The sequence below is a fragment of the Seohaeicola saemankumensis genome (genome assembly GCF_042678485.1).
GTDB classification, from domain to species: domain Bacteria; phylum Pseudomonadota; class Alphaproteobacteria; order Rhodobacterales; family Rhodobacteraceae; genus Seohaeicola; species Seohaeicola saemankumensis.
Genome location: NZ_JBHTKR010000007.1, coordinates 168,297 through 211,360, shown reverse-complemented (window position 1 = coordinate 211,360; position 43,064 = coordinate 168,297). Strand labels below are relative to the sequence as shown.

General features: G+C 63.5%; 40 protein-coding genes and 1 tRNA gene (1 of these 41 only partly in view). 14 read left to right on the top strand and 27 right to left on the bottom strand.

The genetic code is table 11. The features are described from left to right. Positions 1–752: 752 nt before the first annotated feature. From ACFQ3C_RS17595 to ACFQ3C_RS17575, 5 genes are all read left to right on the top strand, one after another. Positions 753–1,394: a hypothetical protein gene (locus tag ACFQ3C_RS17595; protein ID WP_380794638.1), complete on the top strand. Its 642-nt coding sequence runs from the start codon at positions 753–755 to the stop codon at positions 1,392–1,394. A 91-nt stretch (positions 1,395–1,485) separates the two neighbouring features. Then, positions 1,486–1,656: a hypothetical protein gene (locus tag ACFQ3C_RS17590; RefSeq protein ID WP_380794636.1), complete on the top strand. Its 171-nt coding sequence runs from the start codon at positions 1,486–1,488 to the stop codon at positions 1,654–1,656. Further along, positions 1,649–1,846 (top strand): hypothetical protein, encoded by a 198-nt coding sequence (locus ACFQ3C_RS17585; protein WP_380794634.1) that lies wholly within the window; start codon positions 1,649–1,651, stop codon positions 1,844–1,846. Before ACFQ3C_RS17590 ends, ACFQ3C_RS17585 begins: the two co-directional genes overlap by 8 nt. 59 nt (positions 1,847–1,905) lie before the next feature. After that, positions 1,906–3,111: a DUF6538 domain-containing protein gene (locus tag ACFQ3C_RS17580; protein WP_380794631.1), complete on the top strand. Its 1,206-nt coding sequence runs from the start codon at positions 1,906–1,908 to the stop codon at positions 3,109–3,111. Beyond that, on the top strand, positions 3,105–3,278 hold the full coding sequence (locus ACFQ3C_RS17575; RefSeq protein ID WP_380794629.1) for a hypothetical protein: 174 nt from the start codon (positions 3,105–3,107) through the stop codon (positions 3,276–3,278). The genes ACFQ3C_RS17580 and ACFQ3C_RS17575 overlap by 7 nt, the downstream gene beginning before the upstream one ends. A 282-nt stretch (positions 3,279–3,560) precedes the next feature. On the opposite strand, the gene ACFQ3C_RS17570 is transcribed toward ACFQ3C_RS17575, so the two are convergent. The 9 genes from ACFQ3C_RS17570 to ACFQ3C_RS17530 all read right to left on the bottom strand — a co-directional run bounded on the left by ACFQ3C_RS17570 (position 3,561) and on the right by ACFQ3C_RS17530 (position 10,205). Beyond that, entirely contained in the window at positions 3,561–3,848 is a 288-nt protein-coding gene (locus tag ACFQ3C_RS17570; RefSeq protein WP_380794627.1) for a hypothetical protein, read from the bottom strand. A 271-nt stretch (positions 3,849–4,119) separates the two neighbouring features. After that, complete coding sequence (locus ACFQ3C_RS17565) at positions 4,120–4,491, bottom strand: hypothetical protein (RefSeq protein WP_380794625.1); 372 nt, start codon at positions 4,489–4,491, stop codon at positions 4,120–4,122. After that, complete coding sequence (locus ACFQ3C_RS17560) at positions 4,488–5,705, bottom strand: primase-helicase family protein (protein WP_380794622.1); 1,218 nt, start codon at positions 5,703–5,705, stop codon at positions 4,488–4,490. The genes ACFQ3C_RS17565 and ACFQ3C_RS17560 overlap by 4 nt, the downstream gene beginning before the upstream one ends. 864 nt (positions 5,706–6,569) lie before the next feature. Beyond that, complete coding sequence (locus ACFQ3C_RS17555; protein ID WP_380794619.1) at positions 6,570–7,028, bottom strand: hypothetical protein; 459 nt, start codon at positions 7,026–7,028, stop codon at positions 6,570–6,572. A gap of 338 nt (positions 7,029–7,366) precedes the next feature. Beyond that, positions 7,367–8,089, bottom strand: a complete 723-nt coding sequence (locus ACFQ3C_RS17550) for a thermonuclease family protein (RefSeq protein WP_380794616.1) — start codon at positions 8,087–8,089, stop codon at positions 7,367–7,369. A 163-nt stretch (positions 8,090–8,252) separates the two neighbouring features. Beyond that, on the bottom strand, positions 8,253–8,735 hold the full coding sequence (locus ACFQ3C_RS17545; RefSeq protein ID WP_380794614.1) for a hypothetical protein: 483 nt from the start codon (positions 8,733–8,735) through the stop codon (positions 8,253–8,255). Positions 8,736–8,967: 232 nt separating this feature from the next. Next, entirely contained in the window at positions 8,968–9,222 is a 255-nt protein-coding gene (locus ACFQ3C_RS17540; RefSeq protein ID WP_380794611.1) for a hypothetical protein, read from the bottom strand. 269 nt (positions 9,223–9,491) lie between these two features. Next, positions 9,492–9,566, bottom strand: a tRNA-Gln gene (locus tag ACFQ3C_RS17535). 96 nt (positions 9,567–9,662) lie between these two features. Continuing rightward, positions 9,663–10,205 (bottom strand): SH3 domain-containing protein, encoded by a 543-nt coding sequence (locus ACFQ3C_RS17530; RefSeq protein WP_380794609.1) that lies wholly within the window; start codon positions 10,203–10,205, stop codon positions 9,663–9,665. A gap of 123 nt (positions 10,206–10,328) precedes the next feature. On the opposite strand from ACFQ3C_RS17530, the gene ACFQ3C_RS17525 reads away from it, so the two are divergent. From ACFQ3C_RS17525 to ACFQ3C_RS17515, 3 genes are all read left to right on the top strand, one after another. Continuing rightward, entirely contained in the window at positions 10,329–11,315 is a 987-nt protein-coding gene (locus tag ACFQ3C_RS17525; RefSeq protein ID WP_380794606.1) for a 2-hydroxyacid dehydrogenase, read from the top strand. A gap of 126 nt (positions 11,316–11,441) precedes the next feature. Then, positions 11,442–13,226, top strand: a complete 1,785-nt coding sequence (gene ggt, locus ACFQ3C_RS17520; protein ID WP_380794604.1) for a gamma-glutamyltransferase — start codon at positions 11,442–11,444, stop codon at positions 13,224–13,226. Positions 13,227–13,425: 199 nt separating this feature from the next. Then, positions 13,426–15,930, top strand: a complete 2,505-nt coding sequence (locus ACFQ3C_RS17515) for a GcvT family protein (RefSeq protein WP_380794601.1) — start codon at positions 13,426–13,428, stop codon at positions 15,928–15,930. A 51-nt stretch (positions 15,931–15,981) separates the two neighbouring features. Here the strand turns inward: ACFQ3C_RS17515 and ACFQ3C_RS17510 are convergent, their stop codons facing one another. The 15 genes from ACFQ3C_RS17510 to xdhA all read right to left on the bottom strand — a co-directional run bounded on the left by ACFQ3C_RS17510 (position 15,982) and on the right by xdhA (position 32,082). Continuing rightward, positions 15,982–16,323, bottom strand: a complete 342-nt coding sequence (locus tag ACFQ3C_RS17510; protein WP_380794598.1) for a carboxymuconolactone decarboxylase family protein — start codon at positions 16,321–16,323, stop codon at positions 15,982–15,984. Between the two features lie 84 nt (positions 16,324–16,407). Then, the gene (locus tag ACFQ3C_RS17505; RefSeq protein WP_380794596.1) at positions 16,408–17,067 is read right to left on the bottom strand and encodes a DUF938 domain-containing protein; all 660 of its coding nucleotides are present in this window, start codon (positions 17,065–17,067) and stop codon (positions 16,408–16,410) included. 1 nt (position 17,068) lies between these two features. Next, complete coding sequence (locus tag ACFQ3C_RS17500; RefSeq protein ID WP_380794593.1) at positions 17,069–18,148, bottom strand: NAD(P)/FAD-dependent oxidoreductase; 1,080 nt, start codon at positions 18,146–18,148, stop codon at positions 17,069–17,071. Continuing rightward, on the bottom strand, positions 18,145–19,080 hold the full coding sequence (locus tag ACFQ3C_RS17495) for an aldo/keto reductase (protein ID WP_380794591.1): 936 nt from the start codon (positions 19,078–19,080) through the stop codon (positions 18,145–18,147). The genes ACFQ3C_RS17500 and ACFQ3C_RS17495 overlap by 4 nt, the downstream gene beginning before the upstream one ends. 40 nt (positions 19,081–19,120) lie before the next feature. Continuing rightward, positions 19,121–19,894: a CDP-diacylglycerol--serine O-phosphatidyltransferase gene (pssA, locus tag ACFQ3C_RS17490; RefSeq protein ID WP_380794589.1), complete on the bottom strand. Its 774-nt coding sequence runs from the start codon at positions 19,892–19,894 to the stop codon at positions 19,121–19,123. After that, the gene (locus tag ACFQ3C_RS17485; RefSeq protein WP_380794586.1) at positions 19,878–20,654 is read right to left on the bottom strand and encodes a phosphatidylserine decarboxylase; all 777 of its coding nucleotides are present in this window, start codon (positions 20,652–20,654) and stop codon (positions 19,878–19,880) included. The genes pssA and ACFQ3C_RS17485 overlap by 17 nt, the downstream gene beginning before the upstream one ends. A 77-nt stretch (positions 20,655–20,731) precedes the next feature. Beyond that, positions 20,732–21,661, bottom strand: a complete 930-nt coding sequence (locus ACFQ3C_RS17480; RefSeq protein WP_380794584.1) for an MvdC/MvdD family ATP grasp protein — start codon at positions 21,659–21,661, stop codon at positions 20,732–20,734. Positions 21,662–21,664: 3 nt separating this feature from the next. Beyond that, entirely contained in the window at positions 21,665–22,291 is a 627-nt protein-coding gene (locus ACFQ3C_RS17475) for a hypothetical protein (RefSeq protein WP_380794581.1), read from the bottom strand. A 305-nt stretch (positions 22,292–22,596) separates the two neighbouring features. Beyond that, on the bottom strand, positions 22,597–23,670 hold the full coding sequence (locus ACFQ3C_RS17470; protein ID WP_380794579.1) for a BMP family ABC transporter substrate-binding protein: 1,074 nt from the start codon (positions 23,668–23,670) through the stop codon (positions 22,597–22,599). Positions 23,671–23,738: 68 nt separating this feature from the next. Further along, positions 23,739–24,659 carry an ABC transporter permease gene (locus ACFQ3C_RS17465; protein WP_380794576.1) on the bottom strand — a complete coding sequence of 307 codons (921 nt, stop codon included), beginning with the start codon at positions 24,657–24,659 and terminating at the stop codon, positions 23,739–23,741. After that, positions 24,659–25,741: an ABC transporter permease gene (locus ACFQ3C_RS17460; RefSeq protein WP_380794573.1), complete on the bottom strand. Its 1,083-nt coding sequence runs from the start codon at positions 25,739–25,741 to the stop codon at positions 24,659–24,661. The genes ACFQ3C_RS17465 and ACFQ3C_RS17460 overlap by 1 nt, the downstream gene beginning before the upstream one ends. 45 nt (positions 25,742–25,786) lie before the next feature. Then, a complete protein-coding gene (locus tag ACFQ3C_RS17455) occupies positions 25,787–27,304 on the bottom strand; it encodes an ABC transporter ATP-binding protein (protein WP_380794570.1) in 1,518 nt (505 codons plus the stop codon). Next, positions 27,301–28,260 carry a xanthine dehydrogenase accessory protein XdhC gene (xdhC, locus tag ACFQ3C_RS17450; RefSeq protein WP_380794567.1) on the bottom strand — a complete coding sequence of 320 codons (960 nt, stop codon included), beginning with the start codon at positions 28,258–28,260 and terminating at the stop codon, positions 27,301–27,303. Before xdhC ends, ACFQ3C_RS17455 begins: the two co-directional genes overlap by 4 nt. Beyond that, a complete protein-coding gene (gene xdhB / locus ACFQ3C_RS17445) occupies positions 28,250–30,658 on the bottom strand; it encodes a xanthine dehydrogenase molybdopterin binding subunit (RefSeq protein ID WP_380794564.1) in 2,409 nt (802 codons plus the stop codon). Before xdhB ends, xdhC begins: the two co-directional genes overlap by 11 nt. Then, a complete protein-coding gene (gene xdhA, locus ACFQ3C_RS17440) occupies positions 30,655–32,082 on the bottom strand; it encodes a xanthine dehydrogenase small subunit (protein ID WP_380794562.1) in 1,428 nt (475 codons plus the stop codon). Before xdhA ends, xdhB begins: the two co-directional genes overlap by 4 nt. 212 nt (positions 32,083–32,294) lie before the next feature. On the opposite strand from xdhA, the gene dnaE reads away from it, so the two are divergent. Then, positions 32,295–35,816 (top strand): DNA polymerase III subunit alpha, encoded by a 3,522-nt coding sequence (gene dnaE / locus ACFQ3C_RS17435; protein WP_380794559.1) that lies wholly within the window; start codon positions 32,295–32,297, stop codon positions 35,814–35,816. Between the two features lie 24 nt (positions 35,817–35,840). Here dnaE and ACFQ3C_RS17430 read toward each other — a convergent pair whose 3' ends face one another. Continuing rightward, positions 35,841–36,035, bottom strand: coding sequence for a SlyX family protein (locus ACFQ3C_RS17430; RefSeq protein WP_380794556.1), 195 nt, complete (start codon positions 36,033–36,035; stop codon positions 35,841–35,843). A gap of 60 nt (positions 36,036–36,095) precedes the next feature. Here ACFQ3C_RS17430 and ACFQ3C_RS17425 point away from each other — a divergent pair, with 60 nt between their 5' ends. The 4 genes from ACFQ3C_RS17425 to hisG all read left to right on the top strand — a co-directional run bounded on the left by ACFQ3C_RS17425 (position 36,096) and on the right by hisG (position 40,287). Beyond that, positions 36,096–36,899 (top strand): crotonase/enoyl-CoA hydratase family protein, encoded by an 804-nt coding sequence (locus tag ACFQ3C_RS17425; RefSeq protein WP_380794553.1) that lies wholly within the window; start codon positions 36,096–36,098, stop codon positions 36,897–36,899. An 88-nt stretch (positions 36,900–36,987) separates the two neighbouring features. After that, positions 36,988–38,493: a histidine--tRNA ligase gene (gene hisS, locus ACFQ3C_RS17420; protein WP_380794550.1), complete on the top strand. Its 1,506-nt coding sequence runs from the start codon at positions 36,988–36,990 to the stop codon at positions 38,491–38,493. Beyond that, positions 38,486–39,595: an ATP phosphoribosyltransferase regulatory subunit gene (locus ACFQ3C_RS17415; RefSeq protein WP_380794547.1), complete on the top strand. Its 1,110-nt coding sequence runs from the start codon at positions 38,486–38,488 to the stop codon at positions 39,593–39,595. Before hisS ends, ACFQ3C_RS17415 begins: the two co-directional genes overlap by 8 nt. Beyond that, positions 39,592–40,287 (top strand): ATP phosphoribosyltransferase, encoded by a 696-nt coding sequence (gene hisG / locus ACFQ3C_RS17410; RefSeq protein WP_380794544.1) that lies wholly within the window; start codon positions 39,592–39,594, stop codon positions 40,285–40,287. The genes ACFQ3C_RS17415 and hisG overlap by 4 nt, the downstream gene beginning before the upstream one ends. A 5-nt stretch (positions 40,288–40,292) precedes the next feature. On the opposite strand, the gene ACFQ3C_RS17405 is transcribed toward hisG, so the two are convergent. Further along, positions 40,293–41,558, bottom strand: a complete 1,266-nt coding sequence (locus ACFQ3C_RS17405) for a SulP family inorganic anion transporter (protein ID WP_380794541.1) — start codon at positions 41,556–41,558, stop codon at positions 40,293–40,295. Between the two features lie 126 nt (positions 41,559–41,684). Beyond that, positions 41,685–42,116: a DUF1489 family protein gene (locus ACFQ3C_RS17400; RefSeq protein ID WP_380794538.1), complete on the bottom strand. Its 432-nt coding sequence runs from the start codon at positions 42,114–42,116 to the stop codon at positions 41,685–41,687. A 195-nt stretch (positions 42,117–42,311) separates the two neighbouring features. Here ACFQ3C_RS17400 and ACFQ3C_RS17395 point away from each other — a divergent pair, with 195 nt between their 5' ends. Further along, on the top strand, positions 42,312–43,064 hold the 5' end (the start) of the coding sequence (locus ACFQ3C_RS17395; RefSeq protein ID WP_380794536.1) for an adenosylcobalamin-dependent ribonucleoside-diphosphate reductase. It continues 1,509 nt past the right edge of the window; the window shows 753 of its 2,262 coding nt (coding positions 1–753); it begins with the start codon at positions 42,312–42,314; the stop codon falls past the right edge of the window.

Here is a 43,064-nt window from a genome sequence, read left to right as displayed (position 1 = left end):
GACTGTCTGGTGATTGCTGGCGTTCGCCATTGTGTCCCTCTCTCGTTAAAGCCGTTCACTGATACCCGTTACGGGATGGGGTAGAGATACCTGCCGAAGGTAACCGTGACAAGGCCACTCAAGCAGGCCTCCGCTGTTTCCAGTACAGTGCCTGTTGTTTCCAGAGAATAACTTGAGGTTGTATCGGTCTGGCCGCAGGATGCCGATGCATAAAATGAAAGGACATCCATTGAAGAATGCATTTCGCAGCGTGGCCATCATTGGCCTCTTGATGACACCTGGCCTCGGTATTTCGGCTACGACCACGATCGGCTTCGACACCCGCTCGGAGCAGCAGGTCGAGCACGGTGGGGGGTGCCGGAAAAGCTCGCCTCCAGGACAGTGCTGCCACATGGATAACAGTGTCGGTCGAGTCCACTGCCACTGACGAGGGCAATAGCCAGCGAAAGCTGAGGCCCCCTGTGTAGTTAAAATAGAAAACATACTCAGGAGCTTAGCTTTGGAGACCCTATCCGCTTTCGGCGTTCTTGCCGTGGGGGGGCGCGCCTAAGGCCATCTTGACGACAGTCCTTTGGGTGGCCTCCCGAACCATCCCGCCTTCATCATTGATCAGGATCCTTTCACAGGACGAGGCTTTCCAAGATGTATCAGGCACGCCTGATCGAAAGATGAGTTGATCTGGGTCAACGCAAAGCCGATCTGTATGGGGTTAGGTAATCGCATCTCTGGCAGCATGCCAAAAGGAGGATACGATGTCTTTGACGCCGATTACCAGAACCCTAGCGGTCGCAACTTTGGCTGGCTTGTCTTTTTCCAGCCCGACTGTCGCGCAGGGCCTGGGTAACTCCAGCGGGTGGCAAAATGGATGGGGCCCAGGTTACATGATGGGGCAGGGCCATATGCCTGGGCCCGGTTACATGATGGGACAGGGCTACATGAATGGCCCCGGTTACATGATGGGGCAGGGTAATATGCCTAGGCCCGGCTACATGATGGGGCAGGGTTACATGAATGGCCCCGGTTACATGATGGGGCAGGGCAATATGCCTGGACCCGGCTACATGATGGGACAGGGTTACATGAATGCCCCTGGCTACATGATGGGGCAGGGAAATATGCCAGGACCCGGCTACATGATGGCACCGAATTTTCAGCAACAAGGGCCTGATGGATCAGGATGGATGCATGAGCGTCAACAGGCCCTCGATGTCGAAGATGTTAAAAGCATGATGGAACAGAAACTTGGCTGGATGAACAATCCAAACATCAAGCTCGGGAATGTCGAGGAAACGGATGACGATACCATAACTGCTGAGATCGTCACGAAAGAAGGGTCGCTCGTTCAGAGGCTGACGGTGGATCGCCGTACAGGCTGGATACAACCGAGCCAGTAAACCCGTGCAACCTACTCGGAGAATATTCTCGTTCTCTCGAAACCGCGAAGCCCTGTGTATCTAAAATAGAAACAAACACAGGAGCTTAGCTATGAAGACCCTATCAGCCCTCGGCGTTCTCGCCGGGGGTTTTCTTTTTGCCCCCGCCCCCAAGGCCATCGTGACCACGGTCCTCTGGGTCGCGTCCCGAACCCATCCGGCCATCGGTGCTCTGGTGCTACTGACGCTGGTCGTGACGTGGAGGACAGGCGACGATGACTAACCCAATCCATCCGGGCGACGTGGTGACCATCCTCGCCTTCGATGACGTGCCTGAACACCTGTTCCGCGTGGACGCGGTGCATGACGACTGCGTTACCGGGGTGGCCCTCACGGGGCCGCTGGCGGGCGAGTACGGCGAACCTGATCTTTCCTTGGTAGCTGGGATCTCTCCAGACCATCAAAGCCGCTGAAACCAATCAGAAACCTGAACTCAACAATCAATCTGGGGCGGTTGCCCCAAGGAGGACGCATGCGTATTCCTTACGCATATCTGAAACAGCAGACGTGGATGTATCGCCGGAACTACCCACGCGACCTGCAACCGATGCTGGGGCAGGCGCTGAAACAGTCCCTCAAGACCGGGGACGCAAAGACAGCGAAACAACGGGCGGCAGAGGTCAACTCGAAGTATGAGGAGATCGTGGCCAAGGCTCGTGAAGGTATCGTGCTGGAACGCCCCCAGCCGATCAAGGTGGCCGCCCCGGTCTTTGCCCCGTCCAATCCCATCATCGGGCGCAGGACGGTCAAGGAACTGGCTGCCGAGTACCTGCGGCGTCGGTCTGATCAACTGCGCCACGGGGGCTTCAAGTCGGTTCGGTTCTCCATCGGTCTGGTCGTCTCACTCTATGGCTCAAGGCAGATTGGATCGCTGTCCAGAGACGACGGGCGGCGGTTCGTATCACTGGTCGGGCAGTTGTCACCGCATGTCGGCAAGTCCTTCCGGAACCGGTCGCTGGGTCTGGAACAGCTGGTCGCGCGATCCGACAAGGCCAAGATCACGGCGCAGACGCAGAAGCGGATCGTGTCTCAGGTCAACCACTTCCTAGACTGGGCCTATCACGAGGGGCACAGCCCACAGCTCGACTTCTCAGCGGTCAGGATCGACCAGAAGGGCAGGGTGGCCTCCTACGCTGTCCCGACGGACGACGAGGTCACAGAAATGCTCAAGGCGGGGCATCCGACCATCGGGCGTGTCCTACTGTTCTGCCTGCTCACGGGGATGCGGTCCGGTGAGGCCACGGGATTGCTGCGTGAAGATCTGGTCTGGAAGGGCAATCTGGGGTGGTTCGCTCTGATCCGGCCAAACCGGGTACGGCTGCTGAAGACTGATGCGGCGGAAAGGGTCGTCCCGCTTCATGGGGTGCTGGCGGACCTGCTGCCGTCTATGCCTGACGATCGGCTGTTTCCCGAGTTAACCGTTTCGACCGTGACGAAGGAGTTTGCCAAGTTCAGGGTGGAGCTGGGGATCGATCGTCCGGGGCTGGTGTTTCACTCGACGCGCAAGTGGTTCATCACCCAGTGCGAGCGGACAGGCGTGCCGGAGCACTTCACTGCGTCTCTGGTCGGTCATCAGTCGGCCCGGTCAGAGAACCGGCTCACCTATGGCATCTACTCGGCTGGCATCAGCGATGAGCAGAAGCGGGCGATCGTGGACGGGATCCGGCTGCCATGCTGATCCCTGACATCTACGCCTTCGAGGAGCGGGCTGCCATAATGCAGTACGAGGGCGGGCTGTCCCGTGGTCAGGCAGAAGACCGGGCGGCTCAGGCGCAGGGCTTTCGTGATGCCAACCACTACTGGCAGGTGCTGGCGGACTACGTGGTCAGGAAACGGCTCACATAACACTCACCTCGGCGGCTTCGGCTGCCGGGGTGCTCCACTTTCCTTTTTTTTGTCGTCGGTGTGCCCGCAAGTAGTGTGGGGCCGCTATGCAGGACAAAACCGCATTTGACTGCGATGGGTGCGATTGATGCTTTCGGCCCATATCGGACCTTCATGACCTTCGCAGCGAACGGCAGGAATGAGCCCAGAGCGGACATTCATCCGATCGATGGGTGCCGCCCTGCAGCGAATGACCGGTACGAGCCCGAAGCAGACCTTGCTCGCACGAATAGCTTGAGCGCTTCAGTCTTCGCCCTTGTTCATCTTGGCGATCCCAACCACCGAGAGTGCGCAGATGCCCCCCAAGACTAGTATGGGGATGCCAGTGAATGCCAAGCCGCCGCCGCCAAGACCAGACAAGGTCTGAACCAAGAGCAAAGCGGCGATACCACCTGTTGCGACTGCAACCAATCCAAGAAGAATGGACGCAACGATCTTCCCATCTGACATGGTCAACTCTTCCTCACTACTTCCTTTGGAACATACCATCCCCTGGACAGATCGGTCATTGATCCTTGTCAGATCGTTCATGGACGTCCTGAAGATCTGAACTCAGTGGGTCTCAACATGTGAACGAAGGTCTGCCTTGTCCGCATAGCTGACCTTCGTGCAGAGTGCAGCGAACGGCCGCTTCCCGTCCTTCGCAACTGATGCTGCCCCTTGGACTGAGGTCTGCTGTGGGCTCCTTGCAGACCAACACGGATTGCGGATACATGCTTTTTTCGGTGGAAAGGGCCCGTAGGCCCTCTCCGTGGGTGTCGCGGGTACCACCCTTTTCAGTCACGCATGGGCATGGGAACACCTACAGAAATCGGTGGTCGACCCCGTTGGCCCAGTTATCCCAGTCATCCCGTTGGTTGTCCGCCCTCGTACCCTTCTGCAGGTGCTCCGGGTTGATACACAGCCGGTTATGGCAGCGGTGGCGAACCACATCGTCGAAGCTGGCCATCTCCTTGTTCAGGGCGCAGAAGATGAAGCGGTAGGCGGCGTACTGCTGCCCTCGAAACCGCACCTTTCGTGGGGTGGCCGTGTCGGTGACGATGCAGCCTTCCTCTGTCCGTCGCCCATCACCCACCAGACGGTGGGCAAGGGTTTCGGCTTCATCGGCGTGGTTCGTCAGGATGTCGAGCCAGCGCTGCTCGGACTCGTCCAGGAACAGGAAGTGCTGGGTCATAGGCCAGCCTCCCGTAGGATATGCTCCCCTATCGGTTCCGTGGTTCCGTCAGGCTGAATGAGGTTTCCGTCAGCGACATGGTAGCCCGGCTTCACCCAGACGACCCGTGCATAGTCGACCCCACCCCACTTGACCTTGTGCTGGGCCCAGCCAAGCTCCTGCATCATGTGGCGGGTGCGGTTGCCGTTCTGTCTCAACTCCTTCGTAACGTGCTCCTGCACGACGGTCTGTGGGATCACGTCCAGTCCCTCGCTGTCCAGGAACTCTTCAAGCTGGTCTAGAACAGTCTCGCCCGTCGTTCCCAGTAGCTGCTTCATGATCGCCGTCCCGTCGCGCTCGGTGTTCAGGCTCTTCGGGTTGAAGCCGTCACCGACACGCCGCCGCATCAGAGCATTGTAGAGGGCTGCAAGCTCGTCAGGATTGGCCAGCGCCTCGTAGACTCCTGCGATGATGTTGGTGAACTCGGTAGCCCTCGACCCCGACGCGTGGCCGTCGTGATCGGTCTGGACCACGAAGTAGCGCCGCTCCCCCGTTTCTAGCCATGTTGGCAGGTGGTTCGTCGTGAACACGAAGCACGAGATCAAGGGCAGCAACTCCGCTTCCCGGCCCTTCCGCTCGGACAGCACTGTGCTATCGGTGATGAAGGTTTTCAGGGCGTTCGACTGCTTGGACTCTGACCGTAGCGACAACTCCTCACAGATCACTAGCCGACTGGTCAGAACCTGCGTGTTGAACCGGGTCACGAGGTTGTCGACGTTGTTCTGGGTCGCGCTGTTGTTGACCCCGTGCAGGTGCCGCAGCACGTCGCAGAAGGTACTTTTACCCGTGCCCTTTGCCTTCGAGTAGAGCAACAAGGCCCAAGCCGGGCGATCGGTCTCGTTCTGCAGAGTCCAGGCCACCCAGTCGAGCACCATCCTCCGTTCCCTTGGGCGAGGGAAAAGCGCCCGGAACAGCGGCCCGAAGCGACCGTACCTAGCCCGGTTCGTCCCGTGCTGGCGGTATGCTGGTACCCTCCAGCTGTTGACGGTCACCGACCCGCTCGGGTTCCAGACCAGCCGTTCGGGATGACCCGGCAAGCTACGGATCTGGCCGCCCCAGTATGGGATCGTCCGCTGCCGATCTGTGTGCTGAAGCTCGATGGCGATCCGAAATACAGCCTTCAGTGTCTGCGGATCACGTGGCAGGTCAGGAAACTCAACAGCGATCATCTGCATGAAGGACTGCTGCAGGTCCCGCTGCGACATTGGCTCCGTAGGGTGGTCTATGTGGTAGAAGCGGTTTTCACGCCGAACGTAGCTGGATGCCAGCAGACGGATCAGCGCGTCCTGTTGCGGGGTAAGTGTAGTCAGTGGATTTTGGATATTCATTCATGATGGTTCCGTAAGGCCATATAGCGGCCCCCAGTATTTGAAAATGACGCCGGTTGCCCGGCAGATGGATGCCACCGCGTAATGTCGGTGGTAGTGCTGACATATCGATCTTCCTCCTAGTTTCAAGGTGTTACTGCCCAGTCCGAGCTGGATTCCTGCCACCCGCGGCTCCCGCTGCGAAAAGCCAGCCAGCCCGTTTCCGTGATTGCCAAGGATTTAGCAGGCTACTCACGGTCCAGGCGGTCGTGAAAAAAAATGTGGATCAGTCCCCTATCTCAGCCCGTTTGGCCAAGACATCGAAACCGCCCCAGCGATTTCCAGCGCCGCGCCAACAGGGCCACGAGAGGCCGTTTTGCGCCTTCAGGACACGAGGCTAGTTATCTATAGCGTCCCCTGGAAGGAAATCGTTTATACTCAGTATGTTGGGCTTGTCGGGTCAGACGGCCAGAAATCACCCCTGCCACCGGCTGCAATAAGCGGTTAGGTCTATCACACACTACCCGGAGCCTACATGAAGAACTTGATCAACCTATCCTGTGACGAGGCGAAGAAGCACTTCCAGAAGAGAAGTGGCGATTGCAATGGGGATTTCCCCGAGTACATCAGCTTCGAACCAATTCTCCGCGAAGTGTCTATGGTGTTGGGCAATGGTGCCAACAAATCTAGGGGCTATTCAGTTTGCAGGGCGCGCGGGATGGTCGACCCGCGTCAGCCTTCGGCAGCGTCATCCCTGCAGCGAAATTTCATTTCGAACCTGAACTTTGAGGGCCCCAGCATCGAAGTAGCCTCGAATGCGTTTTCCGATACCGTGCTGGGCACCTTGCCACGGGCCGCACATGAATCCCTAGCCGTCGCACGCGCAAGGGTCTCTGCCTCTTGGGCAGTCATCGAAGCGACACTGACGGAATAGAGTTCGCGATCGAACCAGAACCCTTCCTTGTATGTCCCGCTGATTTTCGGTTCGTCCCCGTTGTCCTGCCTGTTTGCAATCGCCGCCATTTCGATTCCGGCCACGCCCGCGCCCATCACAACAAGCGCCTCAGAAGCCCCGATGCCGATGGCCGCGCAACCGCAAAGACAAGCAAGGCCAATGGCCAGGGATATCTGTCGGCCTGCACGCCGCGCCAGGCCGAAAAATGAGGCAAATGCCGCCATCTCGTGCTCCATCTGGTTGTCGTTTCAGAAGGCCGCCTTTGAATCCCCGCGGCTACGCGGCTGGACATTTGGTCACGCCAACCGCCCGGCAAGGAGATTACCACAGACGGAAGGTCGGTTCTTCAGAAATGTCGGCTGTACCGAATGGCAAGGCGATCAGTACGTTTCAGGCAAGCCGTCGGCCACGTTCCGCGCTCCCGAGGAGAACAGCCGTAGTACGGGCAGCATAAGGGTCTCGTAAGATGGGATTGGCATAGGAAGCGACCTCGGCAGGGAAACTCAGTCACGCTACCCTGAGGTGAACGCGACCCGCAAGCTTATGTGGCCACGTGTATGCCTGATCGACATCGTCACCCCCGCCACCGGCTACAATACCCCTCAGCGATCATCACCTCCCCGAAGTCCCGACCGTCTTCCAGGGCACAGACCCCGACCTCCCGGTCATATGACCGTCGACCCTCAAGTCGACACTGCACGCTCTGGTTGGCCAACAGCTGCTTGGCTCTCCGGGTCGCCCGTTCTCCGGCAGCCGTCCCGCTCTCAGCACAGTCGAGGTTGGCGATGCGGATCGGGATCAGTCCCACGACGATGGTGTCACCGTCTCGAACCCGCGTTACTCGGTCGATCAGCATCGAACCCGTGGGGGAGGGGGAGGACGATGTGCCGCCCCATGTCGGGGATCGAAATATGTTCCAGTACGCAGCATCCGGATGAGGATTTGCCAGGACGAACCATATCCCGAAGAAGGCTGCCGATAGTGTTAGGGTCCGGACCACCCATCTTGTCCCACTTCGAATTCGGAGCCGCGAGGACTGTTTCGGTTTATTGTTCTTCCGTGCCGATCTGAAATCCACCACGTTCGCAAGGTCGCGTCTGTCATCCTTCGGCAGCCGGAGTATCCTCTCAAGCTGCTTCAGCTGGGCATCAGAAAGTCTCGTCCTCGTCCCATAGCGATCAAACCGTGTCTTCATATCTCTGAGGAATGAGGTGTCCCACGCCGACCCGCCCTCAGAAGCAAGTGCTTGGCGTATTCGCTCTTTGATAAGCTCTGTTCGATCCTTGGAGAATGGCATGAGGTGAAACGCTTGGCTGCAAAGCTATGCGCCCACGATGCCTCATCGTGTCGTCTTGGGGCAAGGACAACGAAAGAGTGGCTGTACCCAGAGTGTTCGACCCATGAAAAAGGCCCCTGGAGCACTAGGAGCCTTTCCTTTTGTGATACTTCTAAGTTGCTGCTCAGGCATCCCCGCCAGAAACGGCAAACCCGTCTTCAGCAACATCATCCCCAGTCGTCGGGTCTGTGCTGTCTTCGGTCACGTTGTCCTCATTGTCTGCATCATCGGCATCTTCAGCGACATCATCTGTGTCTCCGTCCTCTGCCTCACCTTTGTCGCCATCAGACATTCCGCGAGAGCCACCGCCCCAAGCGCCCACTTGACCGTTGGGGGACTCCCCTGCGTTTCCGACACCCATGTCGTTGCCGGGGTTTCCTGCAACACCTCCTGTTCCAGAAGCACCGCCATTGCCAGCGCCACCACCATTGCCCCCGCCGTTTCCTCCACCGCCGCCGTTGCCACCGCCACCACCGTTTCCGCCACCGCCGCCGCCTGCTTGGGCAAATGCGGCGTCAACTGTGAAATCGACTCCGCTGACTGTCAGGGGAACTGCCAAGGCCGTCGATGCTGCTAGAGTAAATGCGATCGTCTTGAGTTTCGTCATGTGTCCATCCTCAATTGATTCACGTCACGCTACCGCCGAATTTGGAACATTCTAGGGCAGAAGGGCAGTCGATCCGAGTGTGGTAGCGGGCCAATGCCGAGTGAAGGCGGAATGTAGCCGAAGGTCGTGAGTGAAGCCTTTGCAGTGCAGACTGGTCGCAAGAAGAAAGACCATTCGTCAAAAAGGAAGGGCGACCTTTCCAGCCGCCCCTCTACCTACTCTGACACAAGTGTCAGTTATTGTTCGGAGCACCTTGAAGGCCACCCTGACCGTTCCCGGAGTTCCCCTGTCCCGAGTTGCCTGAGTTCTCGGCATTGTTGTTGCCGCCCGAGTTGCCCGGCGCGGCCTGATCTCCGTTGCCGTGACCGTTATTTGCACCGGCAGATGGTGTGTCGCCCCCTGTATCTCCTTCGGCCATAACTGGTGCGGCCAGTGACATCAGTGCAACGGCAAATGTCGCCAAAGTGATTTCACGAAGTGTCTTCATAGTCCCCCCCCTAGGAAATAATGTTTCGCCGCACCTCAGTGTACAGCTTTTAAATTATACCACGAAAAAGCCACAACTTCACTGCTGAATCCGAAACGGAAGATCCCCATTGTTCAGCTATACGAAACAGTTGCCCGGTCGGATGGGCTGAGTGTTATTGCTTATGTGAGGCGATGTGGCGACCTTGGGCCTCCGCATGGGGCACACGCCACCCGGCCAGCACGGCCAACGACCATGCAATCAACGAAACGGCAGTCTATCTGGTGAGTTGGCTGGGGCGGTAGGATTCGAACCTACGGTACACGGTACCAAAAACCGATGCCTTACCACTTGGCCACGCCCCAACGTGAGGGGGTGATTACTCTGACTGCGATGCAGGTTCAAGACCCGATCTGGAAAAAATCTATGCTTCTTTCACGCGGCAAAGGCCGTGCCGGGCATCACTCGAGGACCTCGTCAAGCTTGACGCCCCAGAGGGCATTCTTGGGGGCCCAGCCGCGATAGCCGCCCGCTGACAGGCGGCACCAGTCCGCGGTGCAGTTGTCCAGCCGCGCCACCACGCCCTGTTCCAGCTGGGCCGACGCGGGCGCGTTCTGTTCGGGGCGGCTGAGCAGCGGCAGCATGTCCTGGTCCACGATGACCGTCCGGTTGCCGGACAGAAGCGAATAATGCACCCATCCGCCAGCGCCGTCCCGGTCGCGCACACGGCGCCAATGCCCATGCTCGGCCGTGATCTCGACCGGCATGTCCTTGCGTTTGAACACCCAGTCGACCCTGTGCGTCAGCGAGGGGCCGCGACGCACATTCACCTCGGCCGACTTGATCGACACATAGCGCGGCAGGGGCAGGTTGGTGACGCTGCCGCGTTCCGCGCCATAGGCTTGCGGTGTGAAACCCGCCAGAAGCAGCAGCACCGATACCGCTGCAATCATCCGATACGCCCGCACGAATCCGCGATCCGCCCGAAACTTCAGCTGTGTCATGCCCAATGCCTGCCTTCTATCCGCTCTGACCGGGTGAAATCTGGAATGGAGTTCTTGTGCCCCGCCGGTTCATCCGCCACTCTGCCATCAAGCAGCTGATTTGGAAAGAAGGGGAGGGCCTGAATGCCAACTGCACGTCTGAGTGTTGTCGTGACGCGACGCTTGCCCGAAGCGGTCGAGACGCGGATGAAGGAACTGTTCAACGTGCAACTGCGCGAGGATGATACGCCGATGACGCGCGCCGAACTGGTCGAGGCGGTGTCCACGGCCGATGTTCTGGTGCCGACACTGACCGACCAGATCGATGCGGGGCTGATCGCGCAAGCAGGCCCCAACATGCGGCTGATTGCGAATTATGGCGCCGGCGTCGATCACATCGACGTGGCGACAGCGCGCCAGCGCGGCATCCTTGTGTCGAACACGCCCGGTGTGCTGACCGACGATACGGCGGACATGACCATGGCGCTGATGCTGGCGGTGATCCGCCGTATGCCCGAAGGGCTTGCCATCATGAACGAGGGGCGCTGGACAGGGTGGTCGCCCACGGCCCTGCTGGGTGGGCGCGTCGGTGGCCGGCGCCTGGGCATTCTGGGCATGGGCCGGATCGGGCAGGCCGTGGCGCGCCGCGCAAGCGCCTTTGGCATGCAGATCCATTATCACAACCGCCGCCGGCTGCGCCCCGAGATCGAAGACCGATACGAGGCGACCTATTGGGAAAGTCTTGACCAGATGGTGGCGCGCATGGATGTGATCAGCATCAACTGCCCGCATACGCCCTCGACCTTCCACCTGATGAACGCGCGGCGGCTCAAGCTGATGAAACCGGACGCGGTGATCGTGAACACGTCGCGCGGCGAGGTGATCGACGAGAATGCGCTGACACGGATGCTGACCGCGGGCGAGCTGGCCGGTGCGGGCCTGGACGTCTACGAGCATGGCACCGATGTGAACCCGCGCCTGCGTGATCTGCCCAATGTGGTGCTTCTGCCGCATATGGGATCGGCCACCCGCGAGGGCCGCGCCGAGATGGGCGAGAAGGTGATCATCAACATCAAGACCTTCGCGGATGGGCACCGGCCACCCGATCAGGTCGTCCCGTCGATGCTGTAACCCTGGCCCTGGCCTGAACCGGACTGGCCTGAACAGGACTGGCCCGAACAGAACTGGCCCGAACCGGACAGGCCTGTGTCGGAACAGCGGTTCGGGGCAGGGACCCAACGGTGAAAAGGAGCTGACATGCGTCTTGCAGCCTTGGTGGTTTCATTCGTGCTGCTGGCCGGACCTGGTCCGGCGCAGCAGGTGTCGGACAGGATCGTGCCCGAAGGGATCGGCGCGGGACAGGTCGCAACATCCGCGCGGGTGCAGCTTGCCCTGCAAGCAAAGGCCGCGTCACGCCCCGTGGAGGCCGACAGATGGATGGTTGTGGCAGCCAATCCCCTGGCCAGCGACGCCGGGGCCGATGTTCTGGCGGCGGGTGGCACGGCCGCCGATGCCATGGTCGCCGTGCAGGCCGTGCTGGGACTGGTCGAGCCGCAGTCATCGGGATTGGGTGGCGGGGCCTTTCTGGTCTGGCACGATGGCGCCACCGGGGCGATCACCACGCTTGACGGGCGCGAAACGGCCCCCCTGGACGCGACGCCGCGTCTTTTTCAGGACGAACAGGGCGAACCGCTCAAGTTCTTTGACGCCGTCGTCGGCGGGCGCAGTGTCGGCACCCCCGGCACACCCGCCCTGATGGCCGAGGCCCATGCCCGCTGGGGGCGCGCCGAATGGACATCGCTTCTGACCCCGGCCATTCGCCTGGCCGAGGAAGGCTTTGCCGTCTCGCCTCGTCTGGCGATGCTGGTTGCGGCGGATGCCGCGCGTCTGGCCGTGGATCCTGCGACGGCAAACTATTTCCTGCCCGGTGGGCAGCCCCTGGCCGAAGGGGCAATCCTGCGTAATCCTGACTATGCACAGACGCTGCGCCTCTTGGCGGATCGGGGTGTTGACGGGTTCTATACCGGCCCGGTAGCCGGGGCGATCGTGACCGCCGTGCGGGGCGCTACGCACAATCCCGGCTTGCTGGGGCCGCTGGATCTGGCGATCTACCGCGTCAAGGAACGCCCGGCGATCTGCGCGCCCTATCGCGGGCACGAGGTTTGCGGGATGGGGCCGCCGTCTTCGGGCGCGGTGGCGGTCGGGCAGATCCTGGGGATGCTGGAAGGCGCCGACCTGGTGGCACTGGGACCGAACGACCCTGAAAGCTGGCGCCTGATCGGTGAGGCCAGTCGCCTGGCTTTCGCGGACCGGGCGCGTTACCTGGCGGATAGCGATCATGTGCCGGTCCCGGTCAAGGGCCTGCTGGATACAGCCTATCTGCGGCAGCGCGCGTCACTGATCGCGGACGGCGGCGTTCTGTCCGAGGCCACCGCAGGGCAGCCGTCTTTCGATCATACTCTCTACCGGGCCGATGGGATCACGCTGGAACAGCCCTCGACCACGCATATCTCGATCGTGGATGCCTATGGAAATGCGCTGTCCATGACCTCGACCATCGAAAACGCCTTTGGCGCCCGTCTGATGGCGGCAGGTTTTCTGCTGAACAATGAACTGACGGATTTTTCCTTTCGCAGTCATGTGGATGGCGTGCCGGTCGCCAATCGTGTGGCGCCGGGCAAGCGGCCGCGGTCCTCGATGGCGCCCACCATCGTGCGGCGCGACGGGCAGCCGGTGCTGGTGCTGGGTAGCCCCGGCGGCAGTTCGATCATCGGTTACGTGACCAATGCGCTGATCGCCCATCTGGATTGGGGCATGGATGTGCAGCAGGCGGTTGCCGCTGGGCATCTGCTGAACCGTTTCGGGATCTACGACCTGGAAGCCGGAACCGAGGTCGAGGCCCTGGCCGATCCGCTGCGCGCACTTGGCTACGAGGTGCGCCTGGGCGCGCAGACATCGGGGCTGCATGCGATCTCGATCGGGCCTGAGGGTCTGCGCGGTGGGGCGGATCCGCGCCGCGAAGGTGTGGCGCTGGGGCAATGAGCAGGCGGGGGGCTGTCTGCCCCCCGATGGTCCCTGCGGGCCCATTCCCCCCGAGGATATTTGGCGCAAGAAGAACCGGCGCGCGCCGCTTTCGTGGGACAGGTCGCTTTCAGGCGGGATTGCGTCGGCTGGTTCACACGCGCTTTGCTGTGCCTGCTATTGATCGGCCAACGCTTGATCCAAGGGAGTCGCTTGCGCCATGAAAACACATGTCAAAGCTCTGGTCGTCGGCGGCGGCGCTGTCGGAACCTCGATTGCCTATCACCTGGCGCGTGCCGGGTGGCAGGATGTGATGCTGCTGGAACGCGACGAGCTGACGTCGGGGTCGACCTGGCATGCGGCTGGCCTGCTGCCGCTGTTCAACATGTCCTTCGCCACGACCCATATCCACAAATATTCGGTCGAATTCTACAAGTCGCTGGAGGCCGAGACCGGCCTGAACGCGGGCTTTTCCGTTGTGGGCAACCTGCGCATGGCGCAGACGCAGGCGCGGATGGATGAATACATGGTCTATGCCACCACGGCCGAGACCTGCAATGTGCCCTATGAATGGATGACGCCCGCCCAGATCAAGGACCGCTGGCCGCTGGTGCGCACCGATGACCTGAAAGGCGCGATCTACCACCCCACGGATGGCTATATCAACCCGGCCGACGTGACGATGGCCATGGCCAAGGGCGCGCGCCAGCGCGGTGTGATGATCGAGCGCAAGTGGCAGGCCGATGCCTATCACTGGACTGGCAGCGCATGGGAAGTGACCTGCACGAAGATGGTCGAAAAGGGCGGGAACCTTGTGCCGTCCGACGAGCAGATCGTGATCACCGCGGAACATGTCGTGACCGCCACCGGCAACCATGCACAGCGCACCGCGCGCCTGCTGGGCATCAAGTCGCCCGCGATCCCGGTCGAGCATCAGTTCATCGTGACCGAACCAGATCCCGCGCTGGTCGAATACCGCAAGAACGGCGGGCTGGAGCACCCGGTGCTGCGCGATGCCGATGCCAAGTGGTATGTGCGCGAAGAGCGCGGCGGCTGGATCCTTGGCCCCTATGAGCATGGCGCCCCCGCGCGGTTCGAATTCGGTGTGCCCGACAGCTTCCGCGCCGACCTGTTCCCGCTGGATCTGGAGCGGATCGAGGAAGAATACATGTCGATGATCCATCGTCTGCCCTCGTCGGAGACGGTGGGCCTCAAGGACGATTTCAACGGCCCGATCTGCTATACGCCCGATGGCAACCCGCTGGTGGGCCCCGCGCCCGGCCTGCGCAACATGTGGCTGGCCGAAGGGTTCAGTTTCGGCATCACCGCCGCCGGCGGCACCGGCTATTATCTGGCCCAGATGATGGTCGAGGGCGAGGCCGAGATCGATATGGCGGCGCTGGACCCCAAGCGCTATGGCAGCTGGATGACCACCGAATATGCGGCGCGCAAGAACGAGGAGTGCTATAGCCACGTCTTCATCCTGCACCACCCGGATGAAGAGCGCGAAGCCTGCCGCCCGTTGCGTACCGCCCCTGCCTATGATCGGCAGAAGGCGCGCGGCGCACAGTTCGGCCAGGTCAATGGCTGGGAGCGGCCCAATTACTATGGCCCGCTGGATGCGTCCGAAAGCTTCGATCACGACGCCCGCAGCTTCCGCCGTGGCGGCTGGTGGCATTATGCGGTTGAGGAGGCAAAGGCCGTTCGCGAGGGCGTGGGCCTGATCGATGCGACAGCCTTTACCAAACATCTGGTCAAGGGGCCGGGCGCCACGCAGTTTCTGGATTGGTTCACCTGCAACAAGCTGCCCAAGGTGGGCCGGATCAACCTGACCTATGCGCTGACCGATCAGGGCACGACGCGCACCGAATATACCATCGTGCGGCTGGGCGAGGATGAGTATTACCTGGTCAGCGCCGGAGCCTGGACCGACTATGACGCTGATTTCCTGCGTAAATCCGCCGCCGACAAGATGGGCGAGTTCGGCTATGTCGAGATCCAGAACGTCACGACCCAATGGGGTGTCTTCGCCATCGCCGGGCCGAAATCGCGCGATGTGCTGAAGGCGGTGATCAAGGATGCCGATCCCGAAACCGCCCTGTCGAACAAGCGGTTCCCCTGGCTAAGCGCACGGCAGATCGAACTGGGCATGTGCCCGGTCAATGCAATCCGCGTCGCCTATACGGGAGAGCTGGGCTGGGAATTGCACCATCCGATCGAGATGCAGAACTATCTGTTCGACCTGCTGGAAAAGGCCGGCGCCGCGCATGGCATGAAGCTGGTTGGGGCCAGGGCACAGAACTGGCTGCGGCAGGAGAAATCCTATCGCGCCTTCGGAAACGAACTTGGCCGCGACGCCACCCCGCTTGAGGCCGATCTGCCGCGCTTCGTGGACCTGTCCAAGGACTTCCGTGGCAAGGCCGCGATGGAGGCCAAGGGTATCCGGTCCAAATGCGTGACGATCCTTGTGGATGGCCCCGCTGATGCCGATCCCTGGGGGCGCGAGGCGCTTTATACGCCCGATGGCACGCGCGTGGGGCGTCTGACCTCGGGCGGCCATTCGGTGCATTTCGGCCAGAGCATCGGGATGGGCTATGTCCGCCCCGATCTGGCGGTGCCGGGCACCGCGCTGAAGGTCAAGATGTTCGACCAGTTGTGGGATGCAAAGGTGGTCGAAGACAGCCCCTACGATCCCGCCAACGCGACGATCCGTCAGGACGGGTAAAAAGCAAGATCCCGGCGCGGTTGTCGCCGCGCCGGGACCTGAAGCCAGCCGTTACCCTGCGGCCGTCATTTCATCGAAGCATTCCAGCGCCTTGGCGGCATACATCATCGACGGGCCACCGCCCATCTGGATGGTCATGGCCAGCACATCGCCGATTTCCTCGCGGCTGGCCCCGGCGCGGATCAGGGTGTCCACATGCAGCACGATACAGGCCTCGCAGCGGGTGGCGATGGCGATGCCCAGGGCCACGAATTCCTTGGTCTTGAACGCCAGCACCCCGCCTTCCTTGACGGCCTTGCCCAGGGCACCGAAGGCGCGTGTCGTATCCGGGATCGCCTTGTTGAGCCCGCGCAACTGGTTGCGGGTGCTGTCGAGCTTGTCATTCCATGTCATGATCGGTCCTTGCCTTCCTGTCAGTCAGGTCAGGCCAGATCACAGCGGAACACGGCCTGCCTTGATCCTGATCAGATAAAAGGCTCAGGCAGGGCGGCGCGCGACAAAAGCCATGTTGTTGGCGGGCATCTCGACGACCTGCACCAATTCCAGCCAATTGGCATGGATCCAGTCGATCACGTCCCAATCATCCTTGTAGCCGATCTCGGGGTCCTGGGCGCGCAGGCTGGCATCGAAGGACCTGTCGCCGTCGGATGTCGTCTCGCCATCGCGCAGGAACGGACCATAGAGGATGAAAAGCCCGCCGGGCGCCAGCGCCTGCGCCACTTCGGCGATCAGGATCCTGGCCTCATTCTCGCTGATCAGGTGCAGCAGGTTGACCAGCACGATCAGGTCCTGACCGGCATGGGCGGCGCCCCAGCCGGGGGCGGTTGCGTCAAGCGCGATCGCCGGGCGCAGATTGGGTAGCCCTGCCAGCGCCGCATGGGCATCGACCGAGGCACGGCGCGCCGCGTCGATATCGGTGGGCTGCCAGTCCAGACCCGGCACGGCCTTTGCAAAGACAACCGCATGTTCCCCGGTGCCCGAGGCGATTTCCAGCGCGCGCCCGGACACGGGCGCATGCTGGGCGACCAGGGCCGCGATATCGGCGGCATTGCGCGCGGCAGAGGGGGCGAACATGCGCCCATCATCCGATGGATGCGCGACCGAGGCCGTGTCCGGAAGGTTCAGGCGGCGTGACATCTCAGGCAAACCTCGCAGGTGACAGGGCGCGCACGGTTCCGGCGTCCAGGCTTGGCGTCGCACCAAGCGCAAGATCGGCCAGAAGCTGGCTGGCGGCGGGCGCAGTCTGGAAGCCATAGCCGCCCTGACCCGCGCACCACAGGAAGCTGGCATCCTGCGGGTCGGCCCCTATGACCAGAGCGCGATCCGGCGCAAAGCTGCGCAGGCCTGCCCAATTCGCCAGCATCCGGGTGACGGGGACGGTCACGGCATCCTGATAGCGCGCCAGGCCTTCGGCCAGCACCATGTCATCGGCCCAGGCATCCTGCGGTTCGACCGGATCTTCATCCGCCGGCGATACGATCAGCGCGCCGGCATCGGGCTTGCAATACCAGCTTTCGCCGACCCCATCGACAAAGGGCCAATCAGCGGGCGACATTCCCTGCGGCAGCGCGATCCGCGCCATCGAGCGTCGATAGGGCTGGATATTCAACGCCGCCAACCCCGCCATGCGTGCGACCGGATCGGCCCATGCACCGGCGGCGTTGACCAGCAGATCGGCCTCGTGGGTTTGTCCGTTCAGCGTGGTCACGCGCCAGCCTGTCGCAACGCGGTCGATCCGGTCCACCCGCGCCCCGGTCACGATCCGCGTCCCGTGTGCGCGTGCGGACCGGGCAAAGTTCTGGATCAGCAGATCCGTGTCCAGATCCTGCGCGTCCTCGCGATAGGCGGCCCGGGTCACGTTTTCGCGGTTCAGGATCGGCCAGAGGCGGGCAGCCTGGTTGATCGGGATCTCTTCAAGTCCCAGATCGGCGCTGTCGGACCGAAAGGCATCGCCGTGATCCGGGCCTGCCACCATCATCATCCCGCGCGGGGACAGCACGCCGCCATCGGCATTGCGGTGGTGATCCGCGCTGGCGGCATTCAGGGCCTTGATCGTGGCATTACCGTAATCCAGCAGGAACATGGCCGCCGACCGGCCCGAGGCGTGATAGGCCAGGCTTTCCTCGGCTTCCAGCAAGGTCACGTCAAGATGCGGGGCAAGGCGGGCGGCCGCCGATATGCCGGCCACGCCACCCCCGATGACCAGCGCGCGGCTCATGCCTCTTCCAGCCGGTCCGTGGCGGGGGCAGGGGTGGGCGCAAGGGCTGTCAGCCGCGCATAAAGCGCATCATCCAGCGTGAAATCCATCGCTGCCAGCGAAGGTGTCAACTGTTCTGCGGACCGGGCCGATATGATCGGCGTGGGGCCTGCGGGATGACGCGCGGCCCAGGCCACGGCCAGGGTGGCCGCATGAACGCCGACCTCTGCCGCGATCTCTTGCAGCCCGGCGGCGGCCTTGTGCATCCATTCGGGGGCGTAACGGCTGGCATAGGCCTTGTCCTCGACCAGTCGCCCGTTGCCACCAAGCGCATATTTGCCTGTCAGCAATCCGCCACCCAGCGGCGAATAGGGGGCAATCGCGATACCCTGATCGACGCAGGCGGGGAACAGTTCCACCTCGGCCTGACGTTTGACGATGTTGTACATCGGCTGCAGGATGTCGATTGTCAGATCGAATTCCGACGCGACCCATTGCGCCTTGACCACCTGCCAGGCGGCGAAATTGGAAACGCCCACATAGCGGATCTGCCCCTTCTGTTTCAGCTCGGCCAGCGTCTGGAAGGTTTCGCGCAGTGGCGTGTTGTCGTCGAACCGGTGCAGGTAAAGGATATCGACCTGATCCATCTGCAACCGCTGGCGCGAGATGTCGAAGGTCTTGAGGATATTCTCGCGGGTCGACCCACCCACATATCCGGCCTTTGTGGCCAGGATCAGCCGGTCGCGATGCGGCGCGATCAGCCTGCCGGTGATCTCTTCGGATGCGCCGCCGGTATAGGCATGCGCGGTGTCGAAATGCGTGATGCCCGCGTCCAGGCTGGCCTCGAACATGGCGCGTGACTGCGTCTCATCGGCGCGGCCACCGAATTGCATGGTGCCAAAGGCAAGGCGGCTTGCGGGGGTGCCGTCACGGCTGATCAGTGCATGTGTCATGGACGCGAAACTGCCACGGCTTGGCGTCAAGGGAAAGGGGTCAAACCTGCTCTTGCGATCTTGACCGCCACTGACGCCAGGCCCAGACCAGTGACACCAGATAAAGCAGGTCCAGCGCCATCAGCGTCAGCCAGGGAAAGCTGATTAGCGCGGCCAGGAAACACACGAAACCCACGTAGAGAAAGCGCACGTTCTCGCGCTGGATCGTCAGCGATTTCAGCGACCATGTGGGCATGCGGCTGATCATCAGCAGGCCGACCCCCAGCATATAGGCGGCTATGACCATGTCGGGGATCGGCGGCAGGCCGTCGAAAGCGCGATCCACGAACAGGGGAAGCATCACCAGCAGCGCACCGGCAGGCGAGGGCACCCCCTCGAAATGGCGGCTCGGTTTTTCGGTATCGCTGGCCTTGGTGCCGACATTGAACCGCGCAAGCCGCAAGACACAGCACAGCGCATAGATCACAACGGCGATCCAGCCCAGGTTCCCCATGTCCTTGAAGGCCCAGAAATACATCAGCAGCGCGGGCGCGATCCCGAAGTTCAGGAAATCGGCAAGGCTGTCCAGTTCCGCCCCCAGCGCACTTGCGCTTTTCAGCAACCGGGCCAGGCTGCCATCCAGACCGTCCAGCACCGCGGCCAGCAGCAGCAATTGCACCGCCACGTTGAAATTGCCGCTGGTGGCATAGCGGATCGCGGTCAGGCCCGCGCAAATCGCACCGACCGTCACGAGGTTCGGCAGAAGCTGCACGATCGGCAATTCCCGCCGCGAACGGACGGGTGGCAACTGATCGGGATCAGGCAGTTCGCCCATCGCGCGCTCCTTCGGTCGAGGTCAGATCGGCAATGACCGTCTCGCCCGCGATCATGCCTTGCCCCACGGTGACAAGGGGGGACACGCCATCGGGCAGATAGACATCGACGCGGCTGCCAAACCGGATCAGGCCGAACCGTTCACCGGTCAGCAGGTGCTGTTCGGGTTTGGTCCAGCACACGATGCGCCGCGCGACCAGCCCCGCGATCTGCACCACGGCGATCTGGCGGCCATCGGCCATTTCGATGGCCAGCGAGTTGCGCTCGTTATCGACCGATGCCTTGTCCAGCGAGGCATTGAAGAACTTGCCGGGACGGTAGGCCACCGCTGTCACGCGGCCCGCGATGGGCGCGCGGTTCACATGGCAGTTGAACACGTTCATGAAGACGCTGACCCGCGTCAGGGCGTGATCCGCCATGCCCAGCTCGGCCGGCGGCACAGCTTTCTCGATCAGCGAGATCACCCCGTCGGCGGGGCTGATCAGCAGCCCGTCGCGCGTCGGCGTGGTGCGTTTGGGGTCGCGGAAGAAATAGTAGCACCAGACCGTCAGGCCGACACCGATCCAGCCCAGCGGTTCCCAGACAAGGAACAGCACAAGGGAAATCACGGCAAAGATAGCCACGAACTTGCGCCCTTCGGGGTGCATCGGTTTGATGAATGTTTCCAGCATGGTCATGATCAGGGCTGTCCTTCGCGATGTTGGCAATTGCCCTACAACCTTGTGGGCCGTGGCGCAATGCGGCTGACTGCCGTGGTGCATTTATGCGAAACGCCCTTCATGCGTCACGAGGATAGCATTCCGTTTTGAAGAACGAGAGCGTGTTACGCTGTCGACGGTCAGGCGGGCCCGTCAACAAGGGCTGACGCAACCGCAGTGGAAATGGGAATGCCGCCATGGATTTCCACGAAAAGGAATTGACCTGCCTCGTTGCACTCGAGGAATACATGTCGTCCGGCGGAATCCGTACGCAGATCAAACGCACCGTACCTGATGCCCATCGACGCCATGTAGCGACGGATGCAATCCTCGACCGGGGGCGGCAAGGTGACACTTGCGAAGGTTGCGTTCAACTCGGGGCGCCAGTCGATATGTGTGAAGCCCTCGGGGCGTAGGACCCGGGCCGCGAAAATAGCATCGTCAACGACGGTGACGCGCAGGTCATCGCCGCCCAGAATGGCCTCCTGGAACATGGTCGGACAGTTGGACAGGGCCTGATCGTCGATGTCTTCGTCCGGCCGGACCAAACGCGTTTCGATGAAAGCCTGTGCATGTCCGTTCATGGGCTTGCAGACAATGGCACCCAGACGGTCGCGGAAGCGCAGGATCGAATCCTTGCGCGTAGTCACGAGCGTCTGCGGAATGCAAAAACCGCTTTCTTGCGCGATGTGCAGTTGCAGCAGCTTGTTATTGGCCTGGGCCGCCCGATCAACCGGGTTGATGATGTTTGTCATCGACAGCAGCCAGCCTTTCAGCGTCGTATCGATCTCCTTTTGCATGAAAGCATTCGTCGCCTCGTCAAGATCGTCGACGGGTTCAGGACGCGATACACGCCGCCACCAGACACCGGTCACATCGACCGGATCGACGCCATGCTGGCTGAGGCAAACCGAAACCCCCCGCGATCCGGCGCCGATGACATGCTCTATGTCAAGGTTCGCCCGATATCCGCGCAGATCGACAATGACCGCATCGCCCCCGCGCTTTCTGATCTCGGACTGCACGGCCAGCGAATGCACATCCTCCGCGCTACTGAAGATCACGATCATGATCTAGTCGTCAGTCCTGTAACCATCGCCTTGGCAATCATCCTGGACGCGCTGGTCGTAATTCATGCCGGGTGCAGTGAACGTGACGCAGGAACTTGTCGTGTCATAGGTACAGGTGCTCTGCGCCGCGGCGGCAGCGCGTCCCCCCCATTCACGGCGCGAGATGATCTCGTTGATCAGCATCTCGAGGTCGGGCCGCTCGGGAAGTGTTGTTGGATTGAATGGCAGCCTGGGGGTCAGGCCAATGCGACCGAAATAGGCATTCTCGCGCGCGATGGCCTCGGGTCCGAGGCTGACGACCTGCGTATTCAGTCCAGGCTGTGATGACATCACATAGGGCGTGTTTGCCATCCGGGGCTGGCTTGGTTGATCCTGAACGGGACGGCTTACGATATGGGCCTTGCGGGTGGACAGGTCCGTGAAAACATAGATCGGCTCTTTCAGCAGATCTCCCACATCTTCCGAGAAGATCGGGATTTCTATTGTGCCGCTGATGCCCGCCTGCAAATCCCCCTCGACCGAGATAAGCCGCGCCGATCCGATCAACTTGCCTTTTACGCGCTTCTCGATCTCGGCCGCGATCTCGTCATCGTCAAGCGCGACGGCCAGCAGATGCGTCAGGGGATCCATTGAGCCCACGGCAGCTTGCTTGACGGCTTCCTTCAGTTTCTTGAGGGGGGGGGGGAGTTTGTCGGACATGGCACACTCACACTCTGAACGATCAAAAAACAAATGCTCCGTAATGTGGGCATGACGCATTCAAGCAGATATTCAATCCTGTTTTCTCTGCCTCTGCCTCTGCTTCCGCAGGGGGGCAGGGGCCGCCGCCGGACAAGATAGGGAATCGCACAGGCACCCGACCCGTGCCCACCGTGGCGCAAGACAAAAAAACCCCGCACGAAGGCGGGGTTTTCCTTGGGTGCTGTAACGGTCGATCAGTTCGGGATCGTGCCCTCAAGGCCCTCGACATAGAAGTCCATGCCCAGCAGGGTGCCGTCATCGGCCACTTCGCCATCTGCCAGCCAGACCGAACCGTCCTGCTTGTTCAGCGGGCCGGTGAAGGGGTGATATTCACCCTTCGCAATGGCGTCTTTCATGGCCAGCGCCTCGGCTTTGACATCAGCAGGCACCTTGTCGGTGATCTCGCCGATGCCGACCATGCCCGGCCCGATGCCGTCCCATGTGTCGGTCGAGGTCCAGGTGCCATCCAGCACGGCGCGGGTGCGCGCGATATAATAGGGCGCCCAGTTGTCGATGATCGAGGACACGCGCGGACCATCGGCATATTCACCCATGTCGGACGCCTGGCCGAAGCCGATGATGTTGCCTGCCTCTGCGGCGGCAGCCAGCGGCGCTGTGGAATCGGTGTGCTGCAGGATCACGTCGGCGCCCTGTTCGATCAGGACCTTCGCTGCGTCAGCCTCTTTCGCGGGATCGAACCAGGTATAGGCCCAGACGATCTTGAACTGGACATCGGGGTTGACCTTGCGCGCATGGATGAAGGCCGAGTTGATGCCGCGGATCACTTCGGGGATCGGGTAGGAGCCGATATAGCCGATGATGTTCGTTTCCGTCATCTTGCCCGCGATATGGCCCTGGATGGCGCGGCCCTCGTAGAAACGGGCCGAATAGGTCGACACGTTGTCGACGCGCTTGTAGCCGGTGGCGTGCTCGAATTTCACGTCAGGGAACTTGGCGGCCACATTGATCGTCGGGTCCATGAAGCCAAAGGAGGTGGTGAAGATCAGCTTGGCGCCGTCCAGCGCCATCTGGGTCATCACGCGCTCGGCGTCCGGGCCTTCGGGCACGGATTCGACGAAAACGGTCTCGACCTTGTCGCCGAACTCTGCCTCGACGGCCAGCCGGCCCTTGTCGTGCTCATAGGTCCAGCCGCCGTCGCCGACGGGGCCCACATAGACAAAGCCCACCTTCAGCTTGTCCTGCGCCATGGCCCCGGTCGCCAGGCCCAGCGCAAGCGCCGCGGTGGTCAGCAGTTTGGTTAGTTTCATTCAGGTTTCCCCCTGTTGGATGGTCTTGTTGAAAACGCCCCGATCCGCCGGATCAGAAATGATTGACCTCATCGCGAGGCATGGAAAATACGGCCCAACGAGGCAGGCGCGCTGCTTTTGTCGGCCGACATGATGACCAGCACGAGGATGGTGATCAGATAGGGCGACATTGCCAGATATTCGACGGGAATCGCAACGCCCGCCGCCTGCAGATTTAGCTGAATCACCGTCACGCCGCCAAAAAGATAGGCACCCAGCAGGACGCGCCAGGGCTTCCAGCTGGCAAATACCACCAGCGCCAGGGCGATCCAGCCGATTCCGGCCGTCATTCCCTCGGTCCACTGCGGCACGCGGATCAGGCTGATATAGGCGCCTCCCATCCCGGCGCAGGCCCCGCCGAAGAGAATCGCCAGAATGCGGATGCGCACGACCTTGTAGCCAAGGGCATGGGCCGCCTCGTGGTTCTCGCCGACCGCCCGCAGGATCAGCCCGGCGCGGGTGTATTTCAGCATGAACCAGACGGCGGAGACGATGATCAGGCCCAGATACACCATCAGATCATGCGAGAACAGGATCCGCCCCAGCACCGGCATGTCCGACAGGCCGGGCACGTTCAGCCGGGGAAAGGATGGCGGGCGAATGCCCTGGTAGCCCTGGCCGATCAACGAGGACAGGCCCAGCCCGAACAGCGTCAGCCCAAGCCCCGAGGCCACCTGGTTGGCCAGCACAAGCTGCGTGAGCGCCGCAAACAGAAGCGACAGCGCAGCCCCCCCCGCGGCAGCAGCCAGAACGCCCAGCATCGGATTTCCCGTGTTCACCGCGATGGCAAAGCCGCAGATCGCGCCGGTGATCATCATCCCCTCGACGCCCAGGTTCAGAACACCTGCCTTTTCCACCACAAGCTCGCCCACCGCCGCCAGCAGCAACGGGGTCGCCGCCACCATCAGCGAGGCCAGCAGCAGGATCGGATTGATTGACGACAGATCCATCATGCCACCTCACGCCATGTCAGCCGCAGCCGGTAATTGGTCATCACATCGACTGCCAGCAGGAAGAACAGCAACATCCCCTGGAACATCTGGATTGCCGCCGCCGGCAGCCCCAGCCGCGATTGCGCGATCTCGCCGCCGATATAGGTCAGCGCCATCAGCAGACCCGCCAGCAGGATGCCCAGCGGATGCAACCGGCCCAGGAAAGCCACGATGATCGCGGTAAAGCCGTAGCCCACGTTGAAGTCGATGCTGACTCGCCCGGCAGGCCCCGAGACCTCGAACATGCCGGCAAGTCCCGCCAGCGCGCCCGCAAGCCCCAGGCAGACCAGCACCAGCCGTGCCGGGTTCACACCCGCGAAGCGCGCCGCGCGCGGCGCCTCTCCGGTCAGGCGGATATGAAAGCCAAGAATATGCCGCGTCATCAGCACATAGGCGAAAATCACCGCCACCATGGCCGCGACAACGCCCCAGTGCATCCCCGATCCCGCGATCAGTTCCGCATTATGGGCGCTGGGATATTGCTGCAGGTTGCGCGAGCCGGGAAAACCGAAACCTTCGGGATTCTTCATCAGCCCCAGCGCCATCGAGGCCAGCAACTGCTCGGCCACATAGACCAGCATCAGCGACACAAGTATCTCGTTGGTGCCGAATTTGACCTTCAGAACGGCCGGGATCATGGCCCAGGCCCAGCCCCCCAGCGCGCCAGCCATCACCATCAGCGGAAAGATGAACCATCCCTCAACCGGGTAGAAGGCAAGGCCCACACCCGCGCCGCACAATGCGCCGACGATATATTGCCCCTCGGCCCCGATGTTCCAGATGCCTGCCCGGAAACCCAGGCTCAGCCCGATGGCGATCAGGACCAGTGGCGCGCCCTTCACCAGAAGTTGCGGACGGTAGAAAAAGGCGAATTCGGAAAACAGGGGATCCCAGAAGATCGTGCGTATCGCGACCAGCGGGTCCTTGCCCAGAAGCGCGAACAGCAAGCCCCCCGCGATCATCGTCGCGACCACCGCCACGATGGGGGCCAGCCAGACCCAGGCCTTCGAAGGCTGCGGCCGCTTTTCAAGCTTCAGCATGGCGCGGCTCCTTCATCGTTCCTCAAATACTCATGCTCTGCCGCCTCAGACATGCGCCACCTCCATGTCATGGGCGCCACCCATCATCAGCCCGATCTCCTCGATGTTCAGCTCCGACGTGGGCCGGATGCGTGACAGCCGCCCCTCGTTCAAGGCACCGAACCTGTCCGCGATCTCCATCAGCTCGTCCAGGTCCTGGCTGATCACCACGACCGCGGTGCCGCCCGCCGCAAGATCAAGCAGCGCCTGCCGGATCGCGGCCGCAGCCGCGGCATCCACACCCCATGTCGGCTGGTTGACCACCAGCACCTCGGGGCGCTGCATCACCTCGCGCCCGATGACGAATTTCTGCAGGTTGCCCCCCGACAGCGATCGCGCCGCATTGCCGGGCCCGGGTGTGCGCACATCAAAACGCGCGATGATGGCCTCGGCAAATCCCTTGGCGCGGCCCCAGTCCAGGAACCCGCGCCGTTCCAGCCCTTCGCGCAGCGATCCGGTCAGCATCGCGTTCTCGGTCAGGCTCATGTCGGGCGCCGCCGCGTGGCCCAGCCGTTCCTCGGGCGCACACAGCAGCCCGATCCGCCGCCGTTCCATCGGCCCCAGCATGCCGATGGCCTTGCCGTGCATCTGCACCATGTCGGGGCTGCTGCGCAATTCGCCGGACAGCGCGCCCAACAACTCGTCCTGTCCGTTCCCGGCAACCCCGCCAAGCCCCAGCACCTCGCCCTGCCGCACCGCCAGGCTGATGTCCTTGAGCGAACATCCGAAAGCTGACGGCGAGCGGACCGATAGCCCGCTCAGTTCCAGCGCCACATCGCCCAGCGCCCTGCCGCCGCGTTCCGGCGTGTGCAACACCGTGCCCACCATCATCTCGGCCAGTTGGCGCGCGGTTGTCTCGGCGGGGGTGCAGGTTGCTACCTTCTTGCCCAGCCGCAGGATCGTGGCCGTATCGCAAAGCGTGCGGATCTCCTCCAGCTTGTGACTGATATAAAGGATCGCCACGCCCTCGGCCGTCAGCTTGCGCAGGGTCTGGAACAGGATTTCCACCTCTTGCGGGGTCAGCACCGATGTCGGCTCGTCCATGATCAGCAGGCGCGGATCCTGCAGCAGGCAGCGGATGATCTCGACCCGCTGGCGTTCCCCCGCGGACAGGTCGCCCACGGTGCGGAACGGGTCCAGCGGCAGGCCGTAGGTTTCGGATACCTCGCGGATACGTCCCGCCAGATCGGCCAACCGGGGAGGATGCTCCATCCCCAGGGCGATATTCTCGGCCACGTTCAGCGCGTCGAACAGGGAAAAATGCTGGAACACCATCGCCACGCCCGCCGCCCGCGCGGCGCGCGGTTCGGCAGGGGCATAGGGTTTGCCCTGAAAGGTCATGCTGCCGTGGTCGGGTTTCACAAGGCCATAGATCATCTTGACCAGAGTGGACTTGCCCGCGCCATTCTCGCCCAGCAGGGCATGAACCTCGCCCTCCATGACATCGAATGACACATCCGCATTCGCCACGACACCCGGATAGGCCTTGGTCAGGCCCTTGATGCTCAGAACCGGTGCGGTCATGCGCTGCGTTCCTTTCTGTCGGTCTCGGCCGCTAGGCCGTTCATTAGGCTGGCCGCCACGCCGATTGCAATCGCTTGCGGATGTTTGCCCAGTGTCGGCGCGCCGATGGGGCAACGGATGCGCGCGATGTGCGCGCAAGCATGGCCCAGCGCCTGCAGCCGCGACCGGAACCGCGCCCATTTCGTCGCTGATCCGATCAGGCCCGCGCTGGCAAAGCCATGCTCCAGCAGCCCGTGACACAGCGCCAGATCCAGCGCATGGGAATAGGTCAGGATCAGATGATGTGCATCTTTGGGCGCATGCGGCACCAGGCGGGCCGGTTCTGCCGCCGGCAGGATCGTGACGCCCCATGGGTTTTGGGCCGGAAAGCGCTCGGGGTGCGTATCGACCCAGGTGATGGCCAGATCGGGCAGCGGCGACAGCGTCGCGACCAGCGCGCGCCCCACATGGCCCGCGCCCCAGATCCACAGCGGCACCGAAGCGCGCGCCAGGGATTCGACCATCCAGCCCTCGATCAGCTGCGGCGCGGGCCGCTGGCCCTGCGCGCGCGCGCGGTGCAGCAGGCGCTGCACGGCCAGCGGCGTCTGCGTCCCCTGCGTCCCCTGCGTCACGGGGCGGGCAATCACCTCATGTCCCTCCAGGACCTCAAGCGCGACCGCATCATATACCTCACTCAGCAATTGCACCGACCCGCCGCAGCATTGCCCCAGATCCGGCCCCAGCGCATGCCGGGAAAGCCGAGACGCAGGCCCGCCCGCCAGCATTGCGCGCGCCGCTTGCGCCGCCTGATGCTCCAGCGCGCCGCCGCCGATCGTGCCCGATTGACCCTCTGGCCAGACCAGCATCGCCGCCCCGACCTCTCGCGGCGACGACCCGCGCACCTGCGCGATCACCACCCGTGCGACCCGACCATGACCGGTCACGGCGGTGGTCAATTCTGCAAGATCAAAGCCCATCGCGCACCCGCTGCACAGCCGCCAGGATACGCTCCGGCGTCGCTGGCGCATCCAGCGCCGGATATCCCGGCCCGCAAGCGGAAACAGCATCCGAAATCGCCATCAGCGCCGAGATGCCCAGCATGAAGGGCGGCTCGCCCACGGCTTTCGAGCGATAGATCGTCTCCTCCCGGTTGCTCTCCTCCCAGAGCGCGACGTTGAACACCGCGGGCCGGTCCGACACAGCGGGGATCTTGTAGGTCGACGGCGCATGTGTGCGCAGTCGCCCTGCCTGATCCCACACCAGCTCCTCCATCGTCAGCCAGCCTGCGCCCTGCACGTAACCGCCCTCGATCTGGCCGATGTCCAGCGCCGGGTTCAGGCTGGCGCCCGCGTCATGCAGAAGATCGGCCCGCAGGATCCGCGTCTCGCCGGTCAGGGTGTCGATCACCACCTCGGTCAGCGCCGCACCATAGGCGAAATAGAAGAACGGCCGCCCATGCCCCCGGATGCGATCCCATTCGACCTTGGGTGTGGCATAGAAACCTGTCGCGGACAGGCTGATCCGCGCCGCATAGGCCATCTGCGCGGCTTGGGCAAAGCTGTAACTGGCCTCGCCCGCGTAGACGTGGCCACCCTCGAAGCGCACCGATAGGGCATCGACCTGATGCAGCGCCGCCAGATGCGCGGCCATGCGGTCGCGGATCGTATCGCAGGCGGCCTTGACGGCCATGCCGTTCAGATCCGACCCGGATGATGCGGCCGTGGCCGATGTATTGGGGACTTTTCCGGTATCCGTGGCGGTGATCTTGACGGCCCCCACCTCCAGCCCGAAGCGCGCGGCCGCGACCTGCGCCACCTTCTGGAACAGGCCCTGGCCCATCTCGGTGCCACCATGGTTCAGGTGGATCGATCCATCCTGGTAGACATGCACCAGGGCGCCCGCCTGGTTGAGATGGGTCAGCGTGAAGGAAATCCCGAATTTCACCGGCGTCAGCGCAAGGCCGCGTTTCAGGACGGGGTGAGTCGCGTTCCAATCCGCCACGGCCCGCCGCCGCCTGTCATACGCGCCCGTCACGGTCAGCCGGTCGGTCATGGCATGCAGGATGAAATCCTCGACCTCCATGCCGTAGGGCGTCGTTTGTATCTTCTTGCCCGAAATATCCTCGGGGGGGTGTTCACCGGAGGTGAACGGGGGGGCAGACAGCCCCCCTGCGCCGCCCGCCGCAGGCGCATTCCGGCCCGCCGCAGGCGCATTCCGGCCCGCCGCAGGCGCGGCTTCGGCATAATAATTCACACGCCGCACGTCCAACGGGTCGCGGCCCAGGTAATGCGCGATGTGATCCATCACCCGCTCGATGCCGACCATCCCCTGCGGGCCGCCGAAGCCACGGAACGCGGTCGCGCTCTGCGTGTTGGTCTTCAAGCGGTGGCTTTCGATGCGGGCATGCTCAAGCAGGTAAGCATTATCGGCATGCAGCATCGCGCGGTCTGCCACCGGCAGCGACAGATCCTGCGCCCAGCCGCAGCGGGCATATTGCACGAAACCCACCCCGGCGATGCGGCCCGCATCGTCAAAGCCCGCCGTGTAATCGATGCGAAAGTCATGCCGCTTGCCGGTGATCACCATGTCATCGTCGCGGTCATAGCGCATCTTGCAGGGCCGCCCGGTCAGGGATGCCGCCACCGCACAGGCCACGGCCAGCGCATTGCCCTGGCTTTCCTTGCCGCCGAAGCCCCCGCCCATGCGCCGCACTTCGACCCGGACGCCATGCATGGGAAGGCCCAGGGCCTCGGCCACCTTGTGCTGGATTTCGGTCGGGTGCTGGGTGGAGCTGTGCACCACCATGTCGCCGCCCTCCTGTGGCAGGGCCAGGGCCGCCTGACCCTCAAGGTAGAAATGCTCCTGCCCGCCGATCTCGAAGCGCCCTTCCACGCGATGCGGCGCCGCCGCGATCGCGGCGGGCGCATCGCCTTTGGCATAGATGCGCGGACCATCCTCGAAACGGCTGTTTGCAGCCAGAGCCCGGTCGATCGTCAGGATCGGGACCTCTTCGGCATAGTCGATCCGGCCCAGCCGTGCCGCGCGGCGCGCCGCCAGATGGCTATCCGCCACCACCGCAAAGACCGGCTGTCCCAGGTAATGGACGCGGCCCATGGCCAGAAGCGGTTCGTCATGGGCGGAAGGCGAGACATCATTCGCAAAAGGCAGATCTTCCGCCGTCAGAACCATCACCACGCCGGGCGCGGCGCGCACGGCCGCCAGGTCCATCCCGGTGATCCGGCCCCGCGCGATTCCGGACAGACCGAAGGCCAGGTGCAGCGCATCGGCGGGCAGGGGAATATCATCGACATAGCGCGCCTGTCCCGTCACATGCAGGCGTGCGGCGTCATGGGGCAGGGGTTTGGCCAGGCTCATGGCTGCACCTCCATGATCCCGGCGGTCTGACCCGTATCTTCAAGGAAATAGCGCCGCAGCATGTTCGCCGCCGTCTGCAGCCGGTACCCGGCCGAGGCGCGCATGTCCGACAGCGGCACGAAATCCTGCGCGAAAGCCTGCATCGCGCGATCAATGGTCGCAGCGATCCAGGGCTGGCCGATCAATGCCGCCTCGACATGGCGCGCGCGCGCCGGAATGCCCGCCATGCCGCCAAAGGCGATGCGGGCGGCAGTCACCCGGCCATCCATCACGGTGATCGAGAAGCAGCCGCACACCGCCGAGATATCCTGATCGAACCGCTTGGACAGCTTGTGGCAGCGCAGCCTGTCCGCCTGCCGCGGGATCGTGACAGCCTCGATGAATTCGCCGGGGCGGCGATCCTGCTTTCCATACTCCAGAAAGAAATCCTCAAGCGCCATCTCGCGCCGCGCATCGCCCTGCCGCAGATGCAGCACAGCACCCAGCGCCATCAGCGCGGGCGGCCCGTCACCGATGGGCGAGCCATTGGCGATATTGCCCCCGATCGTGGCCGCGGCCCGGACCTGCGCCGAACCATAGCGCCGCAGCATGGCCGCGCAGGACGGATGCAGATCATCCATGACCGGGATCAGCCGCGCGATGGTGACGCCTGCACCGATGGTCACGGCATCTTCGTTCTGCGTGATCTGCTGCAGATCGGCGCAGCGGTTCAGAAAGATCATCTGGCCAAGGTCGCGCATCTGCTTGGTGACCCAAAGGCCGACATCCGTGGCACCGGCCACCAGTGTCGCCGCGGGGTTCGCGGCATAGGCCGCGGCAAGCGCGTCGCTGCTTGTCGGTTGCATGGCCGCACTGGCGGGGGGCTGGCGGCCCCCCACGTCGACCCTGCGGCTCGACGATCCCCCCGCGGATATTTCCGGCAAGAAGAAATCGCGGTCATGGGTCATCCAGGCGGGCACAGGCGCGTCTTCGGCGGCTTTCGCGGCGCGGATGATCGGCGCATAGCCGGTGCAGCGGCACAGGTTTCCGGCCAGTGACCGGTCGTGGTCCCTGTCCCCGTTCAGATGCGCCACCGCCATTGCGGCGATGAAGCCCGGCGTGCAGAAGCCACATTGGCTGCCGTGATGGTCCACCATGGCCTGTTGTACCGGGTGCAGGTGGCCATCCGGGCCGGTGATGCCTTCGACCGTGCGCAGGGCGCGACCATCCAGTTGCGGCAGAAAAAGGATGCAGGCGTTCAATGCGCGGCTGCTGCCGTCCGGATCGGTGACCATGACGGTGCAGGCGCCGCAATCGCCCTCGTTGCAACCCTCTTTCGTGGCTGTCAGGCCGCGCGTCTCGCGCAGCCAGTCCAGCGCGGTCACGGTGGGCGACTCATCTGCCAGCACCACGCTTTCCCCGTTCAGAAGAAAGGAGACATTCATGCAGAAAAGCCCGCCGCCTTACCAGTTTTTTGCCCCGTGATGCGCTGTCTCGATGCGGCGTAGAGCAGCGCGGACCCTGTTGGTTCGCTTCAGCAAAGCGCGGATTCGGCCAGTTGGCAAGAAAAAGCTTCACGGCGGCTTTCGGCCTTGCCGTCCGGTGATCAGTTTTTCGGCGCTTTCCGAGGGGCGGGCCTTGGGGTAGCCTTCAGCCCATGAGCAATTCCCCCCGATTCATTCACCTGCGTGTGCACACCGAATATTCCCTGCTGGAAGGGGCGGTGCGGCTGAAGAAGCTGCCCGGTCTGTGCGCCGCGGCCGGCATGCCGGCCGTGGCCGTGACCGATACCAACAACATGTTCGCGGCGCTGGAATTCTCGGTGGGGGCCAGCGCGGCGGGCATCCAGCCCATCGTCGGTTGCCAGGTTTCGCTGGCTTACCTGCCGGCCCAGCCGGGAGAGCGGCCCCGCGACCCCGCGGGGATCGTGCTGCTGGCCCAGAACGAGACCGGATATGAAAACCTGATGCGGCTGAACAGCTGCCTCTACCTGGACAAGGCCGGACAGCTTCCGCAGGTCACGATGGAGGAGTTGCAAGCGTTCGGCGAAGGTCTGATCTGCCTGTCGGGCGGCCCCGATGGACCCGTGGGGCGGCTCTTGCGGGCAGGTCAGCGCCCGGCGGCGGAAGATCTGATGCGCAAGCTGGCGGCGATTTATCCAGACCGGCTTTACGTCGAATTGCAGCGTCACCCCGAGGGCGGCGGCCTGCCCGAGGCCGAGCGCCTGTCAGAACGTGGCTTTGTCGAGATGGCCTATGCGATGGATCTGCCGCTGGTGGCCACCAACGATGTCTATTTCCCGAAATCCGACATGTACGAGGCGCATGACGCGCTGATCTGCATCGCCGAAGGCGCCTATGTCGACCAGCAGGGGCCGCGCCGCCGCCTGACCGCGCAACACTATTTCAAATCGCCGCAAGAGATGGCCACGCTCTTTGCGGATCTGCCCGAAGCGGTCCAGAACACCGTCGAAATCGCGCGCCGCTGTGCCTTCAAGGCGTTCAAGCGCCCGCCGATCCTTCCCAAGTTCGCCGATGACGAGGTGCAGGAATTGCGCCGCCAGGCCAAGGAAGGTCTGGCCGCGCGGCTTGCCGTGATCCCCCATGCCGCTTCGGTCGAGGAATATGACAAACGGCTGGAGTTCGAACTTGGCATCATCGAGGGCATGGGCTTTCCCGGCTATTTCCTGATCGTGGCCGATTTCATCAAATGGGCCAAGGATCACGACATTCCCGTGGGGCCGGGGCGCGGCTCGGGGGCGGGCAGCCTGGTGGCCTATGCGCTGACGATCACCGACCTTGATCCGCTGCGCTACAGCTTGCTGTTCGAACGCTTCCTGAACCCCGAACGCGTCAGCATGCCCGACTTCGACATCGACTTCTGCATGGATCGCCGCGAAGAGGTGATACGCTATGTGCAGGAGCGTTATGGACGTGACAAGGTGGGGCAGATCATCACCTTCGGCGCGCTTCTGTCCAAGGCCGCGGTGCGCGATATCGGGCGCGTGTTGCAGATGCCTTACGGGCAGGTGGACCGGCTGTCCAAGCTGATCCCGGTCGAAGGGGTCAAGCCTGTCAGCATCGAGCAGGCCCTGGCACAGGAAGAACGCCTGCGCGAGGCGGTCCGCGCCGAGGAAGTCGTCAAGCGTTTGCTGGACTACGGCCAGCAGGTCGAAGGGCTGCTGCGCAACGCATCGACCCACGCGGCGGGCGTGGTGATCGGTGACCGCCCGCTGGACCGTCTGGTGCCGCTCTACCAGGATCCGCGATCGGACATGCCGGCCACGCAGTTCAACATGAAATGGGTGGAACAGGCCGGGCTGGTCAAGTTCGACTTTCTCGGCCTAAAGACATTGACCGTGATCCAGAACGCGGTCGATCTGATCAAGGGGCAGGGGCGGCATCTGCATATCCGCGCGGATGGGGCGCAGCTTTACGATCCGCCCGAAGGCGCCATGGACGATATCGGCGCGATCCCGCTGGATGACGAGGCGACATACAGGCTTTATGCCAGTGCCAAAACCGTCGCGGTCTTCCAGGTGGAATCCAGCGGGATGATGGACGCGCTGCGGCGCATGAAGCCCACCTGCATCGAGGATATCGTGGCGCTGGTGGCGCTGTACCGTCCCGGCCCGATGGAGAATATTCCCACCTATTGCGAGGTCAAGAACGGGCTGAAAGCGCGTGAATCGATCCATCCGCTGATCGACCACATCCTTGAGGAAACCCAGGGCATCATCGTCTACCAGGAACAGGTGATGCAGATCGCGCAGGAAATGGCGGGCTATTCGCTGGGCGGCGCCGACCTGCTGCGCCGCGCTATGGGCAAGAAGATCGCCGAGGAGATGGCCAAGGAACGGCCCAAGTTCGAAAAGGGCGCGATGGCCAATGGCGTCGACAAGAAGAAAGCCTCGGAGGTTTTCGACCTTCTGGAGAAATTCGCCAATTACGGCTTCAACAAATCGCACGCCGCCGCCTATGCCGTGGTCAGCTACCAGACAGCCTGGCTGAAGGCGAACCACCCGGTCGAATTCATGGCGGGCGTCATGAATTGCGACAGCCACCTGACCGACAAGCTGTCCACCTATGCCGAGGAAGTCCGCCGTGGCATGGGGATCGAGATCGTACCCCCTTGCGTCAACCGGTCCGAGGCCGGGTTCACCGTGCATGAGGGCAAGCTGGTCTATGCGCTGGGCGCGCTCAAGAACGTGGGCATCGAGGCGATGCGGATGATCACCGCCGCGCGGCGCGACGACGCGGGGCGCGAAAGGCCCTTTGTCACGCTGTTCGATTTTGCCCGCCGGGTGGATCTGAAACGCGTCGGCAAGCGGCCGCTTGAAATGCTGGCCCGCGCCGGGGCCTTCGACATGCTGGACCCCAACCGCCGCCGGGTGTTCGAGGCGCTGGATGCGCTGGTGAACTATTCCGCGGCGATCCACGAACAGAAGGCCTCGAACCAGGTGTCGCTGTTCGGAGAGGCGGGCGACGACCTGCCCGAACCGCGCCTGATGCCCGTGGCCGACTGGCAACCGACAGAACGGCTGGATGAGGAACACAAGGCCATCGGTTTTTACCTGTCAGGTCATCCGCTGGACGACTACCTGCCCGCGCTGAAACGGCGCAACGTGCTGACCCTGGCCGAATTGCAGGCCAAGGCCGAACAGGCCGGCGGCGCCATCGGCAAGGTGGGTGTTCTGGTGTCGGCCCTGCAAGAGCGCAAATCGGGACGCGGCACGCGGTTCTTCCGGATGAACATTTCCGACCCGACCAGCCAGGTCTCGGGGATCGCGATGTTCTGCGATGATTTCGACGCGGCCCGGCGTGTCTTTGACCAGACGCATCAGGTTGTCATGACCCTTGAGGCGCGGTTCAACGAGGGGCAGTTCGATCCCGTCGGGCGATCCGTGACCCCGATGGACGGTGTCGTGGCCGAAGCCGGCGCCACCGGCCTGCGGATCTTCATCGAGGATGCGGGCGCTATCGCCTCTGTCGCGTCGGTTCTGGAACAGGCGGCCGAAACCTTGCGAAACCTGCCGCGCGGACCCGTCATGCTGTGCCTGATGGACCCCGGCCTGCCCGGCGAGACCGAGATCGACACAGGTCAGGATTTCCCGCTGAACCCGCAGATCAAGGGGGCAATCCGGTCCTTGCCCGGCGTCATGGAAGTGCAGGAAGTGTAACGCGACCCTGACCGGCGGGCGGATTTACCAATGCGGCGGGCGTTGATCGGCCAGCACCACGCCTTCGCCCGCGGCACTTTCGCGTTCCGCCTCGCGCTGCATCAGCATGTCGACGCGCCGGGCCAGGCGCGCGATTTCGGTCTGCTGGGTTGCGACAACATCCGACAGGTCATCGACCGCGCGGATCAGATGGGCCAGCTTTTCCTCAAGGTGTTGCATCGCGCCTCCTTTTGCGATGCTGTTGATAGCACGGGGGCAGGACACAGGGAAGGACAGGCCATGACAGTCAGGGTGGATCAACAGGATCGGGTGGCGGTCGTCACGATCGACCGGCCACAGGCGCGCAACGCGGTCAATCCGGTGACGGCGCAGGCGCTTTACGAGGCATTTCTGACGCTGGAAGGCGATGCCGGGATCGACGTGATGATCCTGACCGGGGCGGATGGCGCTTTCTGCGCGGGCTTCGACCTCAAGACCGCCGCTGATGGATCCGCGGCCAGCTGGATCGAGGCCGTCGATATTCCCGATGACTGGACCGACCCGGTGGCCCAGCCCCGGCCCGGTCCGATGGGGCCATCGCGGCTGATGCTGTCGAAACCCGTGATCGCCGCGATCGAAGGGCCCGCCGTGGCGGGCGGCGTGGAACTTGCCGCATGGTGCGACATGCGGGTCATGGCGCAGGGCGCGGTGATGGGCATCTATTGCCGCCGCTGGGGCGTGCCGCTGATCGACGGGGGCACCTTCCGCCTTCCGCGCGTGATCGGACAGGGCCGCGCCAATGACCTGATCCTGACGGGGCGCCCGGTGGATGCCGAAGAGGCGCGGGCCATGGGGCTGGCCGACCGCCTTGTGCCACAGGGGCAGGCGCTGACCGCAGCACTGGATCTGGCGCAGACGCTGACCCGCTTTCCGCAGGGCTGCATGCGGGCCGATTTCCTGTCAGCGCGGATGCCGCCCGCCGATCTGGCGGCGGCCTTGCGTCGTGAATGGGTCTCGGCCGCGATGTTCGCTGCCGAAGGGCGCGCCGGGGCCTCGCGCTTTGCGGGGGGACATGGCCGGTCGGGCCGGTTCGACGACCTCTAGCCCCGCTTGCCCCCTTGGCCTGCATCCGGTAGAGGCAAGCCGGACAAGACCGCCCATACCGCCCCGCACAAGACCGAGGGAGCCAGACATGGCCAAGGACAAGAAGACCCCGCGCCCCCGCGCCGAAACCCCGAAAGGTTTCCGCGATTACTTCGGTGCCGATGTGACCATGCGCAGCGAGATGCTGGCCACGATCGCACGGGTCTATCACCGCTACGGCTTTGACGCGCTGGAATCCTCGGCCGTGGAAACGGTCGAGGCGCTGGGCAAGTTCCTGCCCGATGTGGACCGCCCCAACGCGGGCGTCTTTGCCTGGCAGGAAGACCCCGATCACGAGGGTGAAAACGCCAAGCCTGGCGACTGGCTGGCGCTGCGCTATGACCTGACCGCCCCCCTGGCACGGGTCTATGCCCAGCATCGCAACGATCTGCCGCTGCCCTATCGCCGCTATGCGATGGGGCCGGTCTGGCGCAATGAAAAGCCCGGACCGGGCCGATTCCGCCAGTTCTATCAATGTGATGCCGATACGGTTGGTGCGGCAAGCGTCGCGGCGGATGCCGAGATTTGCGCCATGCTGGCGGATACGCTTGAGGAGGTGGGCATTCCGCGCGGCGATTACATCGTGCGGATCAACAACCGCAAGGTTCTGAACGGCATTCTTGAGGTGATGGGCCTGCCCGAGGGCGACGCCCGCGAAGCCGTGCTGCGGACGATCGACAAATTCGACAAGGTCGGCGAAGCCGGGGTGCGTGAACTGCTGACCAAGGGGCGGCTCGATGCCTCTGGCGCCTTTATCGACGGCGTGGGCCTTGATGCAGACCAGGCCGAACCCGTGATCGCCTTTCTGACATCGAAGGCGGATACCATGGCTGCGACGCTGGACAATCTGCGCGCTGCCGTTGGCGCCTCCGCCATCGGGGTGCAGGGTGTGGATGAACTGGCCCAGATCGCCGACCTGGTCGCGGCACAGGGCTATGGCCCCGACCGTATCGTGATCGACCCCTCGGTCGTGCGGGGCTTGGGCTATTACACCGGGCCGGTCTTCGAGGCCGAACTGACCTTCGAGATCTTCGACGAGAAGGGCCGCAAGCGGCAATTCGGTTCGGTCGCGGGCGGCGGGCGCTATGACGATCTGGTCAAGCGCTTCACCGGGCAGGAAGTGCCCGCCACGGGCGTGTCCATCGGTGTCGACCGCCTGCTGGCGGCGCTGCGCGAAAAGGGCCGGATGCAGGCCCGCGAACAGGGGCCCGTCGTGGTGACCGTGATGGACCGCGACCGCATGGCCGATTACCAGGCGATGGCAGGCGAATTGCGCCGCGCCGGTATCCGGGCCGAGGTCTATCTGGGCAACCCCAAGCAGTTCGGCAATCAGTTGAAATACGCCGACAAGCGCGCCTCGCCCGTCGCCATCATCGAAGGCGGCGATGAAAAGGCCCGTGGCGTGGTGCAGATCAAGGACCTGATCCTTGGCGCCAAGATCGCGGAAAACGCCACGCTTGAGGAATGGCAAAGCCGTCCCAGCCAATACGAGGTGCCGCGCGATCAGATGGTGGCGAAGGTGCGCGACATCATCGAAAGCCACGCCGATGCCTGACACGGCCGCCAGACGCACCGCGGCGCGCACCGCCATCCGCGACGAGGCCACGCGCCTGCGCGCCATCTTTGCGGCGGCAGGTGCGCAGGTCGTGGACCCGCCGGTGCTGCAACCCGCCGACACCCTGCTGGACCTCTACGGCGAGGATATTCGCGCCCGTGCCTATGTGACATCGGACGCCGTGCGCGGGGAACAGATGCTGCGCCCCGATTTCACCGTGCCCGTCGTGCAGATGCACATGGCCCATGGCGCCGAACCCGCGCGCTATACCTATGCGGGCGAGGTGTTCCGCCGGCAGGAGGAATTTCCCGACCGCGCCAATGAATATTTCCAGACCGGATACGAGGTTTTTGACCGCGTCGATCCCGCGGCCGCCGACGCCGAGGTTTTCGCCCTGATCCGTCAGGCGCTGGGCGATCTTCCCCTGCGCGCGGCGACGGGCGATATCGGCATCCTGGCTGCCGCTGTCGAAGGTCTGAACACCACGCCCGCGCGCAAGGCCGCCCTGCGGCGCCATATCTGGCGGCCGCGCCGGTTTCGCGCGCTTCTGGATCGCTACTCGGGCCGCGCGCCGGTGCCAGAGACACGGCTGGCGCTTCTGGCGGCCGCTGATCCCTGGGCGGATTGCCCGCCCCTGGTCGGGCTGCGCGACCGGGCCGAGATCAATGCACGCATCACCGCCCTGCGCGAAGATGCAGCCACACCGCCGATCAGCGAAAACGAGGTGGCGCTGCTGGATGCGATCCTTGGCGTGCGCGAGACGCTGCCTTTCGCGCTGGAACATCTGCGCGACATCTCGGTCGACATGCCCGCCATCATCCCGGCCGTGTCGCGGCTGACGGCCCGCGTTGCGGCGCTGTCGGCGCGCGGGATCGACGTGGACACGCTTGAATTCGAGGCCAGTTATGGCCGCACCTCGATGGAATATTACGACGGCTTCGTCTTCGGCTTCTACGCCGAGGGGCGCAGCGACCTGCCGCCTGTCGCCTCCGGCGGGCGCTATGACGCGCTGACCCGCGTGTTGGGGCAGGGGGCGGAAATCCCCGCAGTGGGTGGGGTGATCCGTCCGGGGTTGCTGCTGGAATTGAGGGCCGCATCATGACGATCAAGCTGGGCGTGCCGTCCAAGGGCCGGCTGATGGAAAAGACCTTCGAATGGTTTGCGGCGCGCGGCATCGCCCTGTCGCGCAGCGCCTCGGAACGCGAATATGCAGGCGCGGTGGGCGGCATCGACAATGTCGAACTGGTGCTGCTGTCGGCGGGCGAAATTCCGCGCGAACTGGCCGCCGGACGCATCCATCTGGGTGTGACCGGCACTGACCTGGTGCGCGAAAAGCTGGGGCAATGGGACCAGCAGGTGCAGGAACTGGCCAAACTGGGGTTTGGCCATGCCGATCTGATCATCGCGGTGCCTGCCGCCTGGGTCGATGTGGACCTGCTTGACGATCTTGACGCCGCAGCCGCCGCCTTTCGCAAGCGGCACGGTTTCCGGATGCGTATCGCCACCAAGTATCATCGTCTTGTCCGCGACTTCCTGCGTAATGCGGGTGTTGCCGATTACGCGCTGGTGGACAGCCAGGGTGCCACCGAAGGCACGGTGAAATTCGAAACCGCCGAGGCGGTGGCCGATATCACCTCGACCGGCGAGACGCTGCGCGCCAATCACCTCAAGATGCTGCGCGACGGTCTGGTGCTGCGCTCGCAAGCCACGCTCTATCGCAGTCGCGCGGCGGAACTGGACGATGCGGATCGCGAGACGCTTCAGCAGCTCTGCCGGATGATCGAGGTCGATTAAGCTGTCTACATCCGGCGCGGGTCGAAAGTGTCGGGTTTGGTGCGGCCCGCCCGCAGTTTCAGCGCCAGCCCCAGGGCGACACCGACGCCGATCGCCACGGTCAGATCAACCAGTACGGTCAGCGCCATCGTCAGCAGCAACAGCGCCCGGTCCGAGGGGCGCTCGCGCATCCATGCGCCCCATTTGTGCGGCTCTGCCATGTTCCAGGCGGTCAGGATCAAAAGCCCCGCCATGGCTGGCATCGCCAGCATCCCGGTTGGCCCGGCGGCCAGCATCATCATCGCGAGGATCGCGACAGCGTGGACCATACCTGCCACGGGTGTCTGCCCCCCGGCGCGGACATTGGTCGCGGTGCGGGCAATCGCCCCGGTTGCAGGCAATCCGCCAAAGGCCGCCGAGGCCAGGTTGGCTGCGCCCTGCGCCACCACTTCGGCGTTCGGCTTGTGCCTTGCCCCGGTCATCCGGTCGGCGACCACGGCGGACAGCAGCGATTCGATCCCGGCCAGGAAAGCGATGACCAGAGCCGAGGGCAGGACCTCGATCATCCGGTCCAGCGAAATTGCGGGCAGCGCGGGCAACGGCAGGCTGCGCGGCAGATCACCGAAGCGGGCCGCGATCGTCTCGACCGGCAGCGACAGCATCGCGGCCACCCCCGAGGTCAGGGCCAGCGCCACGATCAGCCCGGGCAGCCGCGGCGCGGCACGGCGGAACATCACGATCAGCACCATCGTCGCCAGCCCCACGCCAAGCGCCGCCAGGCTGAACGTATCCCGCGCGGCCCAGAGCGCGGGGAGCTTGTGCAGCAGTTCCGCCGGCTCATGCGCCATCGACAGCCCCATCAGATCCTTGATCTGGCTTGCCGCGATCAGCACCGCGATCCCGATGGTGAAGCCGTTGACGACAGATTCGGGAACATGGGCGATCAGGCTGCCCGCCCGCAGCCATCCTGCCACCAGCAGGATCACCCCCGCCATGGCCGTGGCCAGCACCAGCCCGTCATAACCGTGCTGCGCGATCACGCCTGCGACCACGACGATGAAGGCCCCGGTGGGCCCGCCGATCTGCACGGTGCTGCCACCCAGCGCCGAGATGATGAAACCCGCCACGATCGCCGTTATCAGCCCCTGCGCCGGGGTCGCGCCCGAAGCGATGGCAATCGCAAGCGACAGCGGCAGCGCCACCATGGCCACCGTGATGCCCGCAAAAAGATCGGCCCGGAAGGTCGCTGCCGAATAGGTCGAAAGGCTGGTCAGCAATTGCGGGCGGAGCATTCTGTCATGTCCTGGAGGATGGCGGCAGGATGCGTCCTCCTCGGGACGTTTTCAAGCGTCATCTCGGGGGCTTGCAAAAAGCCATCTGCCGCAGTGCCACTGGCGCGTCAGAGGCGGCTTTATGCGTCAGAGAATGCCAAGATCCGCCAGCGCCGCGCTCAGGCTGCTGGGCAGGGCATCCTCATGGGCGCGGCCTTGCGGCAGATCGGCGGGCGCGTCCTTGGCCGCCAGGTAGCGCCAGCCCTGGAATGGTTTCTTCAGGGCCTGGGTGGTGCGGATCAGTTCTGGATCCAGCACGATGGCGCAGCGACGTATCCCGTCGCCACCGATCACCTCGTCCAGCCGCAGGATGCGCTGGCGGCATTGCAGCATGCCCTTGATCACCCAGTAGATCGACCCGCCGTCCAGGATCTCGGCCTCGCGCTTGGGCCACATCCGGGTGACGTGACGCGGCAAGCCGTCGGCCCCCCTGGCCCGGACGCTGGCCTGCCATGCGGCCAGATCCTCGACCCCTTCGGTGCCAACGGAAAGCTTGATCAGGTGCAATGGTTCCGGCATGTGATTTTCCCCAGTGGTTGTGGATCATAGACGCGGACCCCGCGATATCAAGGGCTGTTGGCAGGCTGAATTGCGCGTCAGCGCCGTTGACCCGGACCCGCCCCCGGCCTATTCTGTGCAGCCTGCCGCAAGCCGCCCCGCACCCCCGGATGCAGGGCCTCTGCCCCACCCGCCCGCTGACCCGAGGACCTTGCCATGACCCGTTTTGCCGCCCCCATTTCCGAACAGATCTGGGACATGAAATATCGGTTCAAGCAGGCCGATGGCACGCCGATCGACCGCTCGGTCGAGGATACGTGGCGGCGCATCGCGCGGTCGCTCGCGCAGGTGGAACAAGACAGCGCCGCCTGGGAAGACAAGTTCTATGCGGCGCTTGAGGATTTCAAATATCTGCCCGCCGGGCGCATCACGGCGGGTGCCGGCACCGGGCGGCGCGTGACGCTGTTCAATTGCTTTGTCATGGGCACCATCCCTGACAGCATGGCAGGCATTTTCGACATGCTGAAGGAGGCCGCGCTGACCATGCAGCAGGGCGGCGGGATCGGCTATGATTTCTCGACGATCCGGCCGCGCGGCGCGGATGTGCTGGGCGTGGCGGCCGATGCCTCGGGGCCGCTGTCCTTCATGGATGTCTGGGATGCGATGTGCCGCACCATCATGTCGGCAGGCTCGCGCCGGGGCGCGATGATGGCGACGATGCGTTGCGACCACCCCGATATCGAGGCTTTCATCACCGCCAAATCCGACGCGGCACGCCTGCGGATGTTCAACCTGTCGGTGCTGGTGACCGATCCCTTCATGGAGGCCGTGAAGGCCGATGCGCCCTGGGATCTGCAATTCGACGGCAAGGTCTATCACACGGTGCAGGCGCGTGATCTGTGGAACCAGATCATGAAAAGCACCTATGATTTCGCCGAACCCGGCGTGATCTTCATCGACCGGATCAAC

Bases quoted from the DNA above. Each gene is read 5' to 3' on its own strand.
- ACFQ3C_RS17480 (WP_380794584.1), bottom strand. From the start codon at position 21,661: ATGATCGTGATCTTCAGTAGCGCGGAGGATGTGCATTCGCTGGCCGTG.
- ACFQ3C_RS17595 (WP_380794638.1), top strand. From the start codon at position 753: ATGTCTTTGACGCCGATTACCAGAACCCTAGCGGTCGCAACTTTGGCT.
- ACFQ3C_RS17530 (WP_380794609.1), bottom strand. From the start codon at position 10,205: ATGACACAGCTGAAGTTTCGGGCGGATCGCGGATTCGTGCGGGCGTAT.
- ACFQ3C_RS17545 (WP_380794614.1), bottom strand. From the start codon at position 8,735: ATGACGAAACTCAAGACGATCGCATTTACTCTAGCAGCATCGACGGCC.
- ACFQ3C_RS17415 (WP_380794547.1), top strand. From the start codon at position 38,486: ATGCCTGACACGGCCGCCAGACGCACCGCGGCGCGCACCGCCATCCGC.
- pssA (WP_380794589.1), bottom strand. From the start codon at position 19,894: ATGGGCGAACTGCCTGATCCCGATCAGTTGCCACCCGTCCGTTCGCGG.
- ACFQ3C_RS17425 (WP_380794553.1), top strand. From the start codon at position 36,096: ATGACAGTCAGGGTGGATCAACAGGATCGGGTGGCGGTCGTCACGATC.
- hisG (WP_380794544.1), top strand. From the start codon at position 39,592: ATGACGATCAAGCTGGGCGTGCCGTCCAAGGGCCGGCTGATGGAAAAG.
- ggt (WP_380794604.1), top strand. From the start codon at position 11,442: ATGCGTCTTGCAGCCTTGGTGGTTTCATTCGTGCTGCTGGCCGGACCT.
- ACFQ3C_RS17470 (WP_380794579.1), bottom strand. From the start codon at position 23,670: ATGAAACTAACCAAACTGCTGACCACCGCGGCGCTTGCGCTGGGCCTG.
- ACFQ3C_RS17505 (WP_380794596.1), bottom strand. From the start codon at position 17,067: ATGTCACGCCGCCTGAACCTTCCGGACACGGCCTCGGTCGCGCATCCA.
- ACFQ3C_RS17555 (WP_380794619.1), bottom strand. From the start codon at position 7,028: ATGGAGCACGAGATGGCGGCATTTGCCTCATTTTTCGGCCTGGCGCGG.
- ACFQ3C_RS17585 (WP_380794634.1), top strand. From the start codon at position 1,649: ATGACTAACCCAATCCATCCGGGCGACGTGGTGACCATCCTCGCCTTC.
- ACFQ3C_RS17540 (WP_380794611.1), bottom strand. From the start codon at position 9,222: ATGAAGACACTTCGTGAAATCACTTTGGCGACATTTGCCGTTGCACTG.
- ACFQ3C_RS17475 (WP_380794581.1), bottom strand. From the start codon at position 22,291: ATGGATCCCCTGACGCATCTGCTGGCCGTCGCGCTTGACGATGACGAG.
- ACFQ3C_RS17550 (WP_380794616.1), bottom strand. From the start codon at position 8,089: ATGCCATTCTCCAAGGATCGAACAGAGCTTATCAAAGAGCGAATACGC.
- xdhB (WP_380794564.1), bottom strand. From the start codon at position 30,658: ATGAGCCTGGCCAAACCCCTGCCCCATGACGCCGCACGCCTGCATGTG.
- ACFQ3C_RS17570 (WP_380794627.1), bottom strand. From the start codon at position 3,848: ATGAACGATCTGACAAGGATCAATGACCGATCTGTCCAGGGGATGGTA.
- ACFQ3C_RS17525 (WP_380794606.1), top strand. From the start codon at position 10,329: ATGCCAACTGCACGTCTGAGTGTTGTCGTGACGCGACGCTTGCCCGAA.
- ACFQ3C_RS17465 (WP_380794576.1), bottom strand. From the start codon at position 24,659: ATGGATCTGTCGTCAATCAATCCGATCCTGCTGCTGGCCTCGCTGATG.
- ACFQ3C_RS17590 (WP_380794636.1), top strand. From the start codon at position 1,486: ATGAAGACCCTATCAGCCCTCGGCGTTCTCGCCGGGGGTTTTCTTTTT.
- ACFQ3C_RS17560 (WP_380794622.1), bottom strand. From the start codon at position 5,705: ATGCAGATGATCGCTGTTGAGTTTCCTGACCTGCCACGTGATCCGCAG.
- xdhC (WP_380794567.1), bottom strand. From the start codon at position 28,260: ATGGGCTTTGATCTTGCAGAATTGACCACCGCCGTGACCGGTCATGGT.
- ACFQ3C_RS17400 (WP_380794538.1), bottom strand. From the start codon at position 42,116: ATGCCGGAACCATTGCACCTGATCAAGCTTTCCGTTGGCACCGAAGGG.
- ACFQ3C_RS17500 (WP_380794593.1), bottom strand. From the start codon at position 18,148: ATGAGCCGCGCGCTGGTCATCGGGGGTGGCGTGGCCGGCATATCGGCG.
- ACFQ3C_RS17495 (WP_380794591.1), bottom strand. From the start codon at position 19,080: ATGACACATGCACTGATCAGCCGTGACGGCACCCCCGCAAGCCGCCTT.
- ACFQ3C_RS17460 (WP_380794573.1), bottom strand. From the start codon at position 25,741: ATGCTGAAGCTTGAAAAGCGGCCGCAGCCTTCGAAGGCCTGGGTCTGG.
- ACFQ3C_RS17455 (WP_380794570.1), bottom strand. From the start codon at position 27,304: ATGACCGCACCGGTTCTGAGCATCAAGGGCCTGACCAAGGCCTATCCG.
- xdhA (WP_380794562.1), bottom strand. From the start codon at position 32,082: ATGAATGTCTCCTTTCTTCTGAACGGGGAAAGCGTGGTGCTGGCAGAT.
- ACFQ3C_RS17430 (WP_380794556.1), bottom strand. From the start codon at position 36,035: ATGCAACACCTTGAGGAAAAGCTGGCCCATCTGATCCGCGCGGTCGAT.
- dnaE (WP_380794559.1), top strand. From the start codon at position 32,295: ATGAGCAATTCCCCCCGATTCATTCACCTGCGTGTGCACACCGAATAT.
- ACFQ3C_RS17575 (WP_380794629.1), top strand. From the start codon at position 3,105: ATGCTGATCCCTGACATCTACGCCTTCGAGGAGCGGGCTGCCATAATG.
- ACFQ3C_RS17565 (WP_380794625.1), bottom strand. From the start codon at position 4,491: ATGACCCAGCACTTCCTGTTCCTGGACGAGTCCGAGCAGCGCTGGCTC.
- ACFQ3C_RS17515 (WP_380794601.1), top strand. From the start codon at position 13,426: ATGAAAACACATGTCAAAGCTCTGGTCGTCGGCGGCGGCGCTGTCGGA.
- hisS (WP_380794550.1), top strand. From the start codon at position 36,988: ATGGCCAAGGACAAGAAGACCCCGCGCCCCCGCGCCGAAACCCCGAAA.
- ACFQ3C_RS17485 (WP_380794586.1), bottom strand. From the start codon at position 20,654: ATGCACCACGGCAGTCAGCCGCATTGCGCCACGGCCCACAAGGTTGTA.
- ACFQ3C_RS17405 (WP_380794541.1), bottom strand. From the start codon at position 41,558: ATGCTCCGCCCGCAATTGCTGACCAGCCTTTCGACCTATTCGGCAGCG.
- ACFQ3C_RS17580 (WP_380794631.1), top strand. From the start codon at position 1,906: ATGCGTATTCCTTACGCATATCTGAAACAGCAGACGTGGATGTATCGC.
- ACFQ3C_RS17510 (WP_380794598.1), bottom strand. From the start codon at position 16,323: ATGACATGGAATGACAAGCTCGACAGCACCCGCAACCAGTTGCGCGGG.